The organism is Serratia oryzae, assembly GCF_001976145.1.
Lineage (GTDB): Bacteria > Pseudomonadota > Gammaproteobacteria > Enterobacterales > Enterobacteriaceae > Chania > Chania oryzae.
This window is the reverse complement of the sequence record NZ_MOXD01000003.1, coordinates 172,137-229,807: the sequence shown is the minus strand read 5'-3', so window position 1 is coordinate 229,807 and position 57,671 is coordinate 172,137. Positions and strand designations below refer to the sequence as shown.

Genomic DNA, 57,671 nt, shown 5'->3' with positions numbered 1-57,671 from the left:
CGAACCAGGTCACCATAAACTCGGTAATGTAGCCGGAGCGCCCCATCATCAGGGTAACGCCCAACCCGACGACAAAGGGCGGCGTGACGATAGGCAGGATCGAAAAGACGCGGCCAATCAGCGCTGAACGGCGGGCAATGCGCGTGGTATAAATCGCCAGCACCATACCGAAGAAGGTGCAACCTATTCCAACGGCGGCAGAAAGCAGGAAAGAGTTCCAGATCACCTGCAAAATATGCGCTTGCCCAAGAACCTGCATAAATCCTAACGGGGCGAAGGCACCGGCATCATCGGTGAACATCGGAATAAAAATGGCGATGCTGGGGTAAATGATAAACAGGGTGATGAGCGCAATCACCGCCACCAATGATCCCAGCACGAAGCGATCACCCCCTAGCCATTCCAGCCTGGAAAGTGCCAAGGTGATCACCGCGCCCAGCGCCAGCAGGAGGGGCAGGGTTGCGAATCCCATACCGGTATCGGTTAAGGTGGCAGTGATAAACACCAGCCCCGCGCAGGCCAGCGCGTAACCGGCGTCAAACAGGTGTCGGGTACGTCGTTCGCGGCCAGCGGCCAGTGCCGGGCGCAAAAACAGCAGCAGCGGTGCGGCAAACCACACCAGCGCCACACCGCTGTGCGACCATCCATAGGCGGCCAGCAGCTCTTCACGAGAGGCTCCCAGTAGCCCGTAGTCCAGGCTGTATGAGGGCAGCAAGGCAAAGCCAGCCAGCGCCAGCAGCAGCCAGTAGAAAATAGGATCCCGCCCCTGCGCGGCGCGCAGGGTAATGGCTTCAGACATGATATTCCCCGGAATTAACTAAATGGGACGGGCGTGGAGATAAACACGCCCGATCTGGGTAGCACTGGGTTAGTTGCCCATCTTCACGTCGCTCACCCACTTGGAAATCAGCTTTTTACGCATATCGGAGGCACCGTAGGTATCCATGTCGTAATCGATCAGTTTCAACTGATCCAGTTTCAGCGAGTTGGGGGAGGTTTCAGCCGTGGTGTTGGTCAGAATCTGGTAAGACTGGCCTTTCTTCCAAGACAGCTCTTGGGCTTCTTTAGATAGCGCCCAGTCAACGAACAGCTTGGCGTTTTCCATATTGCGGGCATTCTTGATAATGCTGATACCGCCAATTTCATAGCCGGAGCCTTCGCAAGGGGAAACCAGCGTCAACGGAGCCCCTTTTTCCTGTTCTAGCGAATAGTCATGCAGGAAGCCAATGCCGATGGCGATTTCACCGCGTGCGGCGTTGCGAGCCGGAGCGATACCGGATTTGGTGTACTGAGAGATATTTTTGTTAAGCTGCTTCAGGTATTCAAAGGCCGCCTCTTCGCCCCATAGCTGAGTAAAGGTGGCCAGCGCGGTGTAAGCGGTACCGGAGCTTTGCGGATCGGCGATCTGGATCTCCCCTTTGTAGATCGGGTTGGTCAAATCTTTCCAGCATTTGGGCACCGGCAGATTCTTTTCTTTCAGGCGATCGTTGTTGACGCCAAAGCCGAGGATGCCGATATAGACCGCAGAAGAGTAGTTGCCTTTGCGTTTGGCCGGATCGCGGAACTGCGGCATGATTTGTGCCAGATTAGGTGAGGCGTAAGCCTCGAGCAGGTCCATTTCACCCGCTTGCGATTGGGGATCCAGCGTGCCGCCATACCAGACATCGGCCTGTGGATTCTTTTTCTCCGCTTCCAGCTTGGCCAGCGTGCTGCCGGAACCATTGCGGATAAAGCTGGTTTTGACGTCGTATTTTTCCCCGAAGGCTTTGGCTTCTTCTTCACACATGGCGTTGGTGGCGCTGCAATAGATCACCAGTCGCCCCTTGGCCTGTGCGCTTCCTGCCAGCGTAGCCAGTGCCAGAGTCGTAGCCAAGAGGGTGTTCAAAGGTGTTAATTTCATCATGCTGTCCTTTTTGTTGTTGTAGGGTAAAACGAACTTATTGGTTTCCTTCCCCGTGAGTGGGATAAATTCACGAGCCTCTCTTTTTGGCCGTTATTGCCGCATTTGCCCGGCCATCAGCATCGGCATTAACAGCAAGCCAACGCAGGTGGCGGCCAGCGCCAACACGGCAAAAAAGCCGTACCAGCCGTAGTGTTGTAACACCTGAGCGAGCGGCCAACCGGCCAACGCCGCGCCCAGATAGGCAAACAAGCCGAGAAAACCGGTCACTGTGCCTGCTGCGTTTTTATGGCAGTGCTCCGTAGCCGCCAAACCAATCAGCATCTGTGGCCCGAACACAAAGAAGCCAAGGCTGAAAAAACAGACTGAAAGCAACCCGTAGTGGTGTAACGGGGCCAGCCATAAGGCGGTCATCGCCAGAAACAATCCGCAAGAGAACAGCAGGATCATCGGCGCTCGCAGGCCGCGAAACAGCAGGTCCGAACCCCAACCGGCAAACAGAGCGCCAAATAACCCACCCAGTTCAAACAGCGACAGGGTGGCGTTAGCCTTCATCAGGTTCACACCATGGCTTTCTGCCAGCCAGATATTGCCCCAGTCATTCAGCGCAATACGTATCAAGTACACCAAGATGTAAGAGACACCGAGCAACCAGATGGTCGGGTTACGTAAAATGGTGTCATACAGCATCTGCCGCATCGGCATTGGCGGGCTTCTTTGCTCTTGCCAAAGCTCCAGCGGATCGCGCCGCCAACTGCCAACGCTCGGTAATCCTTGTTGCTGCGGTTTGCCACACAGTTGCCAGCACAGCCATAAGCCAATCAGCATGCCGATCACACCCGGCAGCAGCAGGGCCGATTGCCAGCCGTAGTGCGAGGCCATAAAGCCAGACAGCAGCGGCACCGCAGCACCGCCCAGGCTGATCGAGGTATTCCAGGTTCCCCACCAGAACCCGCGTTCGTTACGTGAGTACCAACTGGTGAGCAATTTGGCACAGGGTGGCCACCCCCAACCTTGAAAGAAACCGTTCAAGGTCCACACCAGCAACAACGCCGTCAGTGAATGACAAAAGGCGAACAGAATGTTCAGTAACCCGGTGATGAACAGCCCCACGCCCATAAACCAACGCACCTGGCTGCGATCGCTGACAATGCCGGAAACAAACTTCGAGCCACCGTAAGCCAGATAAAACAGCGTGCCCAACAGGCCGATATCGCCTTTGTCCAGATTCAGCTCAAGCTGCATCACCGGCATGGCGTAGCTGACGCTTTTGCGTGTCAGGTAAAACGCGCCATAACCGACGATCATCGAAAACATCAGGCGTGGCCGCCAGTAGCGATAGCGGGCACTGATTTGTTCTGCAGTTAACGTGGCCGATGTCATGGGTTCCTCTGGACAATGAACGCAGTGTAAAGAGTGAATAACAGAAAGGGATGAGATAAGGTTTTAGAGGCCTAAGACTTATTCCTAGTCAGGACGGGGTTTCGTTCAATTTTGTGGGGAAGTTAACAATTACGCGGGTGCCGTTGCGGCGCTGAAGTTGCCAATCCCCACCGAGAGCGTGTACCCGTTCTTCAATTCCGAGCAGGCCAAACCCACTGCTGGCTTGTGGTGGCATACCCTGGCCGTTATCGCGGATCTCAAGGGTGATCATCCGATCGTTTTGGGTCAGGCGCAGGCGGACATGGCTGGCACAGGCGTGTTTGCTGATGTTATTGAGCGACTCCTGTGCCACGCGATAGAGAGTGGATACCAGCGTTTTATCGCTCGGGGGGACGGGTAATTGATAATCGAGGTGAAAATCAATCCCTTGTTCGGCAAAGGCAAACTCATTGGCCAGATGGCTTAGCGCTTTGTCGAACGCCATCTCCTCCAAGACCGGCGGACGTAATTGCCGTAACAGCGTGCGGGTGGTGTGGTGGATACGCTGAGAAAGCGCATCGATCTGTTCAGCGGCCAGGCGGGTGGCCGGCGCGGTGGCGCTGCGGTTCACCAGCATCGCCTGAATCTGTATGGCGGTAATATTCTGGCCGATCTCATCATGCAATTCGCGGGCGATGCCCTTGCGTGTTTCTTCCTCGGTTGCGACGAGCCGCTCCATCAGATGCCGTTTGGCTGCCAGTTCCCGTTCCAACTGCTGGCGATAGCGCTGTAGCTTTTGCGCCAACTGCTGCTGGCGGCTGATGGCGATCCCCAAGCCAATCCCCAATAGCGCCTGGGTGGAAAGGAACAGCTCCAGTTCACGCGAATCCTGAAAAGCGCCACCCGCTTGGCGGGTGAGGGTAATCAGTATGCTGCCAAACAGGGCTGCCAGGACGCCGCCTTGCCAACCGAACAGGTAGGCCATAAGCACATTAGGCAGGAAGATGAAAATCAGTAGCAGACGCTCCATTTCTGGCGCGATGGCTACCTGCACGCAAATGCCAATCGTGAAAAACAGCGAACACCACAGTAACAGCGAGGTGCGAATCTGCGGAGTGAGGGGATGAGGGGCTGGCATGGTGGCAACCAGTTGCTGTTTCAGATAGGTATGAATCAGATAAAGAAAAGGCACCAGCAGTACACCACCGGTAAAACAGGTCAGCAGTGTCTGGCTGATCGGGGCGGTTATCCAAGGGCCAGCCAGCAGCCCATACAGTAAAGCGTTAGCACTGATAGCGGCCAGCAGTAGCGACAACCGTTGCCAGTAGTGGTGATAACGATACCAAAGCCGTTGAGTACACCAGGCGGGCAGCAGGCTTAAGCATGGCAAAATCAGCATCAGGGGGGCATTCAACAACTGCTGGTTATTCAGCCACAGCAGTATTGCCCCTTCTGCCAGCAACAGCGCTGGCCAATAGCGGCGCGGCAGCAGGATTAACAACGCTAGCCGCAGCCCCTGGGGCAAAAGCAGCGTGGCTTGCTGGCTGTTTTGCGTGAGATGCAAACTGATGGTCCACAGTGCCAGCCAACTGAGAGAGAAAAACAGCACCAGGAACAAGGAAAGCGCCAGGCGGCGCAGGATCAGCGGCACCGGTTAACCCCCGGTAAGCAACTGATGCTGCAGGGCGAAGTGCACTAACTCAACGGTTGTGCTGCACTGTAGTTTACCGAGGATATTAGCGCGGTGTACCTGCACTGTTTTGTGGCTCAAGGTTAACTGCTGAGCAATGGTTTTAACGCTCATGCCGTTGACCAGTAAATCGAAGATTTCTTTTTCCCGTGGCGTGAGCGCCTGCAGTTCTTTCGGTGGTTGCGGCGTGTGGCGCAGGGCGCGCAGCGCATCGGCGCACAGATAGAACCCGCCATGGCTGACGGTGCGCACCGCCTGCACTAGCTCATGCGGCCCACAGCGCTTGGTGAGATAGCCGCCAGCCCCGGCATCGATAGCGCTCTGCACAAAAGCATTGGTGTCATAAATGCTGAGAATAATGGCGCGGAACGTCGGGCGCTGTTGGCGCAAGCGCTGTAACAGACTCAAGCCACTTTCGTTTGGCATGGCAATGTCCAGCACCGCCACGTCGATCGGATCGTGTAGCAGATGCGGCCACGCCTCAGCCGCCGAGTCGAACTGCCCGATAATGCGAATATCGCTCTCTAGCGACAGTAATTGGACAAATCCGGAACGCACCACCACGTGGTCATCGATCAGAGCTACGTTAATCATAAGCCTGTAACAAATTATGTTGTTTGCCGCATCATGCGCAGGAAAAATCCTGGGGGCAACCCCCGCGCTGTAAAATGGAAGAGAGTTAACAGTTCGGCTTTGAAATGGGGGAAAGTTCAGGTGAAACCCAGAGGTGCCTCGCGTCTGTGGTCCTAAAAGAGAGCCAAATAAAAAACGTATTTGGTGATGATTGGGCATCTCCTCACATTGCTTTGCCTACTTTGTGGCGCAGTAAACTTTCACCTGCACCATGTTGTCATCAACAACGCCCACGTTTCATGGCCTGAAAGAGGCACCCGATATGTTCTGATGCTCTCTCTTGATAGGCAAAGCCTTTGAAAACAGCCCTCTCACATTGCGGTTAAGGTTTGAATTTCACATCAGTGCTGACTGTTTTGCGACTCTGTTCGCTGCACGCCAGCAACTTCTGCTCACATACAGTGAGAAACGGGAACATCTCTTCCGCTTTCTTGCTTATGTCGGTGCATTCCTTTCACCAACGCGCCATCATGATAATTATAGCATTGCACCTATATAGCACTTAACCTATATTGATAAGGAGGTCTTGTGTGGTCGATTAAAACAACGGATACGTTTGATCACTGGTTTACTTCACTTGACGATACCAACCGGGCCAGTGTGCTTGCTGCGATGATGGTGCTGCGGGAAAAGGGGCCGGGATTGTCCAGACCGTATGCCGATACGATCAAAGGTTCCTGCTACAGCAACATGAAAGAGTTGCGCATACAAAACCGGGGCGATCCGATGCGGGTGTTTTTCGCTTTTGACCCTACCCGTACCGGCATTGTGCTTTGTGCCGGAAATAAGGTGGGCAATGAAAAACGTTTTTACGATGAGATGCTCCCGGTTGCTGACTGGGAATTCACGAACTGGCTGAACACACTAAAAAAGAAGGAGTAACGCGATGGGAAGAACACTGGAACAGCTTATTGCGGATGAAAAACCTGAAGTCGTGGCCGAGGCTCAGGCGATGGCGACGGACATCCTGCTTAACATTCACCTTGCCGAGTTGCGTGAGAAAGTACAGAAAACGCAGGTCGAAATGGCGCAGGCGCTGGGCATCAGACAACCTACCGTTGCAGGAATGGAGAAACCGGGCCGCGATTTGAAGCTTTCCACCCTTAAACGCTACGTTGAGGCAGTTGGTGGTAAACTGCGCCTTGACGTTGAACTACCGGATGGTTCTCACTACGGATTTTCACTGTAAACACTGGCGTTCCCGGAGCAAAACGCCAGTCTCGTTATGACAAGCAGATGGCCCGCCGCCGGAAAAGAGGATTTTCCAGACCGGCGAGAACGCGTGCGGCATGATCAGCCGACCATTTCTCTGCTGGGGCTCGCTCATAGCGCGGCTTCGCGTTATGGGTAACTGAGTTTTTACCTGAGCGCTCATATAAAGTACCACCGGCGAGTTTTCTTTTTTACCGTTATGGTGGTATTTGAGATGCCAGAATTTTGTACCGTTGGGTTGAACCAAAAAGAAGAGACAGACGCTATGGGCCAGCTTGAAAGGCTTATTTTAGGGGAATGTTTTTCGGATTGCTATTTCGCTAAGTGACATTTGGGGACTTCGATGTTTACCGAACCAAACAGGCCTTTAATAAAGCCCCCAAAAATTCTGGCAGTCATATAATAATGCGGAATTCAGTGTAACCCCATTTACGTATAACTTGTTGATTTTACTGCATCCATCGACATCGAAAGACATCACTGGAATAGAATATGGCTCCTCTGACTGGACTCGAACCAGTGACATACGGATTAACAGTCCGCCGTTCTACCGACTGAACTACAGAGGAATCGTGTGAACGAGCAGAATCATAACGGGGGGGCCGAGGGAAGTCAAAGGCGTATTACACATTCTGCGACCGTTTGCTTACAGAATACGCAACGTGTTGAGGTTTTAGCAGATTTAGCCGATCGCCGCACGTTTTGCACGCCGCCAATCTGGAGCGTTGGCGTTATCGGTAGGCATTTTGCCTGCCGTCAGCCGCTGCCGGCAGAACGGTAAATTCGCTGTGGGCGGCCGACCTTGCCATAAATGATCTCGGCAACCAGGCGGTTATTGGCGGCGAAAAACTCCAGGTAGCGCCGTGCGGTGGTGCGGCTCAGGCCAATTTGCTGCGCCACGCTTTCTGCCGTATGGCGGATCTCGGGGTCTTCGAACAGCGCGCGTATCTTGATCAGCGTTAACTCATCAATACCGGCGGGCAGGGCGGCTTGTTCACCGCCGCGCGCATAAGTGTTGAACATCTCGTCAATGCGCCGCTGGTTAACCCGGGCTTTATCCTTCAGCGCCTGACGCCGTTGACTGTAGCGTTGCAGGGTCTGCGCCAGCCGATCATAGGCTAAGGGTTTGATCAGATAATCGAACACGCCGTAACGCAGAGCTTCGGCGACGGTGTCCATATCGCTGGCCGCGGTGATGAAAACAATCCCACCGCCATAGCCGCTGAGCGTCAGTTCGTGCAGCAGTTCGATACCCTGGCCGTCGGGCAGAAAGTTATCCAGCAGGATCAGGTCTGGCTTGAAACGCTCCGTCATCATGCGTGCCTGTGCCAGCGTGCCTGCCAGCCAAATTTGCCGGCAGCCGCCATTCTGTTTGATAAATTCCGCATGCATTTCTGCCAGTGGCGTTTCATCTTCAACAATCAGGATATTAATCCATTCCATTTTATTCACCGCTACGGATTATTATGTGAATTAACTGTAATCCAGATGAGTATTTAATTAAACCCTGCGGGTTAATAAACACGATAAAAATAATTAAGTAAATAAAAACCATTAAATAAATTATTAACTGAATGGAGAGTGTGAAATAGGTCAATAATCAGGGCTATCTTTCTGTTTAGCATAATGCCATCAAATACGCGTCTGTTGACATTTTAAATTTAACTTTATGTTTTATATGGTTTTGTATTTTTCGATTAATGTTAATAAAATGGGTTTTTTGTATTTTAATTGTTATTGGTAAGTTGTCTTAGAGAGACTAACATGTTGGGCGATACCGTATTTAATCGAGTAAAAAGATCAGATCACAAAAATATCTCGGCTATTAACGCCTTCTTACGAAGTAACGATCTGAATATTGATACGACAGTCGAGGTTTTTATTACCGTGACGCAGGGGGATAAATTAGTTGCCTGCGGCGGTATCGCTGGAAATATTATCAAGTGCGTTGCTATCAGTTCACAGATGCGCGGTGAAGGTCTGGCACTGTCGCTGGCCACTGAGCTGGTAAACCTGGCCTATGAACGCCATCACACTCAGCTGTTTATTTATACCAAAGTGCAGAATGAGCCGCTGTTTCGCCAATGTGGTTTTTATCCCATCGCTAACGTGCCGGGGATTGTGGTGCTGATGGAAAACAGCCCTTGCCGCCTGAAGCGTTACGCTACACAACTCGCCAGCCAGCGCCGCCCTGGGAAAAAGATTGGCAGCATTGTGATGAATGCCAACCCGTTCACCCGTGGGCATCAGTATCTGGTGCAACAGGCGGCTGCCCGATGCGATTGGCTGCACCTGTTTCTGGTGAAGGAAGATACCTCGCGTTTCCCCTATCAAGATCGTCGTGAACTGGTGCTGCAGGGCACTACGGGCATTGCCAATCTGACGGTACATGAAGGCTCTCAATACATTATCTCCCGTGCCACTTTCCCTTGTTACTTCATTAAAGATCAGGGAATTGCCGACGACTGTTACACCGAAATCGATCTGAAGATTTTCCGTCAATATCTGGCACCCGCGCTAGGGATTACCCAACGATTTGTCGGTAACGAACCCTTTTGCGACGTGACCGCAAAATATAACCGCGACATGCGTTATTGGCTGGAAACGCCAGCGCTGCCAAGCCCGCCTATCGAACTGGTGGAGATCGAGCGCTTGCAGCACCAGGGCACGGCGATTTCAGCCTCTTGGGTGCGCAAACTGCTGATCGCCGGAGAGATCGCCGCCATCAAACCCTTGGTGCCAGAAGCCACGGAGCGTTATCTGCAGCGCCTGTTGGCGCAACGTCGGGTGAAGGCCGCCCCGCAAGAATTTGAGTCCGCACAATCAGGTGAATGATGAAAATAGTTCGAGAAGCAATGGCTGGCACGCTGGAGTCCAGCGATGTCATGGTGCGCATCGCACCCGCAGAAGGGCCGGAGCACGATTTGCTGATCGCCAGCAGCGTGGAAAAACAGTTCGGCGCAGCCATCCGCAGCACCTTGTTACAGGTGCTGGAGCACTATGGCGTGCCGCCGGTGCAGGTGATTGTCGACGATAAAGGGGCGCTGGATTGCGTACTGCACGCCCGGCTGGAAACCGCGCTGATGCGCGCCAGTGAAAGCGCCGTGCTGCCGTGGGAGGAACGCCTTGAAAACGTTAAATAAACATCGCCTGCGCCGCAGCATGTTGTTTGTACCCGGTGCCAATGCGGCAATGGTCAGCAATGCCTTCATCTATCAGGCCGATGCCTTGATGTTCGATTTGGAGGACTCGGTGATCCTGCGCGAAAAAGACGCGGCGCGCCGCCTGGTCTACCACGCGTTGCAGCACCCGCTGTATCAGGACGTAGAAACCATCGTGCGGGTTAACGCGCTGGATTCGGATTATGGCCTGGCAGATTTGCAGGCGGTAGTGCGCGGCGGGGCGGATATCGTCCGCTTGCCGAAAACCGATAGCGCGCAGGACGTAGTGGATATGGATCGGGAAATTACCGCGATTGAACACGCCTGTGGCCGCACGGTGGGTAGCACCGGCCTGTTGGCGGCGATCGAGTCTGCGCAAGGCATCACCAACGCGGTGGCGATCGCTCAGGCTTCGCCGCGCCTGATCGGCATCGCATTAGGAGCGGAAGACTATGTGCGCAACCTGCGCACCGAACGCTCGCCGCAGGGGATCGAACTGCTGTTTGCCCGCTGCTCATTGCTGCAGGCCGCCCGCGCTGCCGGTATTCAGGCGTTCGATACCGTCTATTCCGATGCCAATAACGAAGCGGGTTTCTTAGCGGAGGCGGCATTGATCAAACAGCTCGGCTTTGATGGCAAATCGCTCATCAACCCGCGCCAGATTGAGCTGCTGCACAACCTGTATGCGCCGACCGCCAAAGAAGTGGCACATGCCCAACGGGTGGTCGAGGCCGCGCAAGCGGCAGAAAAAGAGGGGCGCGGCGTGGTATCGCTGAACGGCAAGATGGTTGACGGCCCGGTTATTGAGCGGGCGCGTCTGGTATTACAACGCGTGGCGCTTTCCGGCCTGCGCGAAGAACCGCACCAGAGCGAGGAAGCATGATGAAACGTCAACAACGCCTGATGACCTTGAACAATCATGCCGACCTGCGGTTTTACCAGGAAGCCTCGAAGGCCAATCAACTGGCGCGCAAACCGCGTGATATCAAACGCTGTGATTCGCTACAGGAGGCGATCCGTCGCAGCGGCTTGCAGGACGGCATGACTATCTCTTTCCACCACGCGTTCCGCGGTGGCGATCTGGCGCTGAACCAGGTGATGGATGCCTTGGCGGCGATGGGGTTCCGTAACCTGACGCTGGCCTCCAGTTCGTTGACCGACTGCCACGCACCGCTGGTGGAGCATATCCGCCACGGGGTGGTGAGCCGTATTTATACCTCCGGCCTGCGCGGGCCCTTGGCGGATGCCATTTCGCGCGGCTTGTTGAAACAGCCGGTGCAGATTCATTCGCACGGTGGCCGGGTGAATCTGATTGAGTCGGGTGAGTTGCAGATCGATGTCGCCTTCCTTGGCGTACCTGCCTGCGATGAGTTCGGTAATGCTAACGGCTTCAGCGGTGAGGCCTGCTGCGGATCCCTCGGCTATGCCAAGATTGATGCGGCAACGGCGCGCAATGTGGTGCTGTTGACCGAGGCGATCGTGCTTTACCCACACCATCCGGCCAGCCTGGCGCAGGATCAGGTGGATCTGATTGTGCAACTGGAACGGGTAGGGGATGCCGACAAGATCGGTGCCGATGCCACGCGCATGACCTCCAATCCGCGCGAACTGCTGATTGCTCGCCGTGCGGCGGAGGTGATCGCCGGTTCTGGTTACTTTGTTAATGGTTTTTCGCTGCAAACCGGCACCGGCGGCGCTTCGCTGGCGGTGACGCGTTTTCTGGAAGACAAAATGCGCGCTCGCGGCGTGCGTGCAGGGTTTGCGCTTGGCGGGATCACCTCCACCATGGTGGAGCTGCATGAAAAAGGGCTGATCGGCAAACTGCTGGACGTGCAGAGCTTTGATCGTGCGGCGGCGATGTCGCTGGCGCGCAACCCACATCACATTGAAATCAGTGCCAATCAGTATGCCAACTTCAGTTCCAAAGGGGCGTCGGTCGATCGCCTAGATGTGGTGGTGCTGAGTGCATTGGAAGTTGACACTGCTTTTAACGTCAACGTGCTGACCGGTTCAGACGGCGTGATCCGTGGTGCTTCCGGCGGCCACTGCGACACCGCTGCCGCTGCCCGGCTGGCGATCATCGTGGCCCCTCTGGTACGCGGGCGCATCCCGACGCTGGTGGAACAGGTCACCACCTGTGTTACCCCCGGATCCAGCATCGATATTCTGGTTACCGATCACGGTATTGCCGTCAACCCGGCGCGCCCTGAGTTGGCGCAGCGGCTGCGCGAGGCCGGATTGGAGGTGGTCAGCATTCAGTGGTTGCGTGAACGTGCGCGCTTACTGACCGGCGAACCGCAGCCGATTGCCTTTACAGACAACGTTGTGGCCGTAGTGCGCTATCGCGACGGCTCGGTGATTGACGTTGTGCATCAGGTCGCGGAGTAACGCTATGTCGAGCATCGCCCCCGAATTGGCCACCAGCCGCGCCGTCAGTTTGCCGGAACTGCTTTCCAGCCGTGAATGCCGGCAGGCTCGGCAACAGGCGTGGCTGGCGCGCCATCACTCCACACTTTTAGTGTTTACTTTGGTGGCTCCGGGTGCAGTGAAAGACAGCCCGTTGACGCGGCGTATTTTCAACCTGGGTTGGCAGGCGTTGCGGCAACTGTCTCATCAGCAGGGCTGGCTATGTCTGCAAGCCGAGGCATTGGCGCTGCCGACCGGTTGTGAAGGTTATCTGGCGCTGCAGGCCGATGCCCAAACGGTGAAAGAAGCGGCAGTGCAGTTGGAGGTTCAGCAACCGATCGGCCGCTTGTGGGATATCGATGTACTGGCTCCGCAAGGGCATATTTTGTCGCGGCGCGACATCGGCCAGCCCGAGCGCCGTTGCCTGCTGTGTGCCGAGCCCGCCAAACTCTGCGCCCGCCAGCGCAGCCACAGCACTGAACAACTGCTGGATGAAATGGAAAGGAGGCTGAATGCTGCGCTCTTATCCTAAGGCACGCGTAGTGAGCGCGGCACCAACGGCGGTTCAATGGTTTGCCCGCAATGCCTATCGTGCGCTGCTGCTGGAGGTCAATCTCACTCCCAAACCGGGGTTGGTCGATCGCCACAATAACGGGGCACACCGCGACATGAATCTGGGGCACTTTTATCGCAGCGCACGGGCGATTGGCGTCTGGCTGCCGCGCTTCATCCTGCAGGGCATAGCCGACGCAGGGTTGCCTGCGCGGCAGCAGCTTGCCCGTCTGCGCCCGCTCGGCATGGCCTGTGAGCAGCAGATGTTCCGTGCAACCGGTGGTGTTAACACCCATAAAGGCAGCGTGTTTTCTCTGGGATTGCTGTGTGCCGCCTTTGGCCGCTTGCACCAGCAACAACGGCAAATCACGCCAGAAAGCCTGTGTAGCGAAGTGGCCGCCATCTGTTGTGGGCTGGTTGCGCGTGAACTGCAGCAGCACAACAGGCAGCAAACCGCCGGGCAGCGGCTATTTAGCGAACTCGGTCTGCTTGGCGCGCGCGGTGAGGCCGAGTCGGGTTTTCAAACGGTAGTGCAGGGTGCCTTACCGCTGTTTCGCCAAAGGATCGGCTGCGGTTGCAGTGAACAGGTCGCACTGATGGACAGCCTGCTCTGGCTGATGGCGCACAACGGCGACACCAACGTTGCCTCACGGGGCGGCATCGCCGGGCTGCGCTGGTTACAACACTATTCCCGTCAATTATTGAATCTCGGTGGTGCAGGCGCCCCACAGGGCATTGCCCGTTTGCGGCAGTTTGATGCCGCTTGCATTGCCCGCAACCTGAGCCCTGGCGGCAGCGCCGATCTGTTGATTGTCACCTGGCTGTTGGCGCAGTTGCCGCAAGCCGATGCATAAAAAAATAACAATACCTTCAGGAGAAGTGTCCATGTCCGAAACGCAAGAGAAAATATGGAAAGCCATCGTGCCCTTAGCGGTGCTTGCCATTCTGCTATTGATCCCCACCCCGGATGGTATGCCGCCACAGGCTTGGCGCTACTTCGCCATCTTTGTGGCGATGATTGTCGGGATGATCCTGGAACCGATCCCCGCTACGGCGATCAGCTTTATTGCCATGACCGTGAGCGTTCTTAGCTCCAACTGGGTGCTGTTTGGTGCCCAGGAACTGGCCGACCCGACCTTCAAGGCAGGGAAAGAGGCGCTGAAATGGGGGCTGGCGGGTTTCTCCAGCACCACCGTCTGGCTGGTATTTGGCGCCTTTATTTTTGCCTTAGGTTACGAGGCTACCGGGTTGGGGCGGCGCATCGCGTTGTTTCTGGTGAAGTTTATGGGTAAACGTACCCTGACGCTGGGTTATGCGGTGGTGATCATCGACATCCTGCTGGCCCCCTTTACGCCGTCAAACACCGCGCGTACCGGCGGCACGGTATTCCCGGTGGTGAAAAACCTGCCGCCGCTGTTTGATTCATTCCCGAACGATCCCTCCTCGCGCCGTATTGGTGGGTATCTGATGTGGATGATGGTGGTGGGGACCAGTATCAGTTCCTCCATGTTCGTCACTGGTGCTGCGCCAAACGTGCTGGGCATTGAGTTTGTCAGCAAAATTGCCGGGGTGAACATCAGTTGGATGCAATGGTTCCTGGCCTTCCTGCCGGTCGGCATGTTGCTGCTGATTATCGCGCCGCTGATCTCCTACTACCTGTACAAACCGGGCATCACCCACAGCAGCGAAGTGGCGAGCTGGGCGAATACGGCACTGGGGGAAATGGGCAAGCTGAGCCGTAAGGAATATACCCTGATTGGCCTGGTGCTGCTGAGTCTTAGCCTGTGGGTATTTGCAGACAAAATACTGGATGCCACTGCGGTGTGTTTGCTGGCGGTCTCGCTGATGCTGGCGCTGCACGTGGTGAGCTGGAAAGATATCACCAAGTATTCCAGCGCCTGGAACACGCTGGTCAACCTGGCCACATTGGTGGTGATGGCCAGCGGCCTGACCCGCTCCGGGTTTATCGACTGGTTTGCCACTACCATGAGCACCCATTTGGATGGCTTCTCACCGAAAATGACGGTGGTTGCGCTGGTGCTGGTGTTCTACTTTGCCCACTATCTGTTTGCCAGCCTGTCGGCGCATACTGCCACCATGCTGCCGGTGATCCTGGCCGTGGGTAAAGGCCTGCCGGGTGTGCCGATGGAGCATCTTTCGATCCTGCTGGTGTTGTCGATCGGCATCATGGGCGTGCTGACCCCGTATGCTACCGGGCCTGGGGTGATCATCTATGGCTGCGGCTATGTCAAATCCAAAGACTATTGGCGTTTGGGGGGGATCCTGGGTGTGGTATACATTTCAGCGCTGCTGTTGATCGGCTGGCCGATCCTTAGCCTGTGGTATTAAACCAACCAGCGGCCATCGTCAGGTGGCCGCCGTTGGAGTCCCTCCCCGTGACACTCCTCACATACTTTCATTCCTAACCCCGCCATCATAGCTCGTTGAGCGTTAACCTATTAAAAATAATCATTTTTCAGGAGCCTCTGCGGATGAAAAAATCTACGTTGTTACTTTGCTTACCCTTGCTGTGTAGCGGAACTGCGATCGCTGAAACCCAGGATTACCAACTGCAACAGGTGTTGGTGATGAGCCGCCATAACCTGCGGGCACCCTTGGCGAATAACGGTAGCGTATTGGCACAATCAACGCCGAAGGCCTGGCCACAGTGGGATACTCCGGGCGGATTGCTGACCACCAAAGGCGGCGTGCTGGAAGTGTACATGGGGCATTACTTCAATGCCTGGCTGAAGCAGAATGGGGTGTTGCCGCAAGAAGGCTGCCCGGCCGACGGCAGTGTATATGTCTATGCCAACAGCCTGCAGCGCACCGTGGCGACCGCCCAGTTTTTTACCAGCGGTGCGTTTCCCGGTTGTGATATCAGCGTGCACCATCAGGACAAAATGGGGGAAATGGATCCAACGTTTAACCCGATCATCACCGATAAGAGCGAGGCGTTTAACCAGCAGGCGTTGAGCGCGATGAATGCCGAGTTGGCTTCACTTAAGCTGGATGCTTCCTACCAGCAACTGGCGCAGATTATTGATTACAAAGATTCTGCAGCCTGTAAGACTGACAAGCAGTGCGATCTGACCACCGAACCGAACAAAATGAGCGCAGTGCCGGGAAAAGAACCTGGTGTTTCCGGCCCATTGAAGGTGGGTAACTCGCTGGTGGATGCCTTTATGCTGCAATATTACGAAGGCTTCCCGATGAAAGAGGTGGCTTGGGGCAAGATCGTGACGCCGCACCAATGGCAGCAACTGGCCAAACTGAAAGATGGTTACCAGGATTCGCTTTTTACCTCGACGATAGTCGCGCAGAACGTGGCGAAACCGTTGCTGACCTACATTAATTCGGCGTTGATCAGCGAACGCAAAGCGGATTCACCAAAGCTTACCGTGCTGGTGGGGCATGATTCCAACATTGCTTCTTTGCTTTCTGCCATGCAATTCAAGCCTTATCAATTGCCACACCAATACGAGAAAACGCCGATTGGCGGCAAACTGGTGTTTCAACGCTGGCACGACGCCAAGGGTAATCGCGATCTGCTGAAGATTGAATACGTTTATCAGTCGACTGAACAGCTACGCACCGCACAACCGCTGACGCTGCAAAACCCGCCGCAGCGTGTCACTTTAGCGCTGGAAGGCTGCCCGGTGGATCAGCAAGGGTTCTGTGCCTGGAGTGATTTTGAAACAGCCATGAAGGGGATACTGTAACCACGGTTTCCTCTCCCTTTGCAGGGAGAGGAAACTATTGGTACCAGCGTAACGTAAGGTTAAACTGCGCTATCTGTACCCTTACCGCGGACGACACGTGCTCTCTTCTTTTATCTCCCACGTTGAATTTTTAACTATCGCCGATTACCCAGGGCCGATCGCCCGCTGCCGTTTTTCTGTTGCTGCCTATTGCGATGATATGTTCCCGTTGGCCGGGTTTGACTTCCCTGAACATTTAAACGCCGCCGTGGCAAAGCGCCGGGCAGAATATCTGGCCGGGCGCTATTTGGCGCGCCAGGCGCTGGCAAAACTAGGGTGCCACGACTTTACGCTGCGACGCGGCGGGGATCGTGCCCCGCTGTGGCCACAGGGTATTGCCGGGGCGATCAGCCACAATGTGGATACGGCACTGTGCGCTGTCCACCATGAAAACGGCGTGGGCGGCGTTGGCATCGACGTGGAAACACAGATGCCTGCCAAACGAGCCGAAGAGCTCTGGAGCGGGATCGTCAGCGTGCAGGAACACGAATGGTTACGCCAACAGCCACAAGCCTTCGAGCAACTGCTGACGCTGGTGTTTTCCGCCAAAGAAAGTTTGTTCAAGGCGCTTTATCCGCAGGTGCGCTGCTATTTTGATTTTCTTGATGCGCGTTTCACCCAACTTGATATGCGGCAACAAACCTTTGAACTGGAGCTGCTGAAAACGCTGACGCCACAATGTCATGCTGGCCGCCGGTTTACTGGGCATTTTTTACTGCAAGGTGACAACGTAACCACATTGATTCATTGCTAAATCAAGTCATTAATCGAGCTAAGGGGGAGGGGCTGGACAAATGACGCTGAGTGGTTAAAATAATAACTGTGTATTTATACAGGTATTAATGATGACGCTCGATCTGTTTGAAGAAGCTTTACCGCCCCCCTGGTGTGAAGAAATTGCGCCAGGGGCAGTAGTGCTGCATGGCTTTGTGCGTGATCATGGCCCGGAATTGCTGGCTGCGGTCAATGCTGTTGTGGCGCAGGTGCCATGGCGGCATTTGACGACGCCGGGCGGTTTTACCATGTCGGTGGCGATGAGTTGGTGTGGCAATGGTTGGACCAGCGACAGCCAGGGGTACCGCTATTCTGCGCGCGATCCCGGTAGCGGCAGGCGCTGGCCGGTTATCCCGGATATCCTGATGGCGCTGGCCGACGAGGCTGCGCAACGGGCAGGATTTGGCCATTTTGTGCCGGATGCCTGCCTGATCAACCGTTACGATCCGGGCAGCAAGCTTTCGCTGCATCAGGATAAGGACGAGCATGATTTCAGTGCGCCGATCGTTTCGGTATCACTGGGGTTACCGGCCATTTTTCAGTTCGGTGGTTTGCAGCGCAATGACAGAACGCAGCGCATTCCATTAGCGCACGGCGATGTGGTGGTCTGGGGCGGCCCGTCGCGCCTGTGTTTCCACGGTATTATGCCGGTGAAAGAGGGTTTTCATTCGCTGGTGGGCTCCCACCGCATCAATATCACTTTGCGTAAGGCGCGATAACGGCGGTGTTTTAGCAACACCGCACTTATAGGCGAAAGCGGTACGGACCGAGGCTTCCACATGGTTGCTATTCTCGATGCTTCCACCCGGTTGATAGCCATAATCACCGCGCGAAGAGAGAATGACCAGGCGCTTGCCAGAATCTGCCAGCAGTAGTCGCCATTGCGGCTTCGAACAACGCTGAATGTGCGACCCGCACACAATATTATCAACCACCACAAAGCGATGAGTCGTAACCTACAGAACAATTTTTTACTCGCCGCTTAAATAAAAGCAATGTCACTTTTGCTGATTCTCGCTCTGTTAGCATAACAGAGCCCTAATTAAATGTTATTAGCATTTCCGTCGATGCATCTACAGGACCCGTCGGTAAACTATCGCCTCCAGAACATAGCCGCCAAGTTATCTGTTTATTGATTACCACAGATGTTTCAGTATTTGAGATCTCCCCTAGCTTATAGGGGGTGTTATCCAATCTCAGTCCTTGTGAAAGCGCACAGTCACCACTGCCTGTAATACTGGAACTGATTTCTCCAGTAATATATCCCCCGCCTTGCTTGAGGCTGAGTTGGCTAGGGTTGGCATTATAAAGCCCGCTTGTGGCTCTAAATTGCACATTGATATCAGCACTGATCAGGTCACTGTTTTGATTGCAGTTAACATTTATAGGATTGGTTACAATCGCTAGTTCTTGCGAGGGCAATACACTTCGGCTTACCGTGCCGAAATTTATATTGACTGGTGTATTGACCGTGCATTTTAGTGTCGAAACCCGCAATGAAATATTACTGGGAAGTATTCTGGTAGATAGGCTATTCGCTGGATAGCCAGAGTGAGAAGTAAGGTACATTGGAGGTATATCATAAGTGCCTGTAGCTTGTGAACCGTCCGCTACCAATACCCAACTTCCTGATAAATCTACAATTCTTGAGGATCCAAAACCATAGAATAAGTAATCTCCCGACATACTCGGAGGTAGACACCAGGCTGAGCCTGGTATTGACTGTACTTGCGTATTTGTCGGGGACACTGTTCCAACTGTTTCAGGTAGCCCGATTGTTGCAGATAAATGCCTTGGGCCGCTAGGTGGGGGGGAGTTCTGATAAAAAGACGCGCTGCCTGAAGCTCTGGGAACTAATCCCACACCCTGGGCAATAGGAAAAGCCAGATAACCTGCAATGTTGACTAATTCACTACTCTGCATGCAGAAAATAGATTTTGTGCTTATTGATATAATCGCAGTATTGCTCATGGATTGCGAACCCCATGGTCCCGAAAGAGTCTCATTAAAATAAAACCCTTCCCATACAATCCCAGGATCTTTACCGATTGTGATGGTTTCTGCTTGAGAAGAGGTTATTAACCCAAAGCAAAAAAAAGAATTCAAAATTTTTGTATGGATACTAAGTTTATTACATAAAATCTTCATCGTAGTTACTCTCAATTAATATTTATTTTGACGTAAACCAAGTGACCACTAAAAGAATACGACTACTCCACCAACTGCATGGTGCGTTGATACCGTGATTGTATTCCAGCCCTGTGCCATGCCTAGCGCTTGGCTAGCGTATCCATTGCATCGCAGTTCACTGCCAAATTACGTATCGCCGGCTTGGCCGCCTGTGGTTTTTCACGACTAAAATCAAAACGTGCGCGGCATTGCTGGCTGAGCGCCTCTCCCCATTTCGCCGTGAGTGTTCCCTGCTCCGGTAACCCGCTCAGGTACACTTGACCAGCATCGCCCATAATCCCGGTATGGGTTTCTCCGTCCTCCCTCTCTACCCTGACGATAGTCCCAAATGGTAGAGGTTTGTCGCCATAATTCAGGGTCATCAATGCTTGCAACCCGATACGTGGCGCAAACTTGGCCATCACAACCGCCCCTTTGGTGGGGTGCACTGCCACCGTTGACTGAGTCAGATCGACATCGTCCGGTAGGGTGGAGGGATCCAGGCCAATGCTGTTGCTCTGATAATTGGCCAGGTACGGCACAACGGCATAACCCCGGCTGTCAGTTCTGACATTGCCGTTCATCACTTTTACACCAGGTGCGCCCGGGGCGCTGACCACGGCCAGAGAGTCACCTAGCATCTGACTCAAAGTAACCCCCTGCGGGTGTACCACCAAGGCACCGTTACCATTCATGTTCAGTGAACGGTAATGACTGCTGTGGCTATAGCCCATATTGGCCGCCCCTTTGCTGCCCTGATAGCCCAGGCTCACGGTACTGCTGGCATCACTGTTAGGGAGTGAAGAACGGCTTTGCCCTACATTCCATGACAGACGGTCGTCCAGCCCTGAACCGCTTAACCCCACCCGATGTTGGACTTCACCGTTGTTATTGTGACTTATCTGGTAGTTTGCATAGCTATTACTGAGCGCAGACGCAGGCCCGAACAGCCTCAGCGGAACCTGTACGTTCAGGCTGACCTGCCGGTTTTCCGGCCAGGCCGAGTCTCCCTTAATACGGCTGATGCTGTACGCCACATCATAATTCACCCCCCAGACGCTGTTGCTGTAGCCAGCAGAAAGGCTCTTGTTGATTTCATTTTTGCCCCAATAGTCATTACGCATCCCTGATAGATATAACGAGCCATACGTCCCCATCTGTTGGCTAATCCGTATCTGGAATGCTGAACGTTGGCGCAGCAGTGCCCAGGGCTCCTGACCCGGCGATAGCTGATGACCGGTCGTGTTGAAGTCAGCAAAACTGTAATAATTGCGCGTTGAGTAACGGTAGGCCGTTAAGTCAACCGAAGTACCGGTCGTTACCATGTTTTTGGCATAACGCACACGATAAGAGCTCCCGCTTTTTCGCCCTTCAGGGTTGATGCGTGCGCTGGACGCCGTGACATCCGCAGACAGGGCACCCAGCACGCCTAAGGATAGCCCCACGCCACTTACCGCAGAGAAGTAATCCCTTGATATCAGGCCTCCACCATACAAAGTCAGATTGTGCGGTAAACCATAAATCAATGTGCCTGAAACAAAGGTAGCCTGGCGTGACGTGACGGTAACACCGCCATCATAGCGGCCTGCGGTAAGCTCATACTGTGCGACATCAGGGCGAAGCATCACCGGTAGCGAAGAACTGGCAATGGTCTGTGTGCGTACGGTGCCATCCGATTCGGTAATGGTCATGGTTAAATCGCCGCCCAGCCCCGTTTGGTTCAGGTCGTTGATACGGAATGCCCCGGGGGCTACATAGGTTTGATAAATCACATTGCCATTTTGCGATACCGTGATGCGGGCATTGCTGTTGGCAATGCCGGTGAGCATCGGGGCAAAGCCACGCTGGTTCAACGGCCGCATCTGCTCATTGGAGTTCAGCCTTACCCCCCGAAAAGGAATGCTGTCAAACACATCATTACCTGTGCTGCTCTCACCGAGGGTTAACTCGGAACGCCAGGCTCGAATATCGGTCTGCAGATAGAGGTTTGAAAAGTGGGTATTGTGGTTCTGTTGACTGGCTTGGCCATTAAAACGGCTTCTGTTGTAGGTATAGACAACATTGCTGCGTAGACGCCAGTTTTGCCAGTTGATCCCCCCTCTCAGGTTGGCAAAAAGGTTGTCCTGTGTATTGCTTGAGCTATCGATCTGGCTGTCTTGCCAGTTACGCCCCCCACTCAAGGTGTAATTCAGCAGCATCGCCGGGACGCCGTTATCCCACAGTGCTGGCTCGACGGTGCCCCCCGCATTCGGTTTCATGGCAATTTGTGGAATGCTCAGATCCAGACGTAATTCCTGAAGGTTAAACTGCGCAAATGCGTCAGGGATCAGGGCTGGCAATGAATCAATCGGTTTACCTTCAGGCAGTCCTTTAAATTGAGGCAAGCCACCGGTGTTCACCCCGAGCGCATCAAGCAGCAGAGGGGTAAACTCCGGTTCAGTCTGCCCCTGGCGGTTGGGGGTAAATACAATGGAATACTCCCCTTGAGCCACCTGATTGACATGGACCGTAACCAAATACTTTCCTGGCGGAATATGGCCTGCTGTTTCAAAGTCACTCAGGTCGGTCGTCACCGGCCCACTCCCTATAGAAAGCAGGTCGGGGTCAAAATAATCTCGGCTCCACGCTGGAGCGACCAGTACCGCAAGCAACGAACTGGCCAGCGTTTTCATCATCAGCGCATCAAGAGGGTATCTCTTCATCTTTGTTTTTCCGTCAAGCGTTCATCACTGTTACAGGTCAACTTGGAATACATCACAACAAGGCTTGCTGTGTTTCAGCCGTATTCCAGCCGTCTTCATCAATCAGCGTCCATGCTACAGCCCCTTCAAGAGGGCCAGATGCCGAGTGATAGCGCTGCTCACCTTTCGGCGGGACCATAAGGCGTAACGCGGGTTTATCAAACTCCAGGCTGCCTACCTTCAAACGGGAAAATGTCAGCCAATAGGGGGTCGGGTTGACGGCAACGAGTGTGTTGCCTTCGCGACGAAACGTTAATTGCGGTGCAGCATCCTGAATGGCTTTTTCTGCCAACCCTGCAGGGCGGTAAAAGAGTTTCAGGTTACTCACTACCGTCATCACCATCTGGTCTTTCCGCCGAGGAGTTTCTTGCGCGGGCAATGCGCGCAATGAGATAAAGAAGACCGACTCCCTGTCTTGTGGCAGAGATGAAGAGGTACGACGAAGGCGCACGGTAAGGCTGGCATGGGGCTCTAAGCGTGCCAGGGGCGGTGTGATGATAAAGGGCATCTCGGGCTTACCCGACCAGTTGCTATCTACACCACCGCTCTGCATATCGACTGGGCGTACCCAAGATTGCATCAGGTAAGGATGAGCCGTGTTGTTGTCGACAGTTAAGGTTCCCTTTTCACGGGCGTTTTCCGCATAGATAACCCGCAGAACTTTAAACGAAATCCCTTCTGATGGCGGCGGGCTGTTAGCGCGGTTTGCGGATACATCTGGCAAAGGCTGTTGGGCCTGAGTGCTTGTGGATACTGTTGCCAAGCCTCCGACTAGGCATAAACATAAAATCACGCGTTTCATCAAGGTTCCTTCCGGGGAATTTCAGCCTGACACTGCGGCGAGAGCCCACCATAATCGGTGATGGTTTGCCATTGTGCCTGCACCACCGGGGTGCTACTGGCGTAATTGCGGTGCTCATAGGGGGCCAGCATGGCCCCTTCTGTTGCCAAGGGGATGTTATTGTCATCCAGAATCAAACGGCCTAACGTCATGTAATAGGGAGTGGGATTGCTGAGTTTTACCCCATGTGCCTGCGGACTAAAAACCAGTCGACAATGAGCCTCATCGACGGGTGGTTTCAACCCTTCAGGGCGATAAAACAGTTTTGTCGTAAAGCGAAATCCCATCGACAGGCTGGACTCGGCTGCGGTTTGGGGGGCTTGCTGGTTTTGCGCCGGGATGGCCGTCACCATCAGCATGAAAAGGGACTCCCTGTCCAGCGGTAGAGGTTCTCCGTTAAACAGTACGCGAACCGTTTGCTGCGTATTGCCCTTGAGGACGAAAAGAGGGGGCGTTACTAGAAAAGGAGCGGGTGTAGCGCTGTCGTTGTCACGTTGCACGCGCGTTTGGATCAGGTAATTCTGGGCGCTGGTATTTTTGATGGTCAGCGATTGGGCCAAGTTCTGCGCCAGAAAGACCATCCGTGTTTGCCCTAGGCTCACCCCTCCGGCTGTTGCCTGCATTGATAACATCATGGTCAACAGTAATCCGCCCGTCGGCAGTTTGAGACATCCTTTGCCTTTAGCTAATCGCATATAACACACACTACTCATAGACAAATTCAAATAGCACCGTTGCAGCGACTTTGCCCACCTGAAGGGATGTGCATACATTTCCACAACTTAACCCGGCATAAAAATGCAGCTGCTGCCCAGTTGGGATGGAACCGAGGGCCCCCAAAGACATGACTTGGCCATTTCTGATTTCAGACGCGCTGTAGGCCGGTGGGGTATCACTGCGATAAACCGCCACCCCAATCCCGGCCGTGCTGACATCACTTGTGCTGTTACGGAACAGCCATTTACTTTTGTCTATTCCATCCCCGGAAATTTTTATCTTTGGCATCAGCCCGGCAGCAGGCACATTGGTACAGCTGTCGACTGACAGAACAAAGGGTTTGGCCGCTAATAATGCTCCAGGGCGTAATTGAGATACCGCCACCGTTCCTAGAGACAGGATGCTTTTATCCAGACTAAGAGCGCAGGTTGCGTCCACCAGGTTGGCGGAAAATTGCAGGGGTAACGCATAACCTGAGGAGCTCGCCTGGAGGCAAAGGAACAACACTGCCCACGGGTATTTTTTAAGGGAGGATAGTGCTGTGCGCATCTGTTCCTCCATAATCGTTAATGGTCTGCCATTCCACTTTGCCCTTCATTTGAGCTGTGGGCCAGCTATGGCTACCAAACGGAACCAGCATCTTGGCAGCGGGCGTAGAGAGCGGTAGTTTTTTTCCTGCCACAGTCAGGCTGTCCAAGCTCACAAAATAGGGGGAAGGGTTGCTGACCTCCAGTCCGTGCGCGGTTGCTTTAAATTGCAGATTATTCTGCGCCTGAGTTGGCGTTACAGATAATCCCGAAGGGCGATAGAACACCTTAATAATGTTACCAACACCGAATTGAACCATACCGTTAATACTTTTCTGCGGATTAAGATCCCCTGCTTTGTTACTGGCCGGGATTGCCGTAGCATGAAAGTAAAACACCGATTCACGGTCTTTAGGCAATTCATCACGTATCAGGGCAATACGTACCTGATTGGTACTTTGGGGCTCTAAGCGAAAAAGTGGCGGGATCACCTGAAAAGGTGCCGCAATCTGCTTGTCTTGCGCCGAACTGACTACTGCTCGCACCAACCAAGGGTTATTGCTGAGGGTGTTACGTAAAGTGGTGCTGATGCTGGACTCGCCTTCAGGATAAATCAGCCTTGTGGCGTTGATACCGAAGCCATCCGCCTGAACAGGCAGAGAGCACATCGATGACAGCGCTACTGAAACAAGCGATATAATGGAACATAATCTCATGGCTGGCATACCTTTAAAGGCAGGCCGGGTTCGGCCTGCATTGGATACGTTTTGGTAATCAGTTATAGGCAAAGCTGAACAGTACAGGAGCATTGACGCTACCAATAGCTGCTGGTGTTGAAGAGGCTGCCAAAGACGCTTGCAGGACGATTTGCTGCCCGTCAAAATCGTTCAGAGCCGGAGTGGTTGCGAGTGTTTCCAGGATGCTGTCACCGGTAGCGATGTAGCTTGCTGGAGCCGTTACCGGGCTTATCATCACGCCCACGTTCGAACTGCTGCCAGTCGCCCCCTGGAAAATAGTGTTGTGGCCTGCCAGAGTTTGACCACCCACGACAAGGCTGGCTTTCTCACCTGTGGCTGGTGTACCGGCACAATTGCTTAGGCTCACGGAGAACTGCTTCGTGCTACCCGCAACAGGTGTGCTGGCAGCAGTAAAGCTGGCTGGTGCCCAGTTGCCTAAATCCAGCGTTGTTTTCGACAAATTGACATCACAGGTGACTTTTACCACGTTACCCGTAATGGTGATTTCGGCGTTATTAGCTGCCTGAGCAGTACCTACAACGGCAAATAGAGATACGGTCAAAGCGAGAAGCGACTTACGCATGATTTATTCCTTTTATACAAAGATTGAATACGCCTTTTCAGACTGGTTAACGTTTTAGAATGGTGAATATCGAGGTTTAAGAATCATCTTATTCGATGTTGTGCTTTGGTGATGAAACATCTTACTTGTGCGTGATAACTGCAATCACTGGTAAGATTATTCAAATTTCGCACATCGAAAAACAGCGATTTCTTTCCCTGAATGTTCGAGGTGATTATTGATTCTAGTGTTTTTTTTTAAAAGATATTTTTAATTTATTTCTTGTTTTTGCAATAAAAATCTTTATATTTGTCTTTTGTTTATTCATCGTGGGCTTAAAGATCGAATAAATGGTGCTTTTTGGATAATTAGTCTAAAAATAGGATTTTTTTAACGAAAAAGATCGGAAAAAGACGCTTTAAAGATTTTTTGTTTTGGTTTGGCGTGATGAGATAATCAAGGAATGAGGGTTTAAAGCATATGGGAACGCTGTTTAAGTCAAAATGATGAAGGGATGAGATGAAATTATGGTCAATGAAATGCAAGGAAAAGTGAAAAATCTCACTAAGGTTAATTAACAATATTTGTACGAGTTATGCACTTATGTGCAATGTTATGATTTCATAATTTTAATTTGAAAATTCTTATTTTTGATGGAATTAAAAATATGCACTTATGCCTATTGCTTGCGCCTTAGGTTATTAAGGCGAAAAATTTCTGATGACAAGCGGTGCTGAGTTTTATTTTGTGCAAGGTTGGTGGGTAAAGTTTCATAGTCCTTATATATTTCTTTGAGCGATTAATAACTGATAATAGAGGTATGTCGCTTGAGCAATAATGCAAAAATCAGATAAGGCTATTAGTTATCACCACCAAGTGGCCATATTATCTCTGAAACTTGCATATAATATATGAGTTAATTAACAACTATGATATTGCCTGTCATTATTTCCTTGCGAGATGCTGAACTATTTTTTTACAGAGATGCGACATATTGTGGTGTATTGCCTTTATCAACGGGGTGTATTCGCCATTTTTGTGCCTCTTGCCAGCATCTACGTATCACAACTTGTTGCAAGATAGGGTGAACGACAAGGGCATAACGCTATAGGGGGAAATTGAGTGGAAGACTGAGATGAAGCGTTCTCGTTTATTCGAGCTAGCTAGGAGCTGAGGGTGCTGCTGATCGCGCAATTATGTGCGATCTTTGAGCTTAGCGTTAAGTGACAGGGCGGCAAGATAATGGCATATGGTGCCTCAAGGAGACCGAACTGAACAGATTCCCAAGTAGGCCTCCGATGACGTGGATGTCAATGAGACTATATGGAACAGGTGATAACCATTGTTTATGGCTAACCCATTGAAACCAAAACGCCACGGACTCAACAAGAGGTCCATGGCGCTAGATTTGGCTCCTCTGACTGGACTCGAACCAGTGACATACGGATTAACAGTCCGCCGTTCTACCGACTGAACTACAGAGGAATCGTGTGAACGGGGCGAATGATAGCGATGCCCATAGGCCTTGTAAAGCATGAAAATGCGTAAATATTTCGTTTGCTGATGTAATGAGCAAATCGTCTTGTTTTATAGCATGTTAGCCTCATACCGTGCTCTGATTTTATTTGCGCAAGCCTGTAGATTTCTGCCGTTCATACATAAAAGGTGGGGAATAGCGGGAAGTGTTGGCAGCAGGACGCAAGAGAATTACGTCAGTAGGAGGTGAATCCTTACTTTAGATGATTTCAGAATTTTGCGTGGGATTAATCTTGGTTTTTTTCGCGTTTATCATTAGCTGCATGAAAATAAGATAAATATAATCAATTCGTTGGCGAAGTTGACTCTCTTTTTATCACACATGACATTCATAGGCTCCTTGATTAGGCTGAATTTTATCATATGTAATGCCCCAGTTTTTCTGGAATAAACCACTATTAATAGGGCTGGAGGTGAAATAAATAGCTGCCTATGGTCTACTTTGGCTGCTGTCTTAGGGCGATCTGTTTTACAACGTTCAGGAATACTTGAAACGTTAGCTTTGGGTTTTAAATACCCATTTACTGTCAAGAGAAGGTGCAGACTTTTATACGTTATTTCAGAGGGTAACTCCCCCCGGATAGTTGCTGGATATCAAAAATATCAGTATTATTTCGCTCTTCTAACCGTTGTATGCTGTTAAATCGATGTTTGGGTGATTTTTTGTTGTTACGTCGGGTAACCATTGGCAGCATCTGCCAAAATTGGATGATTCATCCTGTGGGTCAATGAGCTGTAACAAGCAGAGTGGAAGTACGCCCTAATACTGAGTGATAAGCATTCCTAGTATCATTCTGGGGAGTGTATCCTAAAGTGTGATCGCCACTAAATGTCTTCTCCATCGGTGCGTCGGTGCTGTAAAATTTATAGCATATTCATCTGGTCATATCCGTTAGTGTCTGCTTCGGCATACAGATAACGGAATTTTTGAAAGGAATGTTTGATGATAAGCAGCCAAAAGAGCCTCTGTTTAGGTGTGTTGTTTTGTAGCGGCCTGTTGTTGGCCGGGTGCCAGAATAATCAGGCAAAAAAAACGGTGCCGCAGAGCCAATCGCCGTCGACCACCGTGCAGGCTCCACCGCGGCAGATTAGCGTGTCACCACCGCCAACACCATCTGAAGCCAAAACAAACAAGATTAGCTTGTGTCAAAGTGAACTGGTTTCACTGAAGCAGGTGAGCCCAAGAACTTATGCTGTCAAGAAAGCTCAGTTTGATCGTTTGGTGAGCAATGCCTCCGTCTATAGTGCAGTGCGAAGTGATGTGAACGCAGCAACTAAAGATACCCTTGATGCTTTGTATAAATTTAAGACCAACCAGCTTTGTGCTGATATTGAATACGACGTCCTGCAGGGCTTGATCCACCGAGGAGAAAGCGTGAAATGATAAAGCGCAGGATCTATTGCAGTGCCTTACTAACTCTGGCATTACCGCTGGGGATAGTGCAGGCAGAAGAAGCTGGCGCTTCTGAGGCCAACACGCTGAGCTCACTGGATACTATTACACGCCAGGTAGATGAAGCACCGGCACTGCTGTTTCTGACGCCTTCGCAGATTGAGAAAGCAGAACCTGCGAGAACGAGAGAAAAAGACACCAGCAAACCTAATGTGTTGACAAAGCTGGCGGGTGACAATGCCAGCGGGCGAATTCGTGAAATGAAGGCACTGCAGGCGACCATTAACCAGTTAAGGGCTAAAGTCAGTGGGCAGGAGGCCGCCCTAGAGCATTTGCGCAATGCGCAATCTCAGCAGCAGGCTTCTGTGGCAGAACTTGCACAACTGAAACAGGCGATAAAGCAGAGTCAACTGGAAAATACTCAACTACAGCAGCAACTCGCGGCGCAAACCAAAGATAGTGAACAAAAATCACAACAAATAAAGCAACTGCAACAAAATCAGCAGACGATTGCTAAGTTGCAGGAGCAATTGGCTCTACAAATTAAAGAGAATGAACAAAAAAACCAACAGGTTAAACAACTGCAACAGGGCCAACAGTCGTTGACTAAATTGCAGGAGCAATTGCGGGCACAGACCAAAGATAGCGAGCAGAAGGCACAACAGCTAAAACAGTTACAGCAAGCGTTACAAGAAAAACAGCAGACTACTGCCAAGCTGCAAGAACAGTTAATGGCGCAAAATAAAGATAACGAGCAGAAAACTCAGCAGGTGAAGCAACTGCAGCAAAACCAGCAGGAGCTGGCCAAATTGCAAGAACAACTGGTGGCGCAATCCAAAGACAGCGAACAGAAAGCGCAACAGTTAAAGCAGTTGCAGCAAACGTTGTTGGAAAAACAGCAGGCCAGCACGAAACTGCAAGAGCAGTTGGCAACGCAGACCAAAGATAACGAGCAGAAAACCCAGCAGATGAAGCAGTTGCAGCAAAATCAGCAATCATTGGCTAAGCTGCAAGAGCAACTCAAGGCACAATCCAAAGACAGCGAACAGAAAGCGCTACAGATTAAACAATTGCAACAAGGATTAAAGGAAAGCCAACAGGCTAGTAGCAAGCTGCAGGAAACCCTGGTTGCGAAGGCTAAAGAGAGTGAGCAGAAAAATCAGCAAGCTTTAGCTAAGTTGCAAGAACAACTCATCGCACAAACCAAAGACAGCGAGCAGAAGTCACAGCAACTGAAGCAGTTGCAGCAAACCCTGCAGGAAAATCAGCAGGCCAGCGCTAAGTTGCAGGAGCAGCTTGCGGCGCAGACCAAGGATAATGAGCAGAAAACCCGGCAGGTGCAGCAACTGCAACAGGGGCAACAGGAAGTGGCCAAGTTGCAGGAGCAGTTGGCGACGCAAACCAAAGACAGCGAGCAGAAGGCACAGCAACTGAAGCAGTTGCAGCAAACCCTGCAGGAAAATCAGCAGGCCAGCGCTAAGTTGCAGGAGCAGCTTGCGGCGCAGACCAAGGATAACGAGCAGAAAACCCAGCAGGTGAAGCAACTGCAACAGGGGCAACAGGAAGTGGCCAAGTTGCAGGAGCAGTTGGCGGCGCAAACCAAAGATAGCGAGCAGAAAGCACAGCAACTGAAGCAGTTGCAGCAAACCCTGCAGGAAAATCAGCAGGCCAGCGCTAAGTTGCAGGAGCAGCTTGCGGCGCAGACCAAGGATAATGAGCAGAAAACCCAGCAGGTGAAGCAACTGCAACAGGGGCAACAGGAAGTGGCCAAGTTGCAGGAGCAGTTGGCGACGCAAACCAAAGACAGCGAGCAGAAGGCACAGCAACTGAAGCAGTTGCAGCAAACCCTGCAGGAAAATCAGCAGGCCAGCGCTAAGTTGCAGGAGCAGCTTGCGGCGCAGACCAAGGATAATGAGCAGAAAACCCAGCAGGTGAAGCAACTGCAACAGGGGCAACAGGAAGTGGCCAAGTTGCAGGAGCAGTTGGCGACGCAAACCAAAGACAGCGAGCAGAAGGCACAGCAACTGAAGCAGTTGCAGCAAACCCTGCAGGAAAATCAGCAGGCCAGCGCTAAGTTGCAGGAGCAGCTTGCGGCGCAGACCAAGGATAACGAGCAGAAAACCCGGCAGGTGCAGCAACTGCAACAGGGGCAACAGGAAGTGGCCAAGTTGCAGGAGCAGTTGGCGGCGCAAACCAAAGATAGCGAGCAGAAAGCACAGCAACTGAAGCAGTTGCAGCAAACCCTGCAGGAAAATCAGCAGGCCAGCGCTAAGTTGCAGGAGCAAGTGGCTGCACAAACCAAAGACAGCGAGCAGAAAGCGCAGCAACTGGCACAACAGCAGCAAACGTTGCAGGAAAACCAGCAGGCGAGTGCGAAGCTGCAAGAGCAACTGGCGGCACAGGCCAAAGACAGTGAGCAGCAAGCGCAAGAGCTTAAACAATTGCAGCAAGCGTTGGCAGAGGCTAAGAAAACACCATCTGAAAACATTGCTACTGCTGTGTCGGAGCCTAAAACCGATCGGGAAAAACGCGATTATGCTATCGGTACTTCATTGGGTAGCGACATCGTAAGCTTGCTGGAGAGCAAAAAATCGCAGGGTGTTGATGTTAATCGGCAACTGGCGTTGGCGGGTGTTGCTGATGCGCTCAATGGCCAGATTAAAATGAATAAAGAACAAATTGCTAAAGCGCTGTATGAAAGTGAATTGGAGCTTAACAACCAGCATAAGCAAGTGAAAGCGAAGAACGAGCAGGCGGGCAAAAAGTATATTGAAAAATTCAAGAAGCAGCCACGTGTCGTTCAATCACCGCAGGGCTTCTACTACCGGGTAGACTATAAGGGTGATGGTAATATCAGTGATGCAGACACGGTTGCCGTTGTGGTGAAAGAAAGCCTGACCGATGGCAAGGTGATTAAAGATATGGACTTGGCGGGCACCTCTATTTCGCAGCCTTTGAGTGCTTATCCACCGCTGTTCCGTGAGGCTATCAGTAAGCTGAAAAACCATGGCAGCATGACGCTGGTAGTGCCACCTGAGCTTGCCTATGGTGATAAAGGAATGGCACCGGATATCCCACCAGGGGCCACCATGGTCTACACCGTGCGGATCCTGGATGTTATGCCAGCCAGTAGCGCTACTGCCTCTCACTGAGTCTCGTTAGTGAAAGAAAAACCCCGCATAGAGACATGCGGGGTTTTTCTTTTCGTACTTATCTATCGGCAGTACAGCGCTTCTAGCGCCTACTACATAGTTATGTAGCAGTTAACGGAAGGGGGGTTCGTTAAAGGTTCGCAGCTTACGTGAATGTAAATGTTCGCCTTCGGCGCGTAGCAGATCGATCGCACAGATCCCGATTTGTAAGTGTTCAGATATTGCCCCTTCATAGAAGCGGTTTGCTTGACCAGGCAGTTTGATCTCACCATGTAACGGCTTATCAGAAACGCACAGCAGGGTGCCGTAAGGCACCCTGAAGCGATAACCTTGAGCGGCGATGGTAGCACTTTCCATATCCACTGCCACAGCCCGGCTCAGGTTAAAGCGCAGCGCTGAGGCTGAGTAGCGTAATTCCCAGTTCCTATCGTCCGTAGTGACCACCGTGCCCGTGCGCAAACGCTGTTTTACCGCTTCCCCATGCATACCGCTGACCGTTTTGGTGGCGTCATAAAGTGCACGTTGCACTTCTGCGATACTTGGGATAGGGATATCTGGGGGTAATACCGAGTCGAGGACGTGATCATCACGCAGATAAGCGTGAGCCAGAACGTAGTCACCGATCGACTGGCTTTCACGCAAACCACCACAGTGGCCAATCATTAGCCAGGCATGTGGGCGTAATACGGCCAGATGATCGCAGATCGTCTTGGCGTTAGAGGGGCCAACGCCGATATTGACCAATGTGATCCCTTGCCCATCGCGCGCAATCAGATGGTAGGCTGGCATCTGGTGGTTCTTCCAGGCAAGATCTGAAACTGTCTGTTCTGGGTTCGGTGTTTGTGCGGTGACATAGTGGCCACCCGCACAAGAGAGCGCCACATAAGGGCTGGTTGGATTGCTAATCTGCTGGCATGCCCAGCGAATGAACTCATCCACGTAGCGCGTGTAGTTAGTAAACAGGACGAAAGGCTGAAAATACTCTACAGGCGTGCCGGTATAATGCCGCAGGCGAGCCAGAGAAAAATCGGTGCGCAGTGCGTCAAAGTGCGAAAGCGGAAACTGGTTGATAAAAGGGAACAGGCCATCAGCGGTTTCATCGCCGATTTGTGCCAATTCGGTGGTTGGGAAATGTTTGGTTAGCCCTGTACTCATTGAGCGATCCAGCGTTAAGTCGGAACCATCTATCACATAAGGGAAGGGGATCTCTTGTTTGGAAGCAACCACTTCAATGACGGCCGCATATTCACTTTCCAGCAAGGCCAATTGTTCAGATAAATAATGACGGAATAACTGTGGCCGGGTGATGGTCGTGGTGTAGTCACCGGGGCGAGTAAATCGGCCATAGGCGCGTGCTCTGGGGCTATTGGAAGGTTCGCCATCCCAATGTACGCGTAATTCAGGGTAAGAAAACAATCCCTCTGTACGGGCTTGTTCGTCTGGCAGAGTGCCATGAGTAATGAAGTCTTTGATAGCCCCTCGTAATGCGCAAACTGATGCATCATACATGGCCTCAAGTTTATCGAGAGCCTGGGTAGCGGTTAGAGCAGTGTTTGGGGTGTTATTCATCATTTTTCCTTGGTTCTAGCGATACTTAAGCATAGCGTAATGCAGGAGTTGAATGCATGCCACTATCTTCGATAAGAGGAATGGGTGTTCGAAATTTCGCCAAATAAACGTTCGAAACACAGAAAATAAGAATAGAAAGACTGGCAATAACTGAGGGGAAATTATAACCCGATGGGCATGGATGTTTTAGGCGTATTAATGAATGACGCTAACGATGAGTATGCTAAAGCCCATATTGGGTTCTTATGGCAAGATGGTTAAATTTGTTTTTATTATGCTTTTTAATATCAAATTCATTTTGTGAATGGTTGTTGCTTTTATTTTGCGCTATGTGTGCCTGATTTTTTGATGCAAGTCACTTTTGGCAAAAATAGATGAAAATGAGCATTTAAATAATTCAATAAGTAAGAGTGTAAAACCTGATTAATTAGAACGTTATGCAATGTATGTTTGTTGGTTTTTTGTTGGACTATTCTCAAATAATAAATCGTATTTTTAGTAAATGAAATTTACGGGTCTTAATATCCGGTGGGAAAATTAATATTGACATAATAATCTCCTTAAGATTATCTTATGTTTTGCAATAGCTTAAATGAGCTATGATTTTTCGTTACATCATAAATAAATCTTATGTGTTCATGCCCATTCATTGTAAAATGAGCGGGTGCCTACGTTGCCTATGTATCGCAACATCTGTTTGACGTTTTTGTCTGGCAAGGATTGCCGTTGTGCTTTCACACCTCAGCAGGCAGTCCTTACTTAAATCGCTCAGTGAATAAGGACTGTTATGGCCTCCTCCAGCTACCAAAATGAGATACCGCGCGCGCGCGTAAACATTAAACTCGACCTCCATACCGGCGGTGCGCAGAAAAAAGTTGAACTCCCACTCAAGCTAATGGTGATGGGCGATTACAGCAACGGGCAAGAGCATCGGGCGTTGTCTGAGCGTGAGAAAGTCTCTGTCAATAAAAATAACTTCGATAGCGTGCTGGCGGAGTTCAGCCCTTCCGTCAGGTTGGTGGTAGAAAACACCTTGGCAGGGGATAAAAGCGAAGAAAATATCGCCCTGACGTTCAAGGAAATGAAAGATTTTGAACCAGAGCAGGTAGCCCGTAACATACCGCAACTGCGAGCCCTTCTTTCTATGCGTAATCTGCTGCGCGATCTCAAATCCAATCTCCTGGATAACGTGACCTTCCGTAAAGAGCTGGAAGCCATTCTTAAAGACGAATCGTTAAGCGCAGATTTGCGCGCTGAACTGGCCGCGCTTGCCCCGAAAGAAGCGTAAACCCTGAGCTGGATTAACACGAGAGTATGCTGATGTCTGTAAATACTGAAAACACCAAGGAAAGCCAGACCACCGTGCTGGAACGTCCACAAGAGGGCAGTGTTTATGCTTCCCTGTTTGAAAAAATCAATCTGACGCCGGTATCTGCGCTGGGCGATCTGGATGCTTATCAAGACAATACTGCCTTGTCCGAAACCACCGCCGATGAGCGTGTCACCGCAGCGGTTCAGGTTTTTCTGGAGCGTCTGAAGCAGTCTGGGCAAAAAGTGGAGCGTCTGGATAAGACCTTGCTGGATCATCATATTGCCGAACTGGATCAAATGATCAGCCGTCAGTTGGACGTAGTCATGCATCACCCGGAATTCCAGAAAGTGGAATCTGCATGGCGCGGCCTGAAGCAACTGGTCGATGGTACGGACTTCCGTCAGAACGTGAAAATTGAAGTACTGGATATCTCTAAAGAAGACCTGCGCCAGGATTTCGAAGACTCACCAGAGATCATTCAGAGCGGAATGTATCGCCATGCCTACATTCAGGAATACGACACCCCAGGCGGCGAGCCAATCGGTGCGGTGATTTCCAACTATGAGTTCGACGCAGGCCCGCAGGATATTGCTCTGCTGCGTAACATTTCTAAAGTTTCTGCTTCTGCGCATATGCCGTTTATCGGAGCGGTTGGCCCGGCGTTCTTCGGTAAATCCAGCATGGAAGAAGTGGCTGCTATCAAAGATATTGGCAACTACTTTGATCGTGCCGAGTACATCAAGTGGAAATCCTTCCGTGACACCGACGACGCCCGTTATATCGGCCTGACCATGCCGCGAGTGTTGGGCCGCTTGCCGTATGGCCCGGATACCGTGCCGGTGCGTAGCTTCAACTATGTGGAAGAAGTGAAAGGCCCGGATCATGAAAAATATCTGTGGACCAATGCATCGTTCGCTTTTGCCGCCAACATGGTGAAGAGCTTTATCAAGAACGGCTGGTGTGTACAGATCCGTGGGCCACAGGCTGGTGGTGCCGTGACCGATCTGCCTATCCACCTGTATGATCTGGGTACCGGCAATCAGGTGAAGATCCCATCAGAAGTGATGATCCCGGAAACGCGCGAGTTTGAATTCGCCAACCTGGGCTTCATTCCTCTGTCGTACTACAAAAACCGTGATTACGCCTGCTTCTTCTCTGCCAACTCGGCACAGAAACCGGCGCTGTATGACACCGCGGATGCCACTGCCAACAGCCGCATCAACTCGCGCCTGCCATATATCTTCCTGTTGTCGCGCATTGCTCACTACCTGAAACTGATTCAGCGTGAAAACATCGGTACGACAAAAGATCGTCGTCTGCTGGAGCTGGAGCTGAACAACTGGGTGCGTGGGTTGGTGACCGAGATGACCGATCCAGGCGACGATCTGCAGGCTTCCCACCCGCTGCGCGATGCCAAGGTTGAAGTTGAAGACATCGAAGACAACCCGGGTTTCTTCCGCGTGAAACTGTATGCTGTGCCGCACTTCCAGGTAGAAGGGATGGATGTCAATCTGTCGCTGGTTTCCCAGATGCCAAAAGCGAAAGCCTAAGCAGGCATACGGGAGCAGCAGGTTATGAAAATCTTACGTCCGTTGTGGACGGAGGGGGCGTTTTTGTCCCCTCAACAATTTCAGCAGCAGGCGCGTTGGGAAAGTTATGTTAATGACTGCATCGCGCACCTGTCGCTGAATCATCCCTGGGGGGTGTTGTGTGCTGAGTTTGATCAAGACGCATTGCGTCTTAATCGGCTGAAAGCACAGCACCTCCGGTTGCGTTTGCCGGACGGGAGTTTGGTTGACACTGATGTAACGGATAACCTGCCACCAGCAATTGATTTGGCTTCAGCACTGACAGAATCTCAACGGAGCGTTGAGGTTCTGTTAGCGCTGCCGTTGTTGCATGCCAACGGCGGCAACTGCCTGATGATGGAAGAACAGGCCGAACGCCCGATACGCTATCGCCAGGAATGGGGGAGCGCTCAGGATCTGTTTGGTAATGAGGCAGAATCCATTGCGGTTGAACGCCTGGCATTAACCCTGCGTTTTGCTTCAGAAGAGAATGGTGATTACCTAGCCTGCCCGGTGGCGAGACTGGTGCGGGATGGGCAAGGCCTTTGGGCGGTTGATTCGCAATTTGTGCCGCCGCTGTTGAGTTTTAAAGCCCATAGCGGGTTATTGGATCGGTTGGACAGCCTGTTGGCCCAGCTTCGGGCGAAACGTACTCGCCTGATGGGCATGCGCCGTGAAAGCAATCAACGTATGGCAGATTTTGCCGTGGCCGATGTGTCACTGTTTTGGTTGCTCAATGCGCTGAATACCTATGAACCGGTCTTGAACGACTTCCTGGCTCACCCGGCTCTGCACCCAGAGATTATTTATCGTGAATTGGTGAAGTTGGCCGGTGCGTTACTGACCTTCTCACTGGAACATGATCTGGAAGCGATCCCTGCCTATCAGCATGAAAATCTGACCGGCGTCTTTCCTCCGTTATTCGAGCTTATCAGCACATTGCTGGAAGCCAGCCTGCCTTCGCGAGTGATCGCGATTGAGCTGGAAAAAGTGCGTGAGAATCAGTGGAAAGCTTCACTCAACGACGTTCGCCTGCGAGACGAGGCGGATTTCTATCTGTCCGCACGTTCCAGCTTACCAGGGCATCTGTTGCAACGTCAGTTCCCCTTGTTGTGTAAAGTCGGAACGCCAGACGATGTGAACAACATCGTAAATATTGCCCTCAACGGCGTGCCGCTGATTCCACTTGGTCATGTTCCTGCCGCTATTCCTTTGCGGTTGGAAAATCAATATTTCGCCTTTGATCTGACGCATCCCGCAGCAAAAAGCATGTTGGAGGCGGGGGGCTGTGCGTTCTATGTGCCGGGTACGTTGCCAGATGTGCAACTTGAACTTTTCGCGGTGCTACGTTCATGAAACCAATCAAAGAACTTTCTATCGACAGTTTGCTGTATGACACCTGGTTGATCGTGGTCGAGCTGCGCCGAGGTGTGCCAGCTCAGCAGGGGGCGGCGCTTTACCAGCGCTGTCTGCAGCAGGTGAGCAACACCCAAAGCCGGCTCACTGAGGCGGGCTACAGCGCCGAAAGTATTGAACACATTACTTATGCCCAATGTGCGTTGCTGGATGAAACCGTCCTGGGGCGCAGAAAGCAGGATGAGGGTTATGACACCTGGATCCAGACGCCATTGCAAACCCATTTTTTCAACACGTTGCAGGCCGGTGAACTCTTGTATGAGCGTATGCGCCAAGTGTTACATGAGCCCGCGTCGGATCCTGCCGTTCTGACCTGCTTTTACCGGGTATTGCGCCTAGGGTTTGAGGGCGTCTATCACGGCCAGACGCAGCAGCAACCGCGAGAGCAATTGATGAAAATCTTGAGTGAGCGGGTCACCGCCTACAATATTGCCCTGCAACCCCCTTTGCTGATGGAGGCGAGGCCACGTCGGCAACACCGTTTATTCCAATCGGCTTTTTTCTGGCTTTGCCTGACGTTATTCGTGCTGGCCGGCGGCTGGTGGATGCTGCATCTGCAATTGCAGAGCTTACTGACGGCCTTGTTATCAGGGGGCGTTGAGTGAGCGTGATGCTAAGGCGGTTGTTATGGCTTTGGGGCGGCATATTGGCACTCGTTCTGTGTCTGGGCTATTTCCCTCTGACGCCATGGGGCCAATTCATCGGTGCCGCGGTGATTGTTGTTATTACTCTCGGTGCGTGGATATGGGGGGGGCGTTCGCATGTTTCCGCACAGGTTGAATCGGATATAAATGCTACCTGGCAAAACGATCTGCCGGCAGAAGGCTACCGTCAGCCCGTTGTCTTGGTGTGTGGCGATGGGGTGGAGCAGATGTTTGCTGGTGTGGCGGTGCGTGAAACACCTGAAGGTTGCTATCTGGCCGTCGCCGATCTTTCAACGCTGTCTGCCGCTGTGGCGGCATTGCTCAATTTGCGGCCTGAGTGGGTAACACAGCTCAGCACGCTGTTGCTGGTTAATCCATCACAGCATGATGACTTGGCGGTATTGGCTAATCGGGTCCAGATCTTTCGCCACCAGCTATCCCGTATGTGCCGCGTGACGGGGACGGATATCCCTGCGCTGCTGTGCAGCTATTTACCCCAGAGTGTGCCATCGGATATGACAACCGATCGGGTTGAATGGTTTGAATTCAAAGCTGGCCAACCGTCAGCCACGGTGTGGCACAACGGGCATTCGGCACAACCTCTGGCGCAGTGGGTGGCGCAAGGGGACAGCATTGAGCAAACGCAGAGGCTATATCGTGCTATTGAAGTTGAGAGTTGGGCCCAGTGGATGGCGCAAAAGATCTTGCCGCAGTGCTTAACGCGTGAACAATCTATGCCGATTTGCTCACCTTTGGCGCTGGCATTGACCTTTTCTCCGGCGGTGCCTGAATTACCCTCTGCCCACCTTTGGCAACAGTGGCTGAAGGAAAAAACCACGCTGAATCGCGAGAAAAGCTGCAGCGAGAATGATGAAAGCGCTACATTGCCTTTCCCCGATCCGCTGTTGCGTCTTCTGCCACAACAATCCGGTTTCACTCCGCGGCGGCGTGCGGTGGTTTATGCCATCGGTGCTTTCATGCTTGCCGGGTGCGTGGCGCTGAACGTTTCCGCCTGGCAGAATCGCGCGCTGTCACGCCAGATAACGGATGACTTGCAACGCTATCAGGCGATCCCGCAGGCGGATGTTCACGCCAAAGCTGGGGCGGTGAAGGTATTAAGGGCTGATGCGGCGCAACTCAATGATTATTACCGTCGGGGCGTGCCTCTAAATTTAGGCTTGGGTCTATACCCAGGTGAGCGCCTGCGGCAGCCGGTCCTGGCGGCCATCAGGGGCTATGTGCCGCCGGTGGAAGAAGCGAAAATTGAGGCACCAGAGCAACCCTCGCAGGTAACGCCACAAACCGTGCTGCTGGATAGCCTGTCGTTATTTGATACCGGTAAATATCAGCTTAAAAGCGGTTCCACCAAAGTGCTGGTGGAGGCATTAATCAACATTAAGGCCAAGCCCGGCTGGTTGATTGTGGTGGCTGGGCACACCGATATCACCGGGGATGCCAGGGCAAACCAGGAGCTGTCGCTCAAACGTGCGGAAGCGGTACGTGATTGGATGCTGCAGACCAGCGATGTTTCACCCACCTGTTTTGCCGTACAGGGCTATGGTGCCACGCGGCCGATTGCGGCCAACGATACTGAGCAAGGGCGGGCAGCAAACCGAAGAGTAGAAATTAGTCTGGTGCCTCAGGCCAATGCCTGTCAGGTCCCGGGCAATGTAACGCCGCCGGAACACGTGGGCGGTTTTGACAATCAAGGAGAGTAAACATGGCAATTCCAGTCTATCTGTGGCTGAAGGACGATGGCGGTGCGGACATTAAAGGTTCTGTGGACGTACAGAGTCGCGAAGGGAGCATCGAAGTGGTGGCACAGGATCATAGCCTGTACATCCCGACTGACAATAACACTGGCAAGCTGACCGGAACTCGTATCCATACTCCTTTCGTATTTACTAAGGAAATCGATGCGTCCAGCCCGTACCTGTACAAAGCGGTCACTACCGGCCAAACGCTGAAAACGGCTGAATTCAAGTGGTACCGCATTGATGATGCTGGCCAGGAAGTTGAATACTTCAATACCAAACTGGATAACGTGAAAGTGGTGAAAGTGGCACCGAAGATGCACGACATCAAAGATCCAGGCAAAGAGAAACACAATCATCTGGAACTGGTGGAACTGCGTTACGAAAAAATCACCTGGACTTACAAAGATGGCAACATTATTCATTCCGATGCTTGGAATGAACGCGCTACCGCGTAAATCTTGGGGCAGACGGTGTTACCGTCTGCTTTTTTGTTGTTTTTCCCTAGGGTCTGTTGCGGGCATTAGGCAAAGACAACGTACTTTTATCAGATAACCTTATGGGCCTCGGTTAACGGCAGCGGACAGTAGCGTGTCTGAACGTGACGGGAAAACAGGGAAAGGAACTATGGAAAATCAGTCAGCTATACTATTACGCCGGTTAAATTCTTATTGCGCGCAGGCCCTTGAGGCTGCGGCAACATTGTGCCAGACCCGTGCCCACGCGGAAATTACCATCGAACATTGGTTGCTCAAACTGTTGGAGTTGGGGGAGGGGGATATTACCGTACTGGCCCGCCGCTATGAGTGGGATATGGACGGAGTGTGGCAGTCGCTGTTGGCGAGCCTCGATACCCTTCCGCGCTCTGTGCGGAGCCGTCCGCACCTCTCCGTCGCGTTGTTGAATCTGATCAAACAGTCTTGGCTGACGGCTTCTTTGGATGAAGACGCCCAGCAGATTCGCAGTGTTCACCTGCTGGCAGCGCTAATGTCAAAGCCATCCCAGCTTGCTACCGACGGCCTGTGGCCACTGCTGAGCCTGAGTCATAGCCAACTGAAACGCCTGCGTCCTCTATTGGATGCGCAATCCGATGAGCGCCCGGAGTTGCAGCAACAGGCGGAACTAGGGCGTTACCCTTCAGCCTTGCCTCAGCAAGAACAAGAGTCCGATGGTGATTCTTTGGTTTCTTCCCCACTGCCGAATGAGGCATTGCTGGCGGTGTTGGATAAATTCACTCAGGATATTACGGCCAAAGCCAAGGCGAATGAGATAGACCCGGTATTCGGGCGCGACAACGAAATCCGCCAGATGGTGGATATCCTTTCCCGCCGCCGTAAAAATAACCCGATTCTGGTTGGCGAGCCTGGAGTGGGTAAAACCGCGCTGGTTGAAGGGCTGGCGTTGAGAATTGCCGAAGGCAACGTGCCAGATAGCCTGAAAACGGTCAGCGTGCGCACGTTGGATTTGGGGCTGCTACAGGCAGGTGCCGGTGTCAAAGGCGAGTTTGAACAACGCCTGAAAAACGTGATTGCGGCGGTGCAGCAAGCGCCAAACCCGATCCTGCTGTTCATTGATGAAGCACATACCATTATTGGGGCTGGGAATCAGGCCGGGGGCGCCGATGCCGCTAACCTGCTAAAGCCGGCGCTGGCCCGCGGTGAATTGCGCACGATTGCCGCCACCACCTGGTCGGAATATAAGCAATATTTTGAACGTGATGCCGCCCTGGAGCGCCGCTTCCAGATGGTGAAAGTGGACGAGCCGGATGACGAGAAAGCTTGCCTGATGCTGCGTGGTTTGAAAGATCGTTACGCCAAGCACCACGGTGTACACATTACGGATGAAGCGGTAAAAGCCGCGGTGACCTTATCTCGTCGTTATCTGACCGGCCGCCAACTGCCGGATAAAGCGGTAGATCTGCTAGATACCGCCAGCGCGCGGGTGCGCATGAGTTTGGATACCAAACCACAGCCGCTGATGCAGGTCAGCTCCGAACTGATGGCGTTAGACATGGAGCAACAGGCGATTGAACAGGATCTGGTGCTGAGTTCCGATGCCGATCCGGCGCGCTTGGCAGATATTACCGACTGGCGTGATGTGCTACAAAAGCAGCAAACCGAGCTGGAAAAACAGTACCAGCAAGAGAAAGCCTTAACCCAGCAGTTGCTGGAGCTGCGTAAAGATGTCAGCCGTTCGGCAGAGCGTGCACAACTGCAGCAACAGCTGAATGAACTGCAAAATAACATTCGTTTACTGTCACTGGATGTCGACGCCCGCACCGTGGCGACGGTGATTGCCGATTGGACCGGGGTGCCATTGGGCAGCTTGCTGAAAGATGAGCAAACCAATCTGCTGCAATTGGAACAGAATCTGGGGCAACGCGTTGTGGGGCAGGATGCCGCGCTGTTGGCGCTGGCGCAGCGTCTCCGGGCGTCTAAAACCGGTCTGACGGCGGAGAACGGCCCGCTGGGCGTCTTCCTGTTGGTCGGCCCGAGCGGCGTGGGTAAAACCGAGACCGCACTGGCATTGGCGGATAGCCTGTTCGGCGGTGAAAAAGCCCTTATCACCATCAACATGTCGGAATACCAGGAGGCGCACACCGTTTCCCAACTGAAAGGCTCACCGCCGGGGTATGTCGGCTACGGCCAGGGTGGTGTGCTCACCGAAGCGGTACGCAAGCGCCCGTACAGCGTGGTGCTGCTGGATGAAGTAGAGAAAGCTCACCGTGATGTACTGAATATGTTTTACCAGGTATTCGATCGCGGCTTTATGCGCGATGGTGAAGGGCGTGAGATCGACTTCCGCAACACCGTGATTCTGATGACCGCCAATATGGGCAGCGATCACATTATGCAACTGCTGGATGAGCAGCCAGAAGCGCCGGATTCCACCTTGCACGAACTGTTGCGCCCGCTCCTGCGCGATCACTTCCAACCGGCATTACTGGCTCGTTTCCAGACGGTGATTTACCGCCCTCTGGCTGCTTCGGCATTGCGCAATATCGTGGCAATGAAACTGGAACAGGTCGCTCAGCGCTTGCTGCGTCATTACGGGTTGGAGTGCACTATCGAAGAGAGCCTGTACGATACGCTGGTTGCCGCCTGCCTGTTGCCAGACAGCGGGGCGCGTAACATAGACAGCCTGCTGAATCAGCAGATCCTGCCGGTCTTGAGTCAGCAACTGTTGCAACAGTTGGCGCAGCACCAGAAACCGCAACACCTGCTGTTGGGGTACAACGATGAAGAAGGCATTACGCTGGCGTTTGATGAGCCAAAAAGCGCGTGATAGGCGATATGGCATACGCCGTGCGGCGCTGCTGCTATTGAAACGATGAGGTTTTTACTTTGCCGATCAAGATACCCGATGTCAGTGATAAAACACCGGCAACCCCGTCACTGGATAACGCTACTGCCGAGGTGGAATGATGCTGACACAACTTATCGCCACGTGTTTTAACGATCGTGATGTGCTGGATGAAGCCCGGCGCGCAGCGGCACTATGGCAACGTTGGCTGGTGCCGATCGCCGCAGACGCCCCCGTTGGCGACGATCCCGGCTATGACGACGATTTTCAGCGCATGCGCGAAGAGGTGAATAAGCTCTCCGGCGCAGATACCGATCTGGTGTGTCAGTTGGCTGAAAAGCTGCTGACCACCAGTTGCAAAGATGTGCGGGTGGTCACTTATTACCTGTGGGCGCGTTTGCACCGTGATGGCGAAGCCGGGCTGGCAGATGGCTTAACGCTGTTGGCAGGGCTGGTTGAGCAATATGGCGAGGCCCTGTTACCCCCGCGTGCCAACAGCCGGAAAGTGGCATTGGAGTGGTTGGCGGGCGGTAAGGTACAAGATAGCCTGGCGCGCTATCCAGAAATCGAAAAGGCCGATTTCGAGCGTGCGGTGGCGGCGCTGGCGTTGCTTGATCACGCCTTTAGCCGCTGGCCAGAACAGGATCGCCCTTCATTTGCCGGGCTGTATAGCGCGTTGGACAACCGCTTGGCCCAGTCGGGCGGCATGGATGCGCTGGTGCCGCAGAATAGCGGCACGCAGGAAAGCACGCCGGCGCAGGTGCGCCAGCAGGATCTCCCCAGCCTGCGTCAGGTGCAATCCGGGCGCGATCTGCTGGATCAGGCCAAAGAACTGGCTCGTTATCTGCGCGAACAACCGCAAGGCTGGCTTTCTGCTTCAAGGCTGATGAAAAGCGTCCGTTGGGACACCGTGCATCAACTCCCCCCGCAAGACAACGCCGGTCTGACCCGGCTGGTGGCACCGCGCACAGAATACCGCACCCAGCTTAAGCGCCTCTATCTGCAACAAAGCTGGGGGGAATTGCTGGAGCGAACGGAAAGCATGTTTGCCGAAGGGGTGAATCATTTCTGGCTTGATCTGCAGTGGTACACCTATCAAGGGTTAAGCAAGCATGGTCATCCCTATGATCTGTGGGCCGATATTATCAAACACGATCTGACGATGCTGCTGGAGCGTTTACCGGGTTTGGAAAAGTTGGCCTACAACGATGGTACGCCTTTCGCCGATGAAGTGACGGTGGCGTGGATTGAGCAGCATGTGCAGGGCGGTTCTGCTACCTGGCTACCAGAGAACGCCGCAGCGGTTGCGGGTGAAGACAGTGACATCCTGGCATTGGAGCCAGAGGCGCTGGCGCAGGCAGACAGTGACGGCATTGAGAGCGCCTTGGGCTGGTTGGCCGCTCGCCCAGGGATCCATACGCAGCGTCAACGCTGGTTGTTGCGGTTGCTGATGGCGCGCGTTGCCGAGCAATACGGTAAGAATGAGATGGCGCTGCATTTGCTGAGTGAACTGGATGGCCCGGCTGAGCTCTTTACGCTCAGCCAGTGGGAGCCTGCGCTGATGTTCGAAGTAAAAGCCCGGCGGCTGAAACTGTTGCGCATGAAAGCCCAGCGTGGTGATGCAGACAAAACCGAACTGGCTCGCCAGATGGAACTGCTGCTGAGCGGGTTGGTCGCCATCGATCCGGCACGTGCTGCCGTACTGTGTGGTTAGTAAAGCTCGGGAAAAAGTGTCGTTAGGCTCAAGGTAACGTTGGCCCCGAAGAGGGGCTGTAGAGAAATTAGCGATGTTAATTACCGCGATTAAACCCACACCGTCAGTGTCGGGCGTGACCCTGATATTGATGCCACAGAAGGATTAACACATGCCGTCATTGAATCCTTCCCTGTATGAAATGCTTATCGGCAATTTTTCCGGTGAGCTGGGTCTGCATCAGGTCAGTGAAGAGGATCAGGTGATCCTCTCTGTACTCGATAATATACAGCGCATCCTTAACTGTCGGGCGGGCACGCTGAGCCATCTGCCGGATTATGGTTTGCCGGATATGAGCAAAATATTACAGGGAATGCCTGGTTCGGCGCATACGCTGATGACCACGCTTTTGCATACTTTGCTGAAATATGAACCACGGCTGAAAACCATCAAGGTCGTTCTGTTACCCGAAGCGCTCCCTGGGCATTTGAATTATGCCATTGATGCCGAGCTGAAGGGGGTAGGGCTGGTGCGTTACGGCACGGAATTTGTGCCGGAAGGGCGAGTATTGGTTCGGCATTTAAAAAAACAACAGCGTATGGAGTAAGGTAACTGAATGAGCGCATTATCATCAGGAAACAGTATCAAAACCGGTGGCGATCCACGTACTTTGCCGGAGTTCGCCACGCTGAAAGAAGAAATTGCCAAGCTGGGCCACCCGGCGCGTCCGGATGTACATTGGGGCAAGGTGGAACAGCTCTGTATGACACTGTTCCGGCAAAATGGCGTGGAACTGCAAACGGTCGCCTGGTTTACGCTGGCGCGCACGCAGCGTTCTGGCCTGTCTGGCATCCAAGAAGGGCTGCAACTGATTGATGGTTTGCTCACGCATCAGTGGCCAGTCTTTTGGCCGCAGCAAACGCACGCCAGGGTGGAAATTTTGGCCTGGCTGGTGGCCCGTTTACAGCAGGTGTTGCGCACGCAAGAGTTCCAGTACGGCGATCTGGCGCAGATTTACCGCATTGAAAAAGTGTTGGAGCATGTGTGCTATGTCTTGCAGCGCTTGGATCTGAAACACCTCAGCAAGCTGGATAACCTGCGCAACCAGATGCACCACGCCGCACTGCGGCTAGAAAGCCTGGAGTCGGCCGCTACGGCAACGTCACAGCCAACTGAAATTCGCATCGAGCCAGAAGGGGCTTTCCAGCAGGAAGGTGCAGCTTCACCGCCGTTGGTGTATATCATCAAAGAGTCGGCCCCGGTGCCTCCTCCGGTCATTGCGCCAGCGCCGCAACCCGAGCCGGAACCGATCGCCGAACCGGAGCCCTCACGTTGGAAGATGTGGCACGGTTTTCTGGCTGGCGTGGTCATCAGCGCGCTCATCGGGGCGGGTGCCTGGTGGGGCATTATCTCTTTCCGTTTATCGGGGACTGAGCAGGTATTGCAGAATATGGTCAGGCCCCTGCCGCAGTTGATGGAGCCTGGGCAACTGGCAAAACTTCAGCAAGCGGATCATCGCGCTGAGCTGACCAGGCTGGAAGATTCGATGGTGCATGCCAGCGGTGAGCAGTTGCTACGCTTGGACGCATTACCGCCATTGTGGGCCTTGAACTACGGTACCGTGCTGGTGCAACAGTTGCGCGCGCTGTGGCCGGTGAGCCCGCAGGTAAAGCAGTTAGCGCAACAGTGGCAACAGCAGCGAGAAGCACAGGCGCTGCCAAAAGCAGCGATGGAAGACTGGCATCAGGCACAAACCCGCCTGCAAAAGTTGGCCGATAAACTGAACTCGCTGGATGAGCAGCGTGGCCGTTACATCACCGTATCGGAACTTAAGTCGGTTGTGTTTGCCGTGCAGCAGCCAATGAACCGCACGCCACCGTTGGAAGAACTGCTGCGTCAGTTTGAAGAACAGCAACGTGCTGGTAAGGTTTCACCGGGATTACAAACCCAGATCGACAGCCGCTTTACCCAGTTGTTAAACCGCTATGCGCTGTTGACGGCACCTGCGCAGTAAGCCTTTCCCCTGTGCCCCTTTCAACGGAAAGGGGCACATCCCACCCGTTTATCTTCAAGCCTGGCTAAATGATAAGGCCGTATTCCGATCATGACCAGCACCGCAGGAGTACAGGTAGCGATAACCTGTTCCAGCAACTGCTGTTGTATCCCCGGTAGTTGCAGGCTGTCGGTAACGTTCACGGGGATCCATAGAGACTCTAATTTATTGATGCGTCGCCATGTAAAAATATTGTTATGGATACGTTCGATCGAATCTTGCGATCTGGTGAAAAGGTATTTATTGTGTAGATGATTCATTAACATGTTAATGAATGCCTTTCTGATCTACGTTAGTCACTTATACCCAAAATAATTCGAGTTGCTTGTAGGCGGCAACTGAGGGAAGCCCCAGGAGCTTACTCAAGATCGTTCCTGGGGTGAGTGACAAATCTGCTAATCAGATTTGAACGCTGCTTGCAGCGGCCCCGAAGGGGCGAGGCCCAATATGGGCCGAGTAACGCAGCCAACACCCAAGCAACTTGAGGTATGAAGGGTATATAAGGGGTTGTTTATGATAAGGAGTGGCTATGCTGTCCGCCTTTGCTAATCGGCCGCCACGCTGGCTGATCCCGCTGTTGGGTTCGCTGGTAGCCTTTGGTCCGCTGTCGATTGATATGTATTTGCCCGCCTTACCCGCGATGGGGCAACAGTTACAGGCGACACAAGGGCAGATGCAGCATACGTTGGGGGCATTTTTTGCCGGTTTCTGTGTGGGTATGCTGCTATATGGGCCGCTGAGCGACTGGCTGGGGCGGCGAAAATTGCTGCTGAGCGGCATGCTGCTGTTTGTGATTGCCAGCGTGCTGTGCACGCAGGTGACGCAGGTTGAGCAACTGGTCGCTTTGCGGGCCTTACAGGCATTCGGCAGCGGGGCCGCCGTGGTGATGGCACGTGCCATTGCCAGAGACGTTTACGCCCCCGACGAGTTGCCCCGTGTCTTATCGCTAATGACGCTGGTCACCATGATTGCACCGCTGCTGGCCCCCTTGCTGGGGGGCGCGTTGCTGACGCTATTTAACTGGCAAGCCATCTTTATGCTGCTGGCGCTGGTGGGGTGTATCAATGGTGTGCTGGTGCTGTGGGTATTGCCCGAGACGTTGCAAGCCCGCGCCGAACACTCAGGCAACATCCTGAAGGCGTTCCATAATTACTGCCTGCTGGTGCGGGATCGTGAAGCGATGGGGATTATCGCCACCCTGGCATTCTCCTTCGCCGGTATGTTTGCTTTTATCAGTGGTTCCCCCTTTGTCTACATCAGCTATTTCCAGGTGCCTGCGCAATATTATGGTCTGCTGTTTGGCTGTAATGTGATCGGCATGATTGCCGTGCTGTTGCTCAACGTGCGGATGCTGAAGGTTTACAGCCTGCCGCGGTTATTGATGATTCAGAGCAGTGCACAGGTCCTGTTTGGGCTGCTGTTATTACTCTTTAATCAACAGAGTCTGACGGTGCTGGTGATTTTGATCGTATTGTTTATGTCGTTAGTGAATGCGATTGGTACCAACAGCCTGTCGTTATTGCTGCAACAGCGCGGTCAGCAGGCGGGCAGCGCCAGCGCATTGGCCATTTCGCTACAGTTTGGCATGGGGGCGCTGGCGAGCCTGGCGGTTTCCTGGTTACAGGATGACACGCCGTTTGCCATGACGCTGGTGATGGCGGTCTGTGCGGCACTTGGCCTGCTAGGGCAGCGGATGTCTGTGGCGCGTTTGCGCCCGCAGGTGAATTCGATCGGTTCCAAGAAACAGTAAGGGGATGGCGGCAACGCCATCATTCACCGGGTTGCGAATGATGGCGTTGGCAGAGGTTTTCAATTGGCGTTGGCAATAATCCCGCGCAGCAGCTTTTTCAAGATCCCCACTTCATCCGCAGAGAAAGCGGCCAGCATCTGCTCCTGCTGTTTGGCCGCGATGTCCCGTAACACCTCGGCTTGGCGTTCACCGGCGGTTGTCAGGTGGTAGCCGTTCTCCGTGCTGGCTATCAGGCCTTTACGACGCAAGGTTTCCTGCGCCTCTTCGATCTCTCTGCTCGACATGGCCACTTCTGCCATGAGTCCGGTCATATCAAGGCAGGCATTGCTGTCGAGCACCAACAGCATTCTGGCTTCACTGATACGCAACCCGGTGGAAAGTTGCTTAGGCTGGTAACTGGCTTGATAGCTACGCAGCGCCTGCGTGAGTAAATAGTAGACATTGTGATTAAGGCGCTCCTGCCTGGCGCTGGCCCCCGCGTTATCTGCAACCTTTTCCGACACTTGCTGGTAAGGCAAGACCATGGAGTAGGCTCCTTGGTGATACACCAGCGGCGCGCGGCCCAGATCGTCAAATGCCACGACTTTGCCGATCAGGATCCAGTGATCGCCGCCGTCAATCTGCTGGTATTTCTCACACTGAAAACGTGCGGCACAGTCCGCCAACAAGGGCGCGTCACCCGCGCCAGCGCTGACCTCAATCCCGGCAAATTTATCTTCGCTGGGGCGGGCAAACCGATTGGACAGGTCCACTTGATCGGCGGCCAGCACATTAATGGCAAAGTGGCTGGCCTGTTCAAAGATCGGATAGCTGCCGGAGCGTTTATCAATACTCCACAGCACCAGCGGCGGATCTAACGACACCGAGTTAAAACTGTTCGCCGTCATGCCCACGCGGGTGCCATTCGGAGCGGTAGCGGTCACTACCGTCACTCCGGTGGCGAAGTTACCCAAGGCACGGCGAAAAGCGCGGGGATCCAGGGTATTGTCTGTGTGATCTGTCATCAAATAGGTTCTCCGGCTTGTTATACCATGGTGGGATCGGGTTCTAACCCCATCAGTTCGCGCCCCAGGATCTGCGCACATACATCGTAATCGGTATAAGCGTGTGCCCCGGTCATATGAGAGTCGCGGAACAACCGCTGAATCTCATTGCTTTCCATCCAACTGGTCGCGCCTGCGGCACTGAACAGACGATCTACCGCCGCGATACACATTTTTACCGCATAAGCCTGATTGGTACGCCAATAAGTCAGGGTGTTATGGGTAGGATATTGATGACGTCGCCCATGCTCGGCGTGTTCTTGCCAGGTTTTTTCCAAAAAGGCCCGGGCAGCGGCAACCTGATGGGTCGATTCTGCCAGGCGCATCAGCGCTGGCGTTGCCGTCCCCACGCTGGCACCGGTGTAGGCGCGCACGCGATTTTGGGTTTTTTCTTTAAAGGCGACCAGCATGCGTTCGGCGACGCCGAGGCTGATCGCGGCAAAACCGCAGGCAAAATAGGGGCGATACGGCGTGTAGAAAATATTGCTGTCCGGATAGAGGCCAAAGCCTGAAGAACGCCCCTGCATCATGTCTTGAGCGGCTTCAATGCGGTGGTTGGGGATGAAGGCGTGGTTGATAACCAGCGTTTTGGAACCACTGCCGCGCATGCCCACGGCATACCAGTCATCACGAATTTCATAATCGCTGCGTGGGATCACACCGAAGCTGTAGATTGGCTCACCGGCGGCGTTGTTGCGACGAAAACCGACGATCGCCCATTCGGCATGATCGCAACCGCTGCTCCAGCCCATTTCACCACTCAGATAGATCCCTCCTTCGGCTTCTTCAATCCGGCCAAAAGGCGCAATGCTGCTGCTGGCGGTGGCGTCCGGGTTTTCGCCCCAGATTTCTTGTTGCAGTTTGGCGGAGAACATCGCCAACTGGTGGCTGTGGGTGCACAGCAAGCTGAAAGCCCAGGCGGTGCCACCACAGGCACCGGCCAGTGCGGCAACGCAGTCGGTGAATTCTGGCAGGGAGATTTCCAGCCCACCGTATTTTTTCGGCTGAAAAGCGCGGTGCATGCCTATTTCTTTCAGTAACCGGATATTCTCATCTGGCACTTTTCGCTCTCTTTCTGCTTCTGCGGCGTTGGCCGCAATAAGTGGCAGAATAGGCAGTAACTTTTCCAACATCGGGTTAAGAGTTTTCATCATCGAGCTCCCTCAGTAGTGGTAGACATACGGCAATTACTCTTTATCAACCGCCCTTTACAGCAGGTCAGGAAGCGGGGGGCAGGTGTTAAGCCAGCATGTGGTGGTAGTTCGATGAGTATGAGGTAACAAAAGTTTAATGGAATGTAACATTCAAGTAAAAAATTGTACTTTTCATGTTAAATATTGAAAGCGTGATCTGATTACGTCCCGTTATTTAGGTTGTCGGTATCGGCATTGATGATGACAGCCGGTTCCGTCGGCCTGCCGATGAGTGCTGTCACCTTGTTGGTGGGTTGGCTTATGTCTGGGTGTATTCAGAAGATGACGGAAGGTAAGTTGCGTTATGAGGCCGGTTTTAGTTTTGCCATTATCGTTATGCTACTTGGGCGCTGGCTATCGGCTTGGTGGGGGAGTGCGCTCAACGGAGATATTACCAGCGCTTTATCACGGCTGGGCCGTCATGCTCGCCAATATTATTCTCTTCGCAGTGCTGTTCCAGATTCTGCTGTAAAAGAGGGTATCGCAACAGCGCCCGTTTCCCAGAGGGTAGAGCAGGCATCAAAAAGCCCGCTTAGTTGCCTAAGCGGGCTTTTCTAAATTTGGCTCCTCTGACTGGACTCGAACCAGTGACATACGGATTAACAGTCCGCCGTTCTACCGACTGAACTACAGAGGAATCGTGTGAACGGGGCGCATCATATCCAGCCGCTCAGGGTGTGTCAACGCTAAATTGCGGGTAATGGTGTGACTGCTCATCATCTGAGCAAGCTTAGCGAGGCGGTGTTGTGCTACCGGGCTATCCGCGTTGCAAACGTGCCAACGTATCTTGCTTATAAAAACGACGGAAGTGGTCATACATGGCGGGAAAACGGTTAGCCAGCAGCTCTGGTGCGCTAAAGAAATATTCAGACAGCACGGCAAAACACTCTGCGGGATCGCTGGCGGCATAAGCATCCATGCTGGCTGCGGCCTCGCCAACCATATCTATCTCGTCCTGCAGGTTTTCCATCGCGCTGTGCAGATCGTATTCCCAAGCAGCGATATCGCGCAACGGAATGGAAGGAATGCCCGTTGTGGTGCCGCCATTGCGCATATCCAGCTTATGCACGGCTTCATGAATAACCAGGTTGAAGCCGGAAAGATCGAAAGAGTCCTGCACATCCAGCCAGTTCAGAACGATAGGGCCCTGTTCCCAACTCTGCCCTGATTGCACCACCGGCCCAGAATGGACCAGGCCAATGTCATCCTGCCACTCGTCTTCGACGATAAACGGTGCGGGATAAAGCAGGATCTCGTTAAAGCCGTCCAGGCATTCAGCCCCCAGTTCCATAACAGGCAGAGCAAACAGCAAGGCTATGCGCGCCTGCATCAACGGTGTTAATTCAAGCCCCTGTAGCGGCACGATACGTTTGTTTTGCAAGATCTGGCTAGCAACGGCAACTAAACGCCGCTGTTCATCTTCGTTTAGAGGAGAGAGCAGGGGAATATCCAGTGCTTCCCGCCACTGGGCAAATGTTTCCGCTTGCGGTTGATGCGCTTTCCACGGCCATTTAATCATCGCATTGCTCGTAAAGATCGCTGGAACTTGGGCTGTCCTGCCAAAATGCCGCAAAAGTAGGCTCCATGGCAAGTACTTTACGGAGAGATACGGCAGCTCCCCGCCATTATTCAAGCACTTACCATTGAGTTTGTCTGTGACCAGCGTCCCGAAGAGGGCAATACTGGGGGTTGGCACTGCAGTTCGAACCGCGCTATCGATGCCGGTTGTTGGTTTGGGGAGAAAAGCCGATGATAAGAGAGATGGAGATCCCCGCAGCAGAGCGGGGATCGGCATGCGCTACTTCGTTGTATTTTCTGCTTTCAGAATTTTATGTATCTCATCCTTGATATGCAGTTTTTCCTTTTTCAGCCGGACGACTTCATCACAGTATCCTGTGCCAGAAGGCCCTTCTAATCTGGAAATTTCATGGTCAAGCTGATTGTGTTTTTCAAACAACGACTGGAAGCGGGGATGACTTGATTTGAGTTGCGATATTAATTCACGGTATTCAGGAAACATACTCAAGCTCCTTTGAGTAGAACTGTACACACTGGAGGTTTCTCCGCTTTTACCTTAACGCACTACGGGTTTTTTGGGAATGGCATTACTAAGAAAAAGGCTATTGTCTGGTTTTTGCTCTAGGAGTTTCTGTTCTCAGCCCGCTGTTGCTATTGAGCAGCCACGGGGGGAATTTACTATTAACTATCATTGGGTTATTGGCAGATGAACGCTGTCATCCTCAGGGCATTTTACTTTTCAAAAGAGAAACCTTCCTCTGTATTTCAGTATTAAATGCTGCATTTTCCTAAGATTTTAGATGAACAGAGTCGGTAATACCTTTTTAACCTAACCAGGTTCCGGTACGCAAAGTTGCCGGGGAAAACTCGGCATCCTGAGCATGCCAGGGGAAGGCGTGCTGAAATCGCCACGCACGGCTCACATCAAATCGCCAGTAACGCTCTGCGCCTTCCACGCCTCCCTTCCCAGGCTGCCATAAGATCTGCGTTTCCCCCTGCAAATGCAAAATATCCCCCTGTTCGAAGTCGATAAACAGCAGTGCAGCGCGCGGTTGCAGCAATAAATTCCCCAGCGTGTTCATGTAACGATTACCACGAAAATCCGGTATCCACAGGGTTTCATCATCAAGATGGATAAACCCCGGTTTGCCGCCACGGTGCGAAATATCCACGCCTCCTTGCGGGGAACTGCCATGTGCATAGCTGGCAACAAAACAGGTGTCGGCCTGTTGGATCATTTTGCGAGCGTGAGGATCCAAGCTGCTGAGGACATTCATCGGCAAAGGGCTGGGAGGCGACGGGGACAGTACGCGTCGCTGAATGTATTGTGGGCAATTGCCAAAGCTTTGATGGACTTCAATTTCAACGCGATTCTTGTCCATACGGCTGATGATACCGTTAACGCGGTTACGCCGCCGGTTGCTGAAATCGAGCCCTAATGCACCAATCGGATGGCCCACGTGCAGTGCGGCCTGTGCCGGATCGTCCACCCGCCGCGCAGAAATGATGCGCAGGTGTGTTTCGTCAGGAGTGCGCAGAAACCCGGCAAAACCGTTGAACACGGTGGCAACCGGCCAATGCTGTTCATCCAGCGTGGCGACAAACAGATAAGGCAACTGAGCAAAAAACTCACGATGCTGCTCGGGCATTGCTGGGTAAATATAGCCGCTGACGGCGTCAAAACCCGCCAGCGCCTGGGCACGTAATTCACCGGGGTGAAACACTGATGTTGTCATTTGATTGGCCTGCTGGTGGGTTCTGGTAAAGGCAGTTCGGGCATTGGGAAGAACCCTGGCAACCCGGCAATGCGTGCCGCCCAGCGTTGGATTGCCGGGTAGGGAGAGAGCGAAACACCTCCTTCCGGGGCTACCGCAACATAGCTGTAGCAAGCCAGATCGGCGATGGTCGGGCGTTCGGTAGCCAAAAATTCACGCTGGGTGAGATGCTGATCCAGGTGTGCCAAAAAGCGTTCGCTAATGCTGAGTGCGTTCTGGTAGTTTTCGGCGACAGAAAATTGTTTCACCATTCGACAGGATGCGGGGCCGTAGCGTACTTCACCCGCGGCTTGCGAAAGCCAGATCTGCACCTGAGCCGCTGCCCAAGGCTCCTCTGGCAACCAGTGGCTATCAGGGGCATAGCGCTTGATCAGATAAACCATTATGGCATTACTGTCGGTGAGTACCTGCTCGCCATCAAGCAATACCGGGATCTGGCCAAGGGGATTGAGGCGGAGAAAAGCGTCGCTGCTGCGGATCTCTGCGGGAGCGGGGCAATATTCGTAAGGCAGTGCGAGCATACGCAGCAACAGCTCTACGCGGTGACAATGGCCGGATACGGGCACGCCGTACAATTTTAGTTTTTGCATGATCTCTCTCCTGTTTGATGTCCAACCAGAATACTCTTGCTTAAATTGATGGGAATCCTGGAAGATGGAAATTGATAATTTCATTTATTGGAATAATTTATGGACCGTTTAGATGAGTTGGCGATCTTTGTCGCGGTGATCCAGCATGGCAGCCTGGCCGGTGCGGCTCGCAAGCTGCACCGTTCCGCACCGGCGATCACCAGGGCTATTGCCTCATTGGAGCAGCGCTTTGGGGCCCGATTGGTGGAGCGCACAACTCGCCGTCTGGCACCGACCGAGGCGGGGCTGCAGCTGGCAGAGCGCGCTCGAGCGTTGTTGCACGGCTATCAGGACGCGCTGATGGGAACCGCAGAAGCCCAGTTGACGGGCTTGCTGCGAATCACCGCCCCGGTGCAGTTCGGGCGCAAGCATGTGGCGCCGGTAGTGATGGCGTTTCTTGAACGTTATCCGCAGATCTAGATCGAGATGCAGCTTAACGATCGTAATCTGGATCTGGTTGATGAAGGCCTGGATGTGGCAGTACGCATTGGTTATTTGCAAGACTCCAGCAAAGTGGCGCGCAAATTAGGTGAAGTGACGCGGGTGACGGTGGCTAGCCCGGCCTATCTGGCCCAGCGCGGCGAACCCCATGCCCCTGCGGAGTTAGCCGATCACGACACCATCGTCGGTACCTTGCATACTTCAATGCGCGAATGGCGTTTTGGGCCACGGGAAAGCAGTGAGCGAGTGCGCTTGACGCCACGGCTCCTGTTAAACGAGGTGGAAACACAGCTTTTGGCGGTGCGGGCAGGTAAAGGAATTGCCCGGTTATTGTCTTATCAGGTAGCGGACGATCTGGCGGCTGGCACGTTGGTGCGGTTGCTGACGGCATACGAACCGGCACCGATACCGGTGCAACTGGTGGCCAATCATGTGCAATGGATGCCGCTGAAGGTGCGAACGTTTTGGGATTATGCCTACCAACACCTCAGTCAATTAGCGCAACTGCGGCCACAGCATTTTTAATCAGAATTTATTTTCGTGTTTCATTGATGAAACGAAAAATAAAGCCAATAAGTTTTACCAGTGAAACTTATTGCGTGAAATTTTAATTTTATATCGGCGATCACGCATTGCTGTTGCACCCTCCTTGACAATAATTTTCCTGGTTGCTAATAGTTAACGCACATCTTAAATAATAAACACAGTTTAATATATGAAACTTCTCGCAGGGGATTATGATAATGGCGCGGCGGTGGCAGATGAAGATGCAATCCTGAGGTCTTTTCAATCGCGCAGCCAGCAGGTTTATCGAAAGGTACGTCATGAGCGTAATATTCCCTATGGCTCGGTTTCACGAGCGGTTTTTGATTGGTTATATTCAGCCGAAGAGCATAAAGGCGTCGTTATATTTCTGCATGGCGGTTATTGGCAATTCTGTAATAAAGACGATTTTGCGTTTATTGCCGAAGTGCCTTTGTCATTAGGTTTTGATGTGGTGCTGGTGGAATATCCCTTGGCACCGGCTGCGACGCTGGACGATATTTGCCAGCAGGTGGGCGTAGCGCTGGATGCGATTGAGCAGCGAGAGAAACAGCGCGGTAACAGGCCGATTTATCTGTGCGGCCACTCTGCCGGGGGGCATCTGGCTGCGTATTGGCAGCATCATCCATGCCTTCAGGCTGTTTTCCCCATCAGCGGTATTTTTGAACTTGAACCCCTGTTAGACACCTACGTTAACCGGCAATTACGCCTGACTGAACAGCAGATGACAACCCTGAGCCCGGTGCGCAATATTCCTCAGCACCTGACGCCGATGGTGTTGTTTTACGGTGCGGCTGAGCTGCCGGAGCTGATTGGTCAATCCCTGCATTATTACAGGGTATTGAAAGACAAAGGGTTGCCGGTCAGCCGCTATGCGGTTGCGGGCGCCAATCACTTTAACGTTCTGGACGCGCTTTTTGCCGCTGGTGGGGCCCTGAACCACCAATTGCTTAAGCAAGGAGAAACCCCCGATGCGCACAATTATTGAAACCGGCCTGCCTGAGATTGGGCAACCTTTTTCTTGGGCAACCAAAGGCGGTGGAATGTTATTTACCGCCCATGGCCCGGTGAAGGCAGACGGCACGATCGAGACCGGCAGCCCGGAAAAGCAGATCACCCTGACGTTTGATAATCTGGCGAAAACGTTGCAGGCGGCCAATAGTCACAGTGATAATGTATTACAGGTTATTGTTTATCTTACCGATGTTAATGACGTTAAATTACTCGACCAAATATATAAAAACTATTTTAACTTTCCGTACCCAAACCGCTCAACCGTTATTGTTGAGAAATTAGTTGTCCCTGGCATGAAAATAGAAATAACGGTTAGTGCTATCGCTTAATCGTTTTCTCCTGCTTTTTTCATTTGGCAGCCGCTGGCTGCTGAAGAAATTCGTAGGGCACCTCACAAAAATAATATTCACCTGCAAATTCATTTAACAATGAATTAAGGACATCGTATGTTTAATCATATTAAACCCTCAGCACCCGATCCTATTATGTCGCTGATGGAAGCGTATATGCAGGATCCCCATCCGAAAAAGGTTAATCTGGGGATTGGGCTGTATTACGACCATCAGGGCAATATCCCCTTAATGCGTGCCGTGCATATTGCCGAACAGCGTTTGCTCGAGCAACAGC

The 57,671-nt window shown here is 52.8% G+C and carries 49 protein-coding genes, 3 tRNA genes and 2 pseudogenes (2 of these 54 cut by a window edge); 30 read left to right on the top strand and 24 right to left on the bottom strand.

The features are described 5' to 3' along the window. The 5 genes from BMI79_RS07045 to BMI79_RS07025 form a co-directional block, all read right to left on the bottom strand. Window positions 1-799, bottom strand: partial view of an ABC transporter permease gene (locus BMI79_RS07045; RefSeq protein ID WP_076941426.1) — the 5' end (the start) only. It extends 1,280 nt beyond the left edge of the window; only the first 799 of its 2,079 coding nucleotides appear in the window; the start codon lies at window positions 797-799; its stop codon lies off the left edge, out of view. A gap of 69 nt (window positions 800-868) precedes the next feature. Further along, window positions 869-1,900, bottom strand: a complete 1,032-nt coding sequence (locus BMI79_RS07040; protein WP_076941425.1) for an ABC transporter substrate-binding protein — start codon at window positions 1,898-1,900, stop codon at window positions 869-871. Window positions 1,901-1,993: 93 nt separating this feature from the next. Then, window positions 1,994-3,283 carry an MFS transporter family glucose-6-phosphate receptor UhpC gene (gene uhpC, locus BMI79_RS07035; RefSeq protein WP_076941424.1) on the bottom strand — a complete coding sequence of 430 codons (1,290 nt, stop codon included), beginning with the start codon at window positions 3,281-3,283 and terminating at the stop codon, window positions 1,994-1,996. Between the two features lie 88 nt (window positions 3,284-3,371). Then, window positions 3,372-4,913: an MASE1 domain-containing sensor histidine kinase gene (locus BMI79_RS07030; RefSeq protein ID WP_425272346.1), complete on the bottom strand. Its 1,542-nt coding sequence runs from the start codon at window positions 4,911-4,913 to the stop codon at window positions 3,372-3,374. 3 nt (window positions 4,914-4,916) lie between these two features. Then, window positions 4,917-5,546 (bottom strand): response regulator transcription factor, encoded by a 630-nt coding sequence (locus BMI79_RS07025; protein ID WP_076941423.1) that lies wholly within the window; start codon window positions 5,544-5,546, stop codon window positions 4,917-4,919. A gap of 567 nt (window positions 5,547-6,113) precedes the next feature. On the opposite strand from BMI79_RS07025, the gene BMI79_RS07020 reads away from it, so the two are divergent. Together BMI79_RS07020 and BMI79_RS07015 are read left to right on the top strand one after the other, a co-directional pair. Beyond that, window positions 6,114-6,467: a type II toxin-antitoxin system RelE/ParE family toxin gene (locus BMI79_RS07020; RefSeq protein ID WP_076941422.1), complete on the top strand. Its 354-nt coding sequence runs from the start codon at window positions 6,114-6,116 to the stop codon at window positions 6,465-6,467. 4 nt (window positions 6,468-6,471) lie between these two features. Next, complete coding sequence (locus BMI79_RS07015) at window positions 6,472-6,774, top strand: helix-turn-helix domain-containing protein (RefSeq protein ID WP_076941421.1); 303 nt, start codon at window positions 6,472-6,474, stop codon at window positions 6,772-6,774. Window positions 6,775-7,290: 516 nt separating this feature from the next. Here BMI79_RS07015 and BMI79_RS07010 read toward each other — a convergent pair. Both BMI79_RS07010 and dpiA read right to left on the bottom strand, forming a co-directional pair. Continuing rightward, a tRNA-Asn gene (locus BMI79_RS07010) sits at window positions 7,291-7,366 on the bottom strand. A 187-nt stretch (window positions 7,367-7,553) separates the two neighbouring features. Beyond that, on the bottom strand, window positions 7,554-8,240 hold the full coding sequence (gene dpiA, locus BMI79_RS07005; protein ID WP_076941420.1) for a two-component response regulator DpiA: 687 nt from the start codon (window positions 8,238-8,240) through the stop codon (window positions 7,554-7,556). 321 nt (window positions 8,241-8,561) lie between these two features. Here dpiA and citC point away from each other — a divergent pair, with 321 nt between their 5' ends. The 10 genes from citC (at window position 8,562) to alkB (ending at window position 18,170) form a co-directional block, all read left to right on the top strand. Next, on the top strand, window positions 8,562-9,632 hold the full coding sequence (gene citC / locus BMI79_RS07000; RefSeq protein WP_076941419.1) for a [citrate (pro-3S)-lyase] ligase: 1,071 nt from the start codon (window positions 8,562-8,564) through the stop codon (window positions 9,630-9,632). Next, window positions 9,632-9,940: a citrate lyase acyl carrier protein gene (gene citD, locus BMI79_RS06995; protein WP_076941418.1), complete on the top strand. Its 309-nt coding sequence runs from the start codon at window positions 9,632-9,634 to the stop codon at window positions 9,938-9,940. Before citC ends, citD begins: the two co-directional genes overlap by 1 nt. Beyond that, window positions 9,924-10,841, top strand: a complete 918-nt coding sequence (gene citE / locus BMI79_RS06990; RefSeq protein WP_076941417.1) for a citrate (pro-3S)-lyase subunit beta — start codon at window positions 9,924-9,926, stop codon at window positions 10,839-10,841. Before citD ends, citE begins: the two co-directional genes overlap by 17 nt. Beyond that, window positions 10,841-12,346 (top strand): citrate lyase subunit alpha, encoded by a 1,506-nt coding sequence (gene citF, locus BMI79_RS06985; RefSeq protein ID WP_076941416.1) that lies wholly within the window; start codon window positions 10,841-10,843, stop codon window positions 12,344-12,346. Before citE ends, citF begins: the two co-directional genes overlap by 1 nt. Window positions 12,347-12,350: 4 nt before the next feature. Next, window positions 12,351-12,896 (top strand): citrate lyase holo-[acyl-carrier protein] synthase, encoded by a 546-nt coding sequence (citX, locus tag BMI79_RS06980; RefSeq protein ID WP_076941415.1) that lies wholly within the window; start codon window positions 12,351-12,353, stop codon window positions 12,894-12,896. Then, window positions 12,877-13,770, top strand: a complete 894-nt coding sequence (gene citG, locus BMI79_RS06975; RefSeq protein WP_076941414.1) for a triphosphoribosyl-dephospho-CoA synthase CitG — start codon at window positions 12,877-12,879, stop codon at window positions 13,768-13,770. Before citX ends, citG begins: the two co-directional genes overlap by 20 nt. Before the next feature lie 31 nt (window positions 13,771-13,801). Then, window positions 13,802-15,265, top strand: coding sequence for an anion permease (locus BMI79_RS06970; protein WP_076941413.1), 1,464 nt, complete (start codon window positions 13,802-13,804; stop codon window positions 15,263-15,265). Between the two features lie 143 nt (window positions 15,266-15,408). Beyond that, a complete protein-coding gene (agp, locus tag BMI79_RS06965; protein ID WP_076941412.1) occupies window positions 15,409-16,638 on the top strand; it encodes a bifunctional glucose-1-phosphatase/inositol phosphatase in 1,230 nt (409 codons plus the stop codon). A 97-nt stretch (window positions 16,639-16,735) separates the two neighbouring features. After that, complete coding sequence (locus BMI79_RS06960) at window positions 16,736-17,431, top strand: 4'-phosphopantetheinyl transferase family protein (RefSeq protein WP_076941411.1); 696 nt, start codon at window positions 16,736-16,738, stop codon at window positions 17,429-17,431. 91 nt (window positions 17,432-17,522) lie between these two features. Beyond that, complete coding sequence (gene alkB / locus BMI79_RS06955) at window positions 17,523-18,170, top strand: DNA oxidative demethylase AlkB (RefSeq protein WP_076941410.1); 648 nt, start codon at window positions 17,523-17,525, stop codon at window positions 18,168-18,170. Window positions 18,171-18,489: 319 nt separating this feature from the next. Here alkB and BMI79_RS06950 read toward each other — a convergent pair whose 3' ends face one another. The 8 genes from BMI79_RS06950 to BMI79_RS06915 form a co-directional block, all read right to left on the bottom strand. Beyond that, on the bottom strand, window positions 18,490-19,599 hold the full coding sequence (locus tag BMI79_RS06950) for a hypothetical protein (protein WP_244157315.1): 1,110 nt from the start codon (window positions 19,597-19,599) through the stop codon (window positions 18,490-18,492). Window positions 19,600-19,721: 122 nt separating this feature from the next. Next, window positions 19,722-22,322, bottom strand: a complete 2,601-nt coding sequence (locus BMI79_RS06945; RefSeq protein ID WP_083704390.1) for a fimbria/pilus outer membrane usher protein — start codon at window positions 22,320-22,322, stop codon at window positions 19,722-19,724. A 52-nt stretch (window positions 22,323-22,374) separates the two neighbouring features. Continuing rightward, a complete protein-coding gene (locus tag BMI79_RS06940; protein ID WP_083704389.1) occupies window positions 22,375-23,163 on the bottom strand; it encodes a fimbrial biogenesis chaperone in 789 nt (262 codons plus the stop codon). Then, complete coding sequence (locus tag BMI79_RS06935; RefSeq protein ID WP_076941687.1) at window positions 23,163-23,897, bottom strand: fimbrial biogenesis chaperone; 735 nt, start codon at window positions 23,895-23,897, stop codon at window positions 23,163-23,165. Before BMI79_RS06935 ends, BMI79_RS06940 begins: the two co-directional genes overlap by 1 nt. A 10-nt stretch (window positions 23,898-23,907) precedes the next feature. Continuing rightward, the gene (locus BMI79_RS06930) at window positions 23,908-24,468 is read right to left on the bottom strand and encodes a fimbrial protein (protein WP_076941409.1); all 561 of its coding nucleotides are present in this window, start codon (window positions 24,466-24,468) and stop codon (window positions 23,908-23,910) included. Further along, window positions 24,443-25,255, bottom strand: coding sequence for a fimbrial biogenesis chaperone (locus BMI79_RS06925; protein WP_095996100.1), 813 nt, complete (start codon window positions 25,253-25,255; stop codon window positions 24,443-24,445). Before BMI79_RS06925 ends, BMI79_RS06930 begins: the two co-directional genes overlap by 26 nt. Continuing rightward, a complete protein-coding gene (locus BMI79_RS06920; protein WP_076941407.1) occupies window positions 25,221-25,766 on the bottom strand; it encodes a fimbrial protein in 546 nt (181 codons plus the stop codon). Before BMI79_RS06920 ends, BMI79_RS06925 begins: the two co-directional genes overlap by 35 nt. A gap of 1,388 nt (window positions 25,767-27,154) precedes the next feature. Then, a tRNA-Asn gene (locus BMI79_RS06915) sits at window positions 27,155-27,230 on the bottom strand. A gap of 994 nt (window positions 27,231-28,224) precedes the next feature. On the opposite strand from BMI79_RS06915, the gene BMI79_RS06910 reads away from it, so the two are divergent. Both BMI79_RS06910 and BMI79_RS06905 read left to right on the top strand, forming a co-directional pair. Continuing rightward, window positions 28,225-28,665 carry a hypothetical protein gene (locus tag BMI79_RS06910; protein ID WP_076941406.1) on the top strand — a complete coding sequence of 147 codons (441 nt, stop codon included), beginning with the start codon at window positions 28,225-28,227 and terminating at the stop codon, window positions 28,663-28,665. Further along, entirely contained in the window at window positions 28,662-31,826 is a 3,165-nt protein-coding gene (locus tag BMI79_RS06905; protein ID WP_076941405.1) for an FKBP-type peptidyl-prolyl cis-trans isomerase N-terminal domain-containing protein, read from the top strand. The genes BMI79_RS06910 and BMI79_RS06905 overlap by 4 nt, the downstream gene beginning before the upstream one ends. Before the next feature lie 111 nt (window positions 31,827-31,937). Here the strand turns inward: BMI79_RS06905 and BMI79_RS06900 are convergent, their stop codons facing one another. Then, window positions 31,938-33,398: an AMP nucleosidase gene (locus tag BMI79_RS06900; protein ID WP_076941404.1), complete on the bottom strand. Its 1,461-nt coding sequence runs from the start codon at window positions 33,396-33,398 to the stop codon at window positions 31,938-31,940. Window positions 33,399-34,182: 784 nt separating this feature from the next. Here BMI79_RS06900 and tssB point away from each other — a divergent pair. The 10 genes from tssB (at window position 34,183) to BMI79_RS06850 (ending at window position 47,099) form a co-directional block, all read left to right on the top strand. Continuing rightward, window positions 34,183-34,683 (top strand): type VI secretion system contractile sheath small subunit, encoded by a 501-nt coding sequence (gene tssB, locus BMI79_RS06895; RefSeq protein ID WP_076941403.1) that lies wholly within the window; start codon window positions 34,183-34,185, stop codon window positions 34,681-34,683. Window positions 34,684-34,709: 26 nt separating this feature from the next. Continuing rightward, window positions 34,710-36,257, top strand: coding sequence for a type VI secretion system contractile sheath large subunit (gene tssC, locus BMI79_RS06890; RefSeq protein ID WP_197091812.1), 1,548 nt, complete (start codon window positions 34,710-34,712; stop codon window positions 36,255-36,257). Window positions 36,258-36,281: 24 nt separating this feature from the next. Beyond that, window positions 36,282-37,631, top strand: a complete 1,350-nt coding sequence (gene tssK, locus BMI79_RS06885; RefSeq protein WP_076941402.1) for a type VI secretion system baseplate subunit TssK — start codon at window positions 36,282-36,284, stop codon at window positions 37,629-37,631. After that, complete coding sequence (tssL, locus tag BMI79_RS06880) at window positions 37,628-38,296, top strand: type VI secretion system protein TssL, short form (RefSeq protein WP_076941401.1); 669 nt, start codon at window positions 37,628-37,630, stop codon at window positions 38,294-38,296. The genes tssK and tssL overlap by 4 nt, the downstream gene beginning before the upstream one ends. Window positions 38,297-38,337: 41 nt before the next feature. After that, window positions 38,338-40,053 (top strand): OmpA family protein, encoded by a 1,716-nt coding sequence (locus BMI79_RS06875; RefSeq protein ID WP_244157314.1) that lies wholly within the window; start codon window positions 38,338-38,340, stop codon window positions 40,051-40,053. Between the two features lie 2 nt (window positions 40,054-40,055). Then, window positions 40,056-40,547: an Hcp family type VI secretion system effector gene (locus BMI79_RS06870; protein WP_037396711.1), complete on the top strand. Its 492-nt coding sequence runs from the start codon at window positions 40,056-40,058 to the stop codon at window positions 40,545-40,547. Window positions 40,548-40,716: 169 nt separating this feature from the next. Then, entirely contained in the window at window positions 40,717-43,374 is a 2,658-nt protein-coding gene (tssH, locus tag BMI79_RS06865; protein ID WP_076941399.1) for a type VI secretion system ATPase TssH, read from the top strand. 139 nt (window positions 43,375-43,513) lie between these two features. Next, the gene (tssA, locus tag BMI79_RS06860; protein ID WP_083704387.1) at window positions 43,514-45,106 is read left to right on the top strand and encodes a type VI secretion system protein TssA; all 1,593 of its coding nucleotides are present in this window, start codon (window positions 43,514-43,516) and stop codon (window positions 45,104-45,106) included. A 151-nt stretch (window positions 45,107-45,257) separates the two neighbouring features. Then, complete coding sequence (gene tssE, locus BMI79_RS06855) at window positions 45,258-45,692, top strand: type VI secretion system baseplate subunit TssE (protein ID WP_076941397.1); 435 nt, start codon at window positions 45,258-45,260, stop codon at window positions 45,690-45,692. Between the two features lie 9 nt (window positions 45,693-45,701). Beyond that, complete coding sequence (locus BMI79_RS06850) at window positions 45,702-47,099, top strand: VasL domain-containing protein (protein WP_076941396.1); 1,398 nt, start codon at window positions 45,702-45,704, stop codon at window positions 47,097-47,099. Between the two features lie 20 nt (window positions 47,100-47,119). Here the strand turns inward: BMI79_RS06850 and BMI79_RS23765 are convergent, their stop codons facing one another. Beyond that, a complete protein-coding gene (locus BMI79_RS23765) occupies window positions 47,120-47,281 on the bottom strand; it encodes a hypothetical protein (RefSeq protein ID WP_156293864.1) in 162 nt (53 codons plus the stop codon). 386 nt (window positions 47,282-47,667) lie between these two features. On the opposite strand from BMI79_RS23765, the gene BMI79_RS06840 reads away from it, so the two are divergent. Continuing rightward, complete coding sequence (locus BMI79_RS06840) at window positions 47,668-48,888, top strand: Bcr/CflA family multidrug efflux MFS transporter (protein ID WP_083704386.1); 1,221 nt, start codon at window positions 47,668-47,670, stop codon at window positions 48,886-48,888. Window positions 48,889-48,947: 59 nt separating this feature from the next. On the opposite strand, the gene BMI79_RS06835 is transcribed toward BMI79_RS06840, so the two are convergent. Both BMI79_RS06835 and BMI79_RS06830 read right to left on the bottom strand, forming a co-directional pair. After that, window positions 48,948-49,892, bottom strand: a complete 945-nt coding sequence (locus BMI79_RS06835) for a p-hydroxyphenylacetate 3-hydroxylase reductase component (protein WP_076941394.1) — start codon at window positions 49,890-49,892, stop codon at window positions 48,948-48,950. 20 nt (window positions 49,893-49,912) lie between these two features. Further along, window positions 49,913-51,085 carry a p-hydroxyphenylacetate 3-hydroxylase oxygenase component gene (locus BMI79_RS06830; RefSeq protein ID WP_208611181.1) on the bottom strand — a complete coding sequence of 391 codons (1,173 nt, stop codon included), beginning with the start codon at window positions 51,083-51,085 and terminating at the stop codon, window positions 49,913-49,915. 222 nt (window positions 51,086-51,307) lie between these two features. On the opposite strand from BMI79_RS06830, the pseudogene BMI79_RS23300 reads away from it, so the two are divergent. After that, a pseudogene (locus BMI79_RS23300) lies at window positions 51,308-51,590 on the top strand (hypothetical protein); the annotation flags it as partial. Window positions 51,591-51,685: 95 nt separating this feature from the next. On the opposite strand, the gene BMI79_RS06820 reads toward BMI79_RS23300, so the two are convergent. The 5 genes from BMI79_RS06820 to BMI79_RS06800 all read right to left on the bottom strand — a co-directional run bounded on the left by BMI79_RS06820 (window position 51,686) and on the right by BMI79_RS06800 (window position 55,007). Then, window positions 51,686-51,761 (bottom strand) — tRNA-Asn (locus BMI79_RS06820). 120 nt (window positions 51,762-51,881) lie between these two features. Continuing rightward, window positions 51,882-52,643: a DgsA anti-repressor MtfA gene (mtfA, locus tag BMI79_RS06815; protein ID WP_076941392.1), complete on the bottom strand. Its 762-nt coding sequence runs from the start codon at window positions 52,641-52,643 to the stop codon at window positions 51,882-51,884. 279 nt (window positions 52,644-52,922) lie between these two features. Continuing rightward, complete coding sequence (locus BMI79_RS06810) at window positions 52,923-53,144, bottom strand: HP1242/YdcH family protein (protein ID WP_076941391.1); 222 nt, start codon at window positions 53,142-53,144, stop codon at window positions 52,923-52,925. Between the two features lie 322 nt (window positions 53,145-53,466). Further along, complete coding sequence (locus BMI79_RS06805) at window positions 53,467-54,378, bottom strand: pyridoxamine 5'-phosphate oxidase family protein (RefSeq protein ID WP_076941390.1); 912 nt, start codon at window positions 54,376-54,378, stop codon at window positions 53,467-53,469. Next, window positions 54,375-55,007, bottom strand: a complete 633-nt coding sequence (locus tag BMI79_RS06800; RefSeq protein WP_076941389.1) for a glutathione S-transferase family protein — start codon at window positions 55,005-55,007, stop codon at window positions 54,375-54,377. Before BMI79_RS06800 ends, BMI79_RS06805 begins: the two co-directional genes overlap by 4 nt. 99 nt (window positions 55,008-55,106) lie before the next feature. Here BMI79_RS06800 and BMI79_RS06795 point away from each other — a divergent pair. From BMI79_RS06795 to BMI79_RS06780, 4 genes and pseudogenes are all read left to right on the top strand, one after another. Further along, window positions 55,107-56,012, top strand: a pseudogene (locus tag BMI79_RS06795) (LysR family transcriptional regulator). A 190-nt stretch (window positions 56,013-56,202) separates the two neighbouring features. Next, window positions 56,203-57,018 (top strand): alpha/beta hydrolase, encoded by an 816-nt coding sequence (locus BMI79_RS06790; RefSeq protein ID WP_076941388.1) that lies wholly within the window; start codon window positions 56,203-56,205, stop codon window positions 57,016-57,018. After that, complete coding sequence (locus BMI79_RS06785) at window positions 57,002-57,373, top strand: RidA family protein (protein ID WP_076941387.1); 372 nt, start codon at window positions 57,002-57,004, stop codon at window positions 57,371-57,373. The genes BMI79_RS06790 and BMI79_RS06785 overlap by 17 nt, the downstream gene beginning before the upstream one ends. Window positions 57,374-57,490: 117 nt before the next feature. After that, window positions 57,491-57,671, top strand: partial view of an amino acid aminotransferase gene (locus tag BMI79_RS06780; protein ID WP_076941386.1) — the start only. Its footprint extends 1,016 nt past the window's final position; only the first 181 of its 1,197 coding nucleotides appear in the window; the start codon lies at window positions 57,491-57,493; the stop codon falls past the right edge of the window.

Coding starts and splice junctions, on each gene's coding strand:
- BMI79_RS06805 (WP_076941390.1), bottom strand. CDS start 54,378: ATGACAACATCAGTGTTTCACCCCGGTGAATTACGTGCCCAGGCGCTG.
- dpiA (WP_076941420.1), bottom strand. CDS start 8,240: ATGGAATGGATTAATATCCTGATTGTTGAAGATGAAACGCCACTGGCA.
- BMI79_RS06850 (WP_076941396.1), top strand. CDS start 45,702: ATGAGCGCATTATCATCAGGAAACAGTATCAAAACCGGTGGCGATCCA.
- BMI79_RS06920 (WP_076941407.1), bottom strand. CDS start 25,766: ATGCGTAAGTCGCTTCTCGCTTTGACCGTATCTCTATTTGCCGTTGTA.
- BMI79_RS06940 (WP_083704389.1), bottom strand. CDS start 23,163: ATGAAACGCGTGATTTTATGTTTATGCCTAGTCGGAGGCTTGGCAACA.
- tssL (WP_076941401.1), top strand. CDS start 37,628: ATGAAACCAATCAAAGAACTTTCTATCGACAGTTTGCTGTATGACACC.
- tssA (WP_083704387.1), top strand. CDS start 43,514: ATGCTGACACAACTTATCGCCACGTGTTTTAACGATCGTGATGTGCTG.
- tssB (WP_076941403.1), top strand. CDS start 34,183: ATGGCCTCCTCCAGCTACCAAAATGAGATACCGCGCGCGCGCGTAAAC.
- BMI79_RS06910 (WP_076941406.1), top strand. CDS start 28,225: ATGATAAGCAGCCAAAAGAGCCTCTGTTTAGGTGTGTTGTTTTGTAGC.
- agp (WP_076941412.1), top strand. CDS start 15,409: ATGAAAAAATCTACGTTGTTACTTTGCTTACCCTTGCTGTGTAGCGGA.
- BMI79_RS06810 (WP_076941391.1), bottom strand. CDS start 53,144: ATGTTTCCTGAATACCGTGAATTAATATCGCAACTCAAATCAAGTCAT.
- BMI79_RS06950 (WP_244157315.1), bottom strand. CDS start 19,599: ATGAAGATTTTATGTAATAAACTTAGTATCCATACAAAAATTTTGAAT.
- tssC (WP_197091812.1), top strand. CDS start 34,710: ATGCTGATGTCTGTAAATACTGAAAACACCAAGGAAAGCCAGACCACC.
- tssE (WP_076941397.1), top strand. CDS start 45,258: ATGCCGTCATTGAATCCTTCCCTGTATGAAATGCTTATCGGCAATTTT.
- BMI79_RS07040 (WP_076941425.1), bottom strand. CDS start 1,900: ATGAAATTAACACCTTTGAACACCCTCTTGGCTACGACTCTGGCACTG.
- BMI79_RS06900 (WP_076941404.1), bottom strand. CDS start 33,398: ATGATGAATAACACCCCAAACACTGCTCTAACCGCTACCCAGGCTCTC.
- BMI79_RS06935 (WP_076941687.1), bottom strand. CDS start 23,897: ATGCGATTAGCTAAAGGCAAAGGATGTCTCAAACTGCCGACGGGCGGA.
- BMI79_RS06905 (WP_076941405.1), top strand. CDS start 28,662: ATGATAAAGCGCAGGATCTATTGCAGTGCCTTACTAACTCTGGCATTA.
- BMI79_RS06945 (WP_083704390.1), bottom strand. CDS start 22,322: ATGAAGAGATACCCTCTTGATGCGCTGATGATGAAAACGCTGGCCAGT.
- BMI79_RS06970 (WP_076941413.1), top strand. CDS start 13,802: ATGTCCGAAACGCAAGAGAAAATATGGAAAGCCATCGTGCCCTTAGCG.
- BMI79_RS06870 (WP_037396711.1), top strand. CDS start 40,056: ATGGCAATTCCAGTCTATCTGTGGCTGAAGGACGATGGCGGTGCGGAC.
- BMI79_RS06785 (WP_076941387.1), top strand. CDS start 57,002: ATGCGCACAATTATTGAAACCGGCCTGCCTGAGATTGGGCAACCTTTT.
- BMI79_RS06840 (WP_083704386.1), top strand. CDS start 47,668: ATGCTGTCCGCCTTTGCTAATCGGCCGCCACGCTGGCTGATCCCGCTG.
- citD (WP_076941418.1), top strand. CDS start 9,632: ATGAAAATAGTTCGAGAAGCAATGGCTGGCACGCTGGAGTCCAGCGAT.
- BMI79_RS06835 (WP_076941394.1), bottom strand. CDS start 49,892: ATGACAGATCACACAGACAATACCCTGGATCCCCGCGCTTTTCGCCGT.
- citF (WP_076941416.1), top strand. CDS start 10,841: ATGAAACGTCAACAACGCCTGATGACCTTGAACAATCATGCCGACCTG.
- BMI79_RS06790 (WP_076941388.1), top strand. CDS start 56,203: ATGAAACTTCTCGCAGGGGATTATGATAATGGCGCGGCGGTGGCAGAT.
- citG (WP_076941414.1), top strand. CDS start 12,877: ATGCTGCGCTCTTATCCTAAGGCACGCGTAGTGAGCGCGGCACCAACG.
- uhpC (WP_076941424.1), bottom strand. CDS start 3,283: ATGACATCGGCCACGTTAACTGCAGAACAAATCAGTGCCCGCTATCGC.
- BMI79_RS07025 (WP_076941423.1), bottom strand. CDS start 5,546: ATGATTAACGTAGCTCTGATCGATGACCACGTGGTGGTGCGTTCCGGA.
- BMI79_RS06925 (WP_095996100.1), bottom strand. CDS start 25,255: ATGCTCCTGTACTGTTCAGCTTTGCCTATAACTGATTACCAAAACGTA.
- alkB (WP_076941410.1), top strand. CDS start 17,523: ATGACGCTCGATCTGTTTGAAGAAGCTTTACCGCCCCCCTGGTGTGAA.
- tssK (WP_076941402.1), top strand. CDS start 36,282: ATGAAAATCTTACGTCCGTTGTGGACGGAGGGGGCGTTTTTGTCCCCT.
- BMI79_RS06930 (WP_076941409.1), bottom strand. CDS start 24,468: ATGCGCACAGCACTATCCTCCCTTAAAAAATACCCGTGGGCAGTGTTG.
- BMI79_RS06800 (WP_076941389.1), bottom strand. CDS start 55,007: ATGCAAAAACTAAAATTGTACGGCGTGCCCGTATCCGGCCATTGTCAC.
- citX (WP_076941415.1), top strand. CDS start 12,351: ATGTCGAGCATCGCCCCCGAATTGGCCACCAGCCGCGCCGTCAGTTTG.
- mtfA (WP_076941392.1), bottom strand. CDS start 52,643: ATGATTAAATGGCCGTGGAAAGCGCATCAACCGCAAGCGGAAACATTT.
- BMI79_RS06830 (WP_208611181.1), bottom strand. CDS start 51,085: ATGATGAAAACTCTTAACCCGATGTTGGAAAAGTTACTGCCTATTCTG.
- citC (WP_076941419.1), top strand. CDS start 8,562: ATGTTGGGCGATACCGTATTTAATCGAGTAAAAAGATCAGATCACAAA.
- BMI79_RS07015 (WP_076941421.1), top strand. CDS start 6,472: ATGGGAAGAACACTGGAACAGCTTATTGCGGATGAAAAACCTGAAGTC.
- tssH (WP_076941399.1), top strand. CDS start 40,717: ATGGAAAATCAGTCAGCTATACTATTACGCCGGTTAAATTCTTATTGC.